Source organism: Candidatus Leptovillus gracilis, assembly GCA_016716065.1.
Classification (GTDB): Bacteria; Chloroflexota; Anaerolineae; order Promineifilales; family Promineifilaceae; genus Leptovillus; species Leptovillus gracilis.
The window spans coordinates 57,672-115,342 of the sequence record JADJXA010000001.1; the positions used below are offsets into that span (position 1 = coordinate 57,672).

Genomic DNA, 57,671 nt, shown 5'->3' on the forward strand with positions numbered 1-57,671 from the left:
ACGTCGAACTGGTCACCAGCAATGAAGAAGCCGCCATGCTCATGCCTTACGTGCAGCGTCACCTGGAGTTATGTCCCGACTGTCACGAAGAGTACGAAGCGCTCCTCCGTATTTTACAAACCGATTTGGCCTGATTCCCCCAGGCCCGACTATCCCAAGAAGACTTCATGAGTGGGCTGCATCCACCACGAATGAAAAGCAAGAGCGAGAGGAAGAATTCGGGCAATACTCTAGCTCTTGCTCTAGCTATTTTCAAGGAGAATTTTAATGACCAAAGCTATCTGGAATGGCGTCATCATCGCCGAAAGTAATCAGACGGAAATCGTCGAAGGCAATCATTACTTTCCACCCAACAGCATCAAACGGGAATATTTTCAACCCAATACCACCCACACCACTTGCCCCTGGAAAGGCGTCGCCAGCTATTACGATGTCGTCGTGGGAGGTCAGGTCAACAAAGGCGCAGCCTGGTATTACCCCGACCCCAAACCAGCCGCCAGCAATATCAAAGACCATATTGCCTTCTGGCGTGGGGTTCAAGTAGAATCCTGAAGGCACATTTAGCGAACTTTAGCGACAGAGGAACCATCATGCTCTTAGCCGGTGATATTGGCGGCACCAAAACAGTGTTGGCGCTGTTCGCCACAGAATTGAACACGCTGCACCCGCAGCACGAAGTCACCTTTTGGAATCGGGATTTTGCCTCGCTGGAAGATGTGATTCTGGCCTTTCTCAAGGAGACGGCCGAACCGATAACCAGCGCCTGTTTTGGCGTCGCCGGGCCGGTGGTCAACGGCCGTTCAGCCATCACCAACCTGCCCTGGGTCATAGATGCGGCGGCCATTCAAGCGGCTTTTGGCTTCCCCCAGGTATTTCTGCTCAACGACCTGGAAGCTATTGCCAGCGCCATTCCCTACCTGACGGCCGACGATTTGATAACGCTCAATACCGGTGAACCCCTGCCCAACGGCGCGATAGCCGTCATTGCGCCAGGGACCGGCCTGGGAGAGGCGTTCCTGGTGTGGGACGGCCGTTCCTACCAGGCCCATCCCTCCGAAGGCGGTCATGTCTCTTTCGGTCCCATCAACGACGAACAAATGGAACTGCTCACCTACATGCTCGCCAAATTTGACCACGTGAGCGTGGAGCGCGTCTGTTCCGGCAGCGGCATCCCCAACCTGTATGGCAGCCTGCGTCACTCCGGCCGCTACGAAGAGCCAGACTGGCTGCGCCAGGCGCTGGTGGCCGCCATAGACCCCACACCGGTAATCATCAACGCCGCCCTGGAGAGCAGCGAACCGATTTGCGTCGCCACGCTGGACCTGTTTCTGGATATTCTGGCCGACGAAGCCAGCAATCTGGCCTTGAAGGTGTTGTCTACCGGCGGCGTTTACCTGGGCGGCGGCATCCCGCCGCGCATTTTGCCCCAATTGCAGCAGCCCCGCTTCCTGGAGGTTTTTAGCAGCAAAGGGCGCTTCTCCGGCCTGATGCAAAAAATGCCGATCCATGTCATCCGCAATCCTAAATCCGCCCTATATGGCGCGGCATATTATGGACTCAACCACCCGCTGCGGAAGAAAAAGAAGAAAGAGCAACTGGAAGCTGTGAGTGGATAGTCGGGAGTGGGGCGCTGCGCCGACGGTGCATGTTTTTGCCGACGCGGCGGCGCTGGTAGAAGCGGCGGCGCGGCTGTTTGTGACTATCGCCGCGACGGCCGTCGCCCAACACGGCCGTTTCCTGACCGCTCTCTCCGGGGGCAGCACACCACAAGCCCTCTTCCAACGCCTCAGCCAGCCTGACTATGCGCAGCGCGCGTTCTGGCGCAGCAGCCACATTTTTTGGGGCGATGAGCGCCTGGTCCCGCCAGACGACCCCGGCAGCAATTACAAACTGGCCGCCGATTTGCTGCTCCAGCACGTGCCGGTTCCCGCCGCCAACATCCACCGCGCCAAAGGGGAGCTAGACCCGGAAACGGCCGTCACCGATTATGCCCACCAACTGCACCAACTTGCCCCCGCCGGTCATGCCTGGCCGCGCCTGGACCTGGCCTTGATGGGCCTGGGCAGCGACGGCCACACTGCCTCCCTCTTTCCCGGCCCCATCGCACCAGGCGAACGCACTCACCCCGTCATCGCCGTCACCGCCAACTACGACGGCCGTCCCGCCCACCGCCTGACATTAACGCCCCTGGTCTTCAACGACGCCAGCCATATTCTCTTTTTGGTCACCGGGGCAAACAAAGCGCAGGCGGTAACGGCCGTCCTGCACGGCCCCCCCGCCGCCGAACAATGGCCCGCCCAACGCATCCACCCCACCACCGGCCAGATTACCTGGCTCCTCGACCAATCCGCCGCCGCACCACAACCCAAAACCAGCTAAAAGCGAACAACTAATCCTTCACCCTTCACCCTTCATCCTTCCCCATTCCCAACACCTCGGCCGCCAAAACCTGCATCTCTTCGATTTCCGCCTGGCCCATCCCGCTGGAACGCCAATAAGCTGCCAACAAATCGGCCGGCGTCAGTTCCTCCACCGCCACTGTATCGCCCAGGCGGGCGCGTTTTTCCAGATGGCGGTGCTTTTGAATTTGCACGCTCAGGGCAGTGGCAAAATAGTCATTGAGGGCATTCTCGTCCAGCAGCGGCTCCCAATCTTGTGGATAACTCAACTGCACCCGGCAAATTGCTCCTGCCACCTTTTCCGGCGCCGGCATTTGGCGCATGATGTCGGCCATGAAGGTATCGGCCACGGCCGTATCCACTTTCATATCCAAAAAACGGCGCGTATTCAGCCGTTGGAACGCCCACTCCGTTTTGCCCCGGCTGACCGTCGCCAGCACAAACCCTTTATGCTCGTTCACCTCGCCAAAGTCAATGCGCTCAATGGAACCGGGATACACCACCGGCGGCTGGCTGCCCTTTGCCGACAGGCATTGGTGCTTGTGGATGTGGCCCAACGCCACGTAATCCAGCCGCTTATCGTTGACCAGGCTGCCGCTGAGAACCAGTTCATGCCCCAACATCACCGCCCGTTCGCTGCCGTAGACCGCACCTTGCACGCTGGCGTGGGCCGTCAGGATCAGGGGCAAGTCGGGGTCCGCCTGCTCGATAAGGCTGGCGACCCGCTGGGCTACCACGTCTTCGGCTTCGGCCAGCAGCGTCTCGCGGGCTTTGCCGGACAATTCTTCATAAGCCATGAAGCGGCTGGTAGAGACCCAGGGCACGGCAATAATCTGCGCCGCGACGCCCAACTCGTCGGGGCCAAACAGGCGGATGGTATCGGCGACGTGGATGTGGGGTACACCCAGGGTGGCAAATTCGTGCAAGGTGTGGGCACGGCCGGCCGCCGGCGAAACGTCGTGGTTGCCCACCAGCAGCAGGGTAGGAATGCCGGCCTGCGACAGGCGCATGATGCGTTTGCCCCATTCGCGCTGGAAGGTGGGCTGCGGATTGCGGTCTTTGTAGGCGTCACCGGCAAAGATGACCAGGTCTACCGGTTCCGCCACGGCCGTATCCACAATCTGGTCCAACGATTGCAAAAAATCCATCACCCGGATGGGCAGGGTAGTCTGGGGGTCATGACGGCCGTAATTGGCAATGTCAATATGAGCATCGGCAAAATGCAAAATACGCAAACTTTTGTTAAACATCTACACCTTCCTTAAACTTTGTCGGCTTCAGAAATCCTCAGGTTGTAGACTCATGGGCAGCCAGCCACCGGCCAGACCGCTGCCTGAAACTGCTTACTGCTGTCTGGCACGTTGGGTATAACATGCTGCACCATGATGAAATAACTGCCCGCCTGCAAATTCCGCAGGCAAATCTGCTCCGCTACACCCTGGAAAGGCGCGTCGCTGACGCCCCAGATCACCTTATTGCCATCATACAAATACAAGTCGAGATCCTCGCCAGACGGAACCGTCAGATCAATCCGTATAGACTGCCCCTGAGACAGGTTAATCTGATAAAAACGGTGGCGGTCTGTGGCCGAAGCGATGTTTTGCGAGCGAACCTGCGCCAGAGGCAGGTAATGGGCAGTAGCAAAGGTGAAGTTTTCGGGGCTGCCGCTGGCAACAACGGGCAGGTACAGATTGCCGCGAATGGGTATCGCCATCTTTTTGATCAGGGGATTGGGTGAATTGCCGGAATAATCAAAGCTGCCGCCCAATGCCCACAAGGTATTGCCCACAAAACCGCCACGCGGCCACGTCAGCGCCGGTTCGCCCGGCTGACGGTTGTTAAGGTCGTACAGATAATCTAGCAGATACCAGGAGTTGGTGGTCGGGTCATAAAATTCCACTTCGGGCACGGCTTTGCCATTGACATCAATGCCGCCATACACATACCAACGGCCGTCTGGCCCCACAGCGCCATGCGCAAAATAACGGGGAATCTGCATATCCCCGGTATTGATCCAGGCGGTTGGCGTAGAGGCATCGGCGCATTCGCCGGTTGTCAGCAAAGCCACCGGCAAAGTGCCGCTCGGATTCCAGGTAAAACCGCCGGCCACACAGATTCGGCCGCCAATTCGCGCCGCTGTATGCCCGTAACGGCTTGCGTTGAGCGAGGGCCAGGTAGTCCAGGTATTGGAGGCAGGCGTGTAGAACAATACATCATCGCGGATGGTATTGGTGTCTGTGACCACATTGGTCAGCGGCCAACCCGGCCCTTCGATGCCGCCCAACAGGTAATAACCAGCCGGGCTGTCGTTGGCGACGGCCGTCGCATAGGCAAACGGTTGTCCACTGCTCAGAGGCACGGCCGCTGCCTGCTGCCAAAAACCGCCGGACACGTCATACAACCAATGAAGGTTGCTGTACGCTGAATCCTGGGCGCTGATACTGCCGCCAGGCACGTAAATTCTTTGGGTCGCGTCCACATAAGCGGCCGTTGTGTTGACAAATCCAGACCCCGGTATCGGGTTAAGCGCTGTCCAGGTGTTGTTGGTCGTCTGGTAACGGTAAAATCCGTTGGTGAGGAATGAATTGGTCGTCAGCCCGCCCACCATGTAGATATCGGAGCCAACAACGGCCGTCGCGTGGCGGCTGACCGGCGCGGCTGGCGCGGAGACAAAACCCACATTGGTCCAATTAGACACCAACGGCGTCACATAGGCCGCCTGCAAGTTTAGCAGCAGCGTACTACCCAATGCGCCGGGCTGCCAATCGGCCACTTCTACGTAATAGGTCACGCCGCGCTGCACAGCAAAGGTCACTTCCGAAGCCAGACCAGAGGTGTCGTCGTTACAGGCCACTGGCAGCAGCAAAGCCGCGCCGCATGAGCCGGTAAACACACCCAGAATGGTATCGTAAGCCGAGGTACGGGTGTTGATGGTCACCAGGCCATTGTAATCAGTGGTGAACTGATACCACGCTGTGCGAAAACCCTGGCTGCTGGGGGGATTAGACCCCCACATGCAGGTTAGCGCCGGATCATCGGCCGAGGTGGTGAAGCTGGCGACATTGGTCTGGCTGGCGGCCGGCACGGTGAGCGGAATTAACGAGAGCGACCTGGCCGAACTGCAAAAGTTGCTGGCCGGCCGCACGTCGTCGGGCGACATGGGCACAAGGGCCAGGACCATGCCGTTGAGAGGATTGACGGCCGTTGGGTCCCCCATCGTGAATTCTGGCGCTTCGGCATCGTTCGGTACAACCGGAACCCAGGCATTTCCCGCTGTCGCTGTAGGCTGCACATCGCCGCTATCTTGCGCGCCAACCCAGGCCGCTGCCCCCAATAAGGCCACCATCAGTACGGTTGTAAATACCAGAAAAGAACGCATAAAAACTCCGTTGAAAATAGCTAAAGCCAGAGCTAGAGTTAGAGTATTGCCCGAATTCTTCCTCTCGCTCTCGCTTTTCATTCGTGGTGGTGGGCTGCGCTCAGAAACTCTTCTGCGGCGCAAGCCGGGGGACAACGAGGATCGTATAAAATTGCCGTTTAGCCACCCTGGGATTGTACAAAGAGACGGAATGGGCGCAAACAAGAGCTGCGCCAAGGTCCCCGACGACTGGCAGCGCCGGGGACCCGATGTCATTATTTTGGGTTTCACCAGAGCAGGGCGATTTTGAAAATCGCCCTGCTGCCAAACGCTCAAGCATTGGTAGCCGTCAGGCTGATTTACGCAGCGACAACACCACCTCTTGTACGCCGATAGCGATGGTTTGCTGGTAATCGGGGTTGGGTAGGGAAACGGCCGTAACCGTCAGCGCCAATGTCTCCTGCTGCACGTACCCGGCAAAGTTCACCAGCGCCGCCGCCACAGCGCCATCGGCCACATAGCCCAGGTCTATCCGGTCGGAAATCTCCAGCCCGGCCTCTTTGCGCATGGTGTTAATGGCCCGCACCAGATCACGGGCATAGCCTTCCTGCACCAGTTCCGGCGTCAGGTGGATGTCTACGGCCACAGTCACGCCCTTGTCGCTGGCGACGGCCAGGCCGCCGCGCGCTTCGGTTTGCACCAACACATCGTCGGCGGTTAAGACGGCCGTTTTGTCACCGCCCAAATCCACCACCAAATTCTCGCCCGCCTGAAGCTGCCGCGCCGCCCACGCCGGGTCCAACGCCTCTAACGCCTGGCGGATGCGCGGAAAATCCTTGCCGAACTTCGGCCCCAGCGCCCGGCTGTTGGGCAGCAGCTTATAATCCACCAACTCGCCCACTTCCGAGACGATCTCGATTTCTTTGACATTGATTTCCTCTTGCAGCACATCGGCCAATTCCAACAAGTCGGCCTGTTCCTGCTGGCTGCCCACGTTGACGCGGGCTTTGGCCAACGGCTGGCGCAGCTTCACGTCGGCCGCGCCGCGCGCCGCCCGGCCCAGGCCAGCCGTCACAATCGCCAGCCGCATCTTCGCCAGCAAAGCCTGGTCCAGGGCCGCCGCATCCGCCTGCGGGTAGAAGCAGTGGTGGACGCTGGCCGGGGCGTTTTCATCCACACCGCGCACCAGATTTTGATACATAGCCTCGGTCACAAAAGGCACAAAGGGGGCCAGCAGTTTGATGTATTGCACCAACACATCATGCAGCGTGGCGTAAGCCGCCCGTTTATCGTCGTCGCCCTCGCTCTTCCAGAAACGGCGGCGCGAACGGCGCACGTACCAGTTGCTCAAATCATCCAGATACGCTTCCAGCACCTGCGTCGCCTTTTCCGAATCATACACGTCCAGCGCCGCCCGCGTCGCCAGCGTCGTCTCGTCCAGCCGGGCCACAATCCAGCGGTCCATTTGAGATTTCGGATTTCGGATTTCGGATTTCGGATCGTCGGAGCCGAAATCCGCACCGGGTTGCCAGTTGTCTAGCTGCGCGTAGCTGACGAAGAAGGAATAGACATTCCACAGGGGGATGAGGAAGCGGCGGCGGGTTTCGTCGCCGGTGTGGTAGCCGAAGCGTAGATTTTGTTCGGGGCGGCAGCTGGCGTAGAGCCAGCGCATGGTGTCCGCGCCCATTTTGTCGGCCGCTTCGTTGAATTCGATCATGTTGCCGGAGGATTTGTGCATGTCACGGCCGTCTTCGGCTTGCAGCGTCGCATATCCAAACAGGTTCTTAAACGGCCCCACCCCATCGGCCATGAGGGTGCTTTGGGCCAGCAGGCTGTAAAACCAGTTGCGGAACTGGCCGGGGAAACTTTCGCTGATCCAATCGGCCGGATACCACTTCTCCCAGTAGGCGCGGTCGGTGCTGTAATGGATGGTGCTGATGCCGACGATGCCTGCGTCTAACCAGGGATTGCCCACGTCTTTGATGCGCTCGACGGGCGCGCCGCAGTTGGGACAGGCGATTTTGACGGCATCAATGAAGGGGCGATGGGGCGTGTGGCCGTCGAATTCCTCCCAACCGGCCACGGCGCGCTCGGCCAATTCCTCACGGCTGCCGACGACGTGAAAATGGCCGCATTCGCCGCACTCGTAGATGGGCAGCGCCAGGCCATAGTACCGCTTTTTGCTGATCATCCAGTCGTGCATGTTGCGCAGCCAATCTTGCTCGCGGTCGTAGCCAAAGCTGGGATACCAGTTGGCCTGGTCTACAGAGTCCATGATCTGGTAGCGGAAGCTGGCCGCTTTTTCTTGCGACGTCACTTCGCTGCGCGGTTTGTCGTAGAGCGTGCCCATGTTGATGAACCATTCGTCCACCAGCCGGTAGACCAGTTCGTTGCCGCAGCGCCAGCAGTGGGGGTAGCGGTGGGCGTAGCGCTGTTTGCGGTAGTAGACCCCTTTCTCTTGCATGTTTTGGAAGATGTCAGGGGCGACGTCGTGAGCGGAACGGCCGTTCAGCCAATCAAAGCCGCCCTTGTAGATGCCGTTTTCGTCCAGCGGCGCAATCACCGGCAGGTTGTACTCCTTGCCCAGCTCAAAGTCCTCCGCGCCGCAGCCGGGGGCGATGTGGACGATGCCTGTCCCTTCCGCCGCGCCGACCTCTTTCCAGGGGATGACGCGATGGGTATACCCAGCCTCAGCAAAGGCTTGCTGCGCGGCCGGCAGTTCGTCAAACGGGCCGCTGTATTGCCAGCCGATCATGTCTATGCCGGTCAACCGTTCCACCACTTCCGCTTTGCCGGTGAGCGATTGTTTCATCGCTTCTTCGGCCAGGTAGTAGGTCCAGCCATCTTCAGCCTGGACTTTGACATAGGTGAGTTCGGGGCCAACGGCCGCGGCGACGTTGCTGGTCAGCGTCCAGGGTGTGGTCGTCCAGACGAGCAAGGCTTCTTTGTCGCGGCCCAGCAGCGGGAAGCGCACAAAAACCGAGTCGTGGGTGACTTCCTGGTAGCCTTCGGTGACGATTTCGTGCTGGCTGATGCCGGTGCCGCAGCGGGCGCACCAGGGCATCACGTCGCGCCCTTTGTACACCCAGCCGCGATCGAAACATTTTTTGAGGAAGGCCCAAATCTGGTAGTTGTTTTCGTCGCTGAAGGTGAAGTAGGAGCCGCCCATCTGGGGCATGCCCAACTGCCCGACGACCTGTTCGACTGTGCCGGTGACAGGGCCATGTGGCCCCTGCACGGTGACTTGCTGGTAAGGGTCTTCGGTGAGCATGTCGCGGAGTTGGCGGAGAACGGCCGTATCGTTCCAGTCCATCCAATAGCCCAGGCGGATGGATTGTTCGGTTTGCACGGCCGCGTAGTTGAGAACCTGGTGCTTGCATTCGTTGGTAAATTTCGCCAGGCCAAATTTTTCGATTTCGCGCTTGCTGTTGAAACCGAGCCGCTTTTCGACGTTAACTTCCACCCAGAGGCCCTGGCAGTCGAAGCCATTTTGCCAGCGTTCGTTTTTGCCTTGCATGGCGTGGTAACGCTGGTAGAGGTCTTTGTAGGTGCGGCCCCAGGCGTGGTGAACACCCATGGGGTTATTGGCGGTGATTGGGCCGTCAATGAAGCTGTAGATGCCGTGTTCGGCTTCGGTTTGGGCGCGTAGGCGGCGCAGTTCATTGAAGGCGTCGGTATCGCGCCAGAATTTTAGGATGTCTTGTTCGAGTTGGACGAAGTCTACTTTGTTGGATACGTCTTTGAAGCCCATTGTTTTCTCCATTTCGCATTTCGGATTTCGGATTGGGGAGGAACGGCCGTTCTTCCTACCTTCATGTTTTGTATTGAATGTGCCGGGTGGCTACGGCCGTTAACTCTTCCTTATACGCTCCCCCCATCTTCACCATCCCCAACGGCCAGCGCGATTCGTCATAGCTGCGCCAGATGATGCGCTGTTGGTCGTTCCAGGCCAGCTTATGCGGGACATACTTTCGCAATTGGCCCGCAATTTCCATCTCCATGTAGTCGGTGATGAGCATGTGATAGGTAAATGATACCTCCTGCACGGCCAGCGTGTCGGATGCGCCGATATGGCCGTTGAGGGTCACGGCCGTTTTCGGCTCGTTCCCGCGCCAATCGGCAAAATGCAGCCCGGCTACCGACGGAAACCAGAAGCGATACCCTTTGGGCAGGTCTATAACTTGCTCTGAATCTTGCCCATTGAGGGTACGTGTGGCGGTCACGGCCGTTTCCTCCAGCACCACATCGCCCACCACATTCAGCCCACCACCCCAAAAACGATATTTTAACCGCTCCACCTGCCCGCCAGGATTAACCACCGCGTGATACAAGTAGGTGTGGCCTGATGGCGCAGCGCGCGCGTCCAGGTCTACGCGCAAAAACTGGTAGCCATCGGTAACGGCCGTCAGCCGCCACTCTTCGACAGCGCCGGTGGCACGGCCGTCTTGCGCATACCGGTACTGCCCGGCGGCAAGCGCCTTCTCAAATGGCTGCTCATGGATAATAAAGCGCATAATAATGGCCCGCAGATTACGCAAATTGGGGACTAAACAAAAAAACGCCTTCATCCCTTAATGGGACGAAGGCGTATAGTCTCCGTGGTACCACCCAAATTCCTGGTATTCACCAGGCTCTCAGTCAACAACAAACGGCCGTCGCCCTTGATTGTCGCAGCCCCATTAACGTGGGGCGAATCCGGCTGAGCCTACTCAGGTAACTGTCCACCGAACACTTCCCTTTCAGTCAGCAGCTCCGGAGGGATTTTCGGCCGCTCATTTGTACCTGCCTTCCACCACCACAGGCTCGCTTGCCAAACGTCAGACGCCCTACTCGTCTCCATCACCGCTTTTTGTTATCGAACTGGGCTATAGTATGACAAAACGGCCGTTGAAAGTCAAACAACCCCATTACTTTAGTATAATTGTGTAGACAACCCCATGTCCTTGTGATAATCTTTAGAAGTACTAGCGTGTACTTTGGGGTTCCAAACCTAAACTCCACATAAACATGCTCTAAGGATTTGCAATGGCCGAAGCTCTGAAAAAAGTGGTTTGCATCGAAGATGAATTAGAGATGATCGATTTGGTCAAGCTCATCTTAGGTCGTAACAGGTTCGATGTCACCGGCGCCGTTGGCGGGCACGAAGGCCTACGCAAAATCGCCGAAATCAAGCCAGACCTGGTTTTGTTAGACCTGATGATGCCGGAAATGGATGGCTGGGAAGTCTACCAAAAAATGAAAGCGTCCGAAGAAATGCGTGACATCCCGGTCATCGTCGTCACCGCCAAAGCGCAGAGCATAGACCGCGTATTAGGCCTACACATCGCCCGCGTAGATGATTACATCACCAAACCCTTCGGTCCCCAGGAATTAATAGACAGCGTCGAACGGATCATTAGAAGCTATTCCAAGGAACGCACCCGCTAAATCCCTGGAGTCTGGCAGGAACCGCCCCCCTCCCACCGCAACGCTATCTGGCGAATCTTCCCATACAGTCAGCAAACAAAACGCCGGCATCAATACATTTTTTCACTGCTCCGTCAAACCCCAAAGCCCGGCCGCCACACTGCCGGGCTTTTTTGCGCCCTTTCACCGGTACTGGGCCAATAACCACGCCTCCTACCCAGGATCAACCAGTCAAGCAAATCAGATTGCCTATCTTCCTTTCAATCTGCTATACTGCAACCGTTCAAAGCAAATCAATTCATCACCTATACAGCGATCCGCGTGACCAAATTAAGTAACATCGCTCGAGAAACATTCTGGCTTTTTTGGCATTCATGGAGCAATTGCTCGAATGAATACAATAAACCACATGCCCCAAAATTTTTAATGGCTGTTTAGCTGCCAATCATCAGCGAGGAACAAGTTGTACATCCGATTTTGGGGAGTACGCGGTACAATCCCCACCCCAGGTCCAGACACCATTCGCGTTGGCGGAAACACCTCTTGCATCGAAGTAAGAACCTCCGACGACCAGTTGATCATTCTTGACGCCGGTTCAGGCATCCTCTCATTAGGCAAGCATCTGCTCAAAACCAATCCTGGGCGCATCATCGGCAGCATTTTGATCAGCCATACACACTGGGACCATATCCAGGGCTTCCCCTTTTTTGCACCCGTCTGGGGACGCAGCAATCGGTTTGTGCTGGTAGGCCGCAAGCGTGTTGGGCAGCGGTTGGAAGAGATTATCGGCGGCCAATTCCTGGAACCTTACCTGCCCTTTGCCTATAAATCTTTGCCGGCCGACTTGCTGGTCAAAGAAATATCTGACGGCGAAAGCGTCATCATTGGCGAAAACACCCGTGTAGAGACGGCGCTGATGAACCATCCGGGTGGCTGTCTTGGTTTTCGTATTGAAGACAACGGCGTCGTCCTAGCTTATTGTAGTGACGTTGGTCATGAAAATGACCAGTTTGACGCCGGCGTACTCAAATTAGCCCACAATGCCGACCTGCTCATTCACGATTCCCACTTTGGCACCACCGAAGAAAGAAATGCGCGCTCCGACTGGGGACATAGCACCTGGCTAGAAGCCGCTCAGGTAGCCATCGAAGCCGGCGTTAAAAATCTCGGCCTCTTTCATTACTCACCAGACCTGAGCGACGACGAAGTAGAGCAGATATTGGGCAAAACGAGGCAGCTATTTCCGCGCACCTTTATGTCCCGCGAAGGGCTGGAAATCAGCCTGCCTTTGACACAACTACCGGAATGAGGCCCAAACTGGCGATAGAGGGGTAAATCAAATTGCCTCAAAATGAGAATCGAATAAAATTAGGTATACAGTACTATTCGAGACAGCCTGAGTGGGACATGTTTGGCCGTACCATAAGATCATTCCCTTCTGCTCTTTATCCTTTAAACACTGATTTGTATCATCTCAATAAATAGGGGTGAGACTTCTGACAAGGTAACAAAAATGTCAGATTACGACCTTTGCGAGTATAGATGGCTGTTTCACACGTTTCTTCATACGTTTTGGGAGATATTTTGACTGAGTCGGTATTGATCGTTGATGATGAGCCTATGGCGCGTACTTTGCTGCGGTTGATGCTCGTGCGTGCCGGTTTCAATGTTGCCGAAGCTGAAGATGGGTATGATGCATTGAACAAGGTTAAACAGAGCCAGCCGGACATAGTCTTATTAGATGTGATGATGCCTGGCATGGATGGATTTGCCGTCTGCGAGAAGCTGCGTCGGGGAAAAGAAACGTCTACACTGCCTATCATTATGTTAAGCGCAAAAACTGATCTGGACAGTATTAACAAAGGGCTGCGGGTGGGAGCCACTAAATATCTAACCAAGCCCATTTCGCCAGAAGATCTGACACACCACGTGCGAGAGGTTTTGGACCTCGCAAAACCGATTGGTTAAAAGGTCAATTGGGGAATTGGGTGGCAGAGTTGGCAGACAAATGAGTTGCCTTGTAAAATTATTGTGATAAAAACCACAAAGGTTTGGAACTGTACATTCTTGGAGGCTTAGAATCATGCTCGTCAAGCGATTAATTCTGGTAGCTGTTTCCCTTGCTTTTGGCGTAGCGGCCACATTTGGAATTCTCCTGGCCGTTGGCACAGATTATGATACCTACGGTTTTGGCTATTTCTTTTTCACGTCTTTGGCTCTTGCTTGTTTTCTGGCAATCTGGCTGGACAAATTTATGGATACCCAGATTTTGCCGAAATAGTGCGCTGCCTATGCCAAAACAGATATGCTATTGTAAGACCTCCGTGCTGTACGCCGGGGGTCTTTTGTTTTATTGGAAACCATTTCCCACCCTAAAGGACCGATACATATGACTGCACAACTCATTGATGGCATTGCCATCGCCGAACAAGTGAAAGAAGAAGTAAAAACGGCCGTTACCCAAATGCAAGCCCAACACGGCTATACCCCGGGCCTGGCCACCGTTTTAGTCGGCGAAGACCCGGCTTCCAGCACTTACGTGCGCATGAAGCAGCGCACTTGCGAAAAACTGGGCATCCGCTCCATCGGCCATGTCTTGCCGGCGGACGCTTCCCAGGCTGAAGTGATCGCTCTGGTGTCTGAGCTAAACGCCGACCCGACCATCAATGGTATTTTGGTACAGCTTCCGCTGCCGAAGCATATCAACGAAGAAGCCGTTCTCAACGCCATTGACCTGGAAAAAGATGTGGACGGCTTTCACCCGGTGAATATCGGGCGGTTGGCGATGAAAGGGCGCGACCCGTTATTTATCCCTTGTACGCCGTATGGCTGTATGGTCTTGCTGGAGCGCTCTGGCATTGTCACAAAGGGGGCGGATGCAGTGATTGTCGGCCGTTCCAACATTGTGGGGCTGCCAATGGCGATGCTGCTGCAAAAGGCAGACGCCACAGTGACCATTTGCCACAGCCGCACCAAAGATTTGGCCGCCCACGTGCGCCGCGCCGATATTGTCGTAGCCGCCATTGGTTGGGCCAATATGATCACCGGCGATATGATCAAACCGGGTGCGGCGATCATTGACGTAGGCATCAATCGGGTAGACGACGCCAGCGACAAACGGGGGTACAAACTGGTCGGTGACGTAGACTTCGAGTCGGCCAAAGAGGTGGCGGGAGCAATTACGCCCGTCCCTGGTGGCGTTGGCCCGATGACCATTGCCATGCTCATGAAGAACACACTCCGCGCCGCGGAGATAGCCCTGGCGAAACGATAAACCGAGAACGATGGACGGCGGACCTATGCCGTTCATCGTTCCTACTTCATCGTTCATTGTTCCAGGTCTTCCGGCGTGTTGAGGTTGGCAAAGGAACGGCCGTTCGCATCCAGCCGCTCTATCGCCTCTCGTTCCACAAACCGCACGGTGACGCGGCCAAAAAAGCTGGTGATTTTGAACATTTGGGCGCGTAAATTGGTTTCAATGGGGGCCAGGCACGCCCGGCTGTAAACAGCGTGCAGCGGTTCGGGGAATTTGTCCCAACGGGGCACAATCACATCGGCTTGCTGGCGCAGACCGATCTGGTATTGCAGCAAATCGCGGTTTAGCCAGGGCATGTCGCAGGCAACGACGAGGGTATAGGCGTGGCTGGCGTGGTGAACGGCCGTATAAATCCCCCCCAACGGCCCACAATCCGGGTACACATCGCTAAACATCGGCAGCCCCAGGTGGGCGTAATCGGCCGGTTTATTGGTGATGAGGATCGTCTCCGCGCCCAGACCGGCCACGCGCTCGATGACCACTTCAATTAACGGCCGTCCCTGGAACAACACAAATGATTTATCGCGCCCCATGCGGCTGCTTTTCCCCCCGGCCATAATCGCTACCGTCGTCTCATCCATCGTTTTCCTCAGCAAAAGAACCCGTACTCGTACTTGTCAGCCTGCAAATCAACAGCCACCGCGTCAGCCAGCACCGCTGGTCCACAGCCATCGCCCCGTACAGGCTCTCCGCATGATAATGTCCCGCAATAGTTTTGTAAAGGACATCCTCCATTTTGAGTCACGGCCAACAGGAGAATTTCTGCGGCTTTGCATTTGCCGTGCAATTTACCTGTCAGGCAGGTATAACTTTCATCTAATCTTGAAGCGATGCGGAGGAGAACATGTCAGACAGCTACCAGGGCGAACTGGATTTACAAGAATTTCGCCAGACCGGACACCAATTGGTGGAGTGGATCGCCGAGTACCTGGCGCATCCAGAGCAGTATCCAGTTTTGTCGCGCAGCCAGCCCGGTGAGATTAAGGCGCAGCTGCCAACGGCCGTTCCCGAACAGCCAGACCCACTGGCGGCCATCATCACCGATTTCGAGCAGATCATCCTGCCGGGCATCACCCATTGGAACCACCCCAGTTTCCACGCCTATTTCAGCACCACCGGCTCTGCGCCGGGCATTTTGGCGGAGATGTTGATTGCCGCGCTGAATGTCAACGGCATGTTATGGCGCACGTCACCGGCAGCCACCGAGCTGGAAGAGGTGACATTGAACTGGCTGCGGCAGTTATTGGGCTTGCCGGCCGATTTTGCCGGCGTGATCATGGACGGCGCTTCGATGTCTAGTATGATTGCCGTCGCCATCGCCCGTGAAGCGGTGGCCGGGTTGGATGTGCGTCGTCAGGGGCTGGTCGGCCGCAGCGACACGCCCCGTTTACGCGCCTACATATCCGACCAGACCCACTCGTCGGTGGAGAAAGGGGCGATTGTCTTGGGAATTGGGCAAGAAAACGTGATCAAAATCGCCAGCGATGAGCAGTTTAGGATGGATGCGGCGGCGTTGGAAACGGCCGTTCTCCAAGACCTGTCCGCCGGTTATCGTCCCTTCTTCGTCTGCGCCAGCGTGGGAACCACCTCCACCACCAGCATAGACCCCGTGCCGGCCATCGCCGACATCGCCGAAAAATATGGCCTGTGGCTGCACGTAGATGGCGCTTATGGCGGCGTGGCGGCCATCATCCCCGAACAACGCCACCTGCTAGATGGCGTCGCGCGGGCCGATTCCTTCGTCACCAATCCGCACAAATGGCTCTTTACCCCAATGGACCTGAGCGCCTTTTACACCCGCCACCCAGACATACTGCGGCGCGCTTTTAGCCTGCTGCCGGAATATCTGCGCAATGCCGAGACGGAGGCCAACGCTGTGATTGATTATATGGATTATGGTGTGCAGCTTGGTCGCCGCTTCCGGTCGCTGAAGTTGTGGTTTGTGCTGCGGGCGTATGGGCAGGAGGGGTTGATTGCCCGGCTGCGAGAACATATTCGGCTGGCGGCCATGTTGGCTGGCTGGATAGACGCCGCGCCAGACTTTGAGCGTCTGGCCCCCACGCCGCTGAGTACCGTCTGCTTCCGTGCCCATCCGCGCCGTCTGGACAACCCGGAACAGTTGAATATGCTGAATGAAAGGCTGCTGACGGCCGTTAACAAAACCGGCCAAATCTTCCTATCCCACACCAAACTGAAGGGAGCCTATACCCTACGTCTGGCTATCGGCAACATCCGTACCGAAGAGAGCCACATCCAGTATGCCTGGGAGCTGCTGCAAGAAAAATTGAGGGAAATGTAGCTGGTGGCGACCAGCGGTGATAATCGCTGCTCGCTTAAATTGGGTACAAAATTCGGCCGCAGCCGCCGCAGTAGGCCATTTCACCCTGTTCAGCGGTCTTTACTCTGGCAGCCGACACAATCATAAAGCAGGCCTGACATTCGTTGCCCTTCAATCCGGCCACGGCCACGGCGTTTTTATGCTGGCGGGCGATAGTGTCGTATTTGGTCAACGAATCGGGGGTAAGCAAAGCCGCCTGTTTCTGGCGTTCACCCATCAGCCGGTGCAGGCGCAGAGCCAATTCTTGTTGTTCCTGCTGCCAATCGGCTATCTTTTGCTGCCAGCGCCCTTCGACAACCGCCAAAGATTTTTCGGCAGCCCTGTTTTCTGTTTCCGCCTGTTCGATGCGAGACATTGCTGCCAGGATTTCATCCTCCAGCATCTTGCGCCGCCGCTCCAAAGCAGCGACCTCTTGCTGCAAATCGGCCAATTCTTTGGTATTTTTAACGCTGCCAGAATAAAGGCGCTCTTCAGACCGTTTGGTTTTTTCGTTGAGGCTTTCCAACTCCAGGGTCAGGTTTTGTCGCTCGGCCTGGGCGGTCCGCAGGGTTTTTACGGCCGTTTCCGCCTGCTGCCGCGCTGTCTGCAATTCGGTCACTTCTTTCTGGGCGCGTAACACTTCGCCCAGACGTTGTTTCTTTACTCTGATTTCGCTGTCTATTTGTTGAAGGTTATAAAGCGCCCGTATTTGTGCCATTTGTCTGCCCTCTTTTTTAATTCATTTCAGGAGAACAAAATTGTAACACCAAACGCATGGGAAAGCTTTAAGCCATACGTCATAAGCTGGAGGCTAACAGTGAACAGCCTACAGCTTTTTGCCGAACGGCCGTCAATCAGGTATATATCCTCCCCGCAATGTTTGATAAATGGTTTACCCTGGAAGAACAATCCTACAGCCAAGAAGACGCCACCTGGGATGCGTTTGTCGCCGCCCATCCTCAGGGCAGCATTTTGCAAACCACCAATTGGGCGCGGCTGAAAAATCGCTTTAACTGGTCTTCGCAGCGCGTCTGGCTGCGGCAAAACGGCCGTCTCGTCGCCGGCGCGCAGGTGCTGTTCAAATCCGCTGCCCTGGGCCTGGTGAAAATGGCCTACGTCCCGCATGGGCCGCTGCTGAACTGGGGCGACGAAGAGCAAGTCAGGGTGCTGCTGGACCAGATTGACCAGGCGGCGTACCAACGCGGCGCGGGATTGGTGAAGATGGAGCCGCTGCTGTGGCAGACCGACATGCCGCCCGACGAATGGGCCGCCCTCTGCGCCCGCCACGACCTGCTGCCAGACACCGACACCATCCAACCCCCGAACACGGTGCTGATTGATTTACGGCCGTCTCTCGACGACATCCTGGCGGCCATGAAGCAAAAAACGCGCTACAACATCCGCCTGGCCGAGCGCAAAGAGGTGACGGTGCGCCGCGGCACGGCCGCCGACCTGCCTGTCTTTAACGCCCTCATGCAGATTACCGCCCGGCGCGATGGCTTTGGCGTTCACGACCCGCAATACTACAAATCGGTGTTTGAATTGTTTGCCCCCGACGACCACCTGGCTTTTTTCCTGGCAGAGTTTGCCGGACGGCCGTTAGCCGCCATCATGGTCTCCGCCTACGCCGGCAAAGCCATCTATCTCTACGGCGCATCAGGTGACGAGGAGCGCCAGCGAATGCCCACCTACGCCCTGCAATGGGCAGCCATTCAATGGGCCAAAACCACAGGCTGCCACACCTACGACCTTTGGGGCATTCCCGATGCCCCAGAAGAAGAACTGGAGGCTAACTTCTCTGATCGCGGCGACGGCCTGTGGGGCGTCTACCGCGCCAAACGGGGCTACGGCGGCCAGATTCAACGCACCGTCGGCCCCGCCGACCGCGTCTACAACCGCCTCGTCTATCGCCTCTATCAGAGGAGAAGAAGTGGATAGTTGATAGTGGATAGTTCACTATCAACTCCCAACTCCCAACTATGTACCGCGCTTCCACCTTCAAAACCGCCGTGTCGCCGGCCGTCTGGAGCCACGCTTTGGGACAACTGCCCGATTCTCATGCCCTGCAAAGCTGGGCCTGGGGGCAGTTTAAGGCGCGTTGGGGCTGGCAGGCCATCCCCCTGCTGTTAACGGTAGCCGAAAATAAATGGGAGCCGCTGGCCGCCGCCCTGGTGTTGAAGCGCCAGGTTCCGCGCCTGCCATTTTCTATTTTGTACGCGCCCAAAGGCCCTATTCTCGATTACCATGATGGCCCCCTGCGCCGGGTGGTGTTGGCCGAGTTGGAGCAGTTGGCCCGCCGCGAAAAGGCGATTTTTATCAAGATTGATCCCGACGTGGTGAAAAGTTGGGGCGAAGAAACGGAACGGCCGTCGCCCACCGGCCATAAGTTCACCACCGAACTGGCGCAGCGAGGCTGGCGCTTCTCCGCCGACCAGGTGCAGTTCCGTAACACGGTAGAGCTAGACCTGACACGCAGCGAAGAAGACTTGCTGGCAAGCATGAAGCAAAAAACGCGCTACAACATTGGTCTGGCCGGCCGTAAAGGGATCACCATCCGGCATGGCACAGACGCCGATTTCCCGGCCATTGTGCAGATGTACCAGGAAACGGCCGTGCGCGACCAGTTTACCATCCGTCCCACCGATTATTACCTGGACGCCTGGCAGTCGTTTTACCAGGAGCGCATGGCCCACCCCATCCTGGCGGAATATGCGGGAACGGCCGTCGCCGCCATCATCCTCATTCGCTTTGGCAGCCGAGTCATCTACATGTACGGCGCATCTACCAACGAGGAACGCAACCGGATGCCGACCTATCTGCTGCAATGGGAGGCCATCCGCTGGAGCAAAGCACAAGGCGCGCAAGTGTACGATCTTTGGGGCGCACCCAATGAATTTGTGGAAACTGACCCGCTTTGGGGCGTCTGGCGCTTCAAGCAGGGCTTCAACGGTGAAGTCGTGCGTCACATTGGCGCATGGGATTATACCCCCCGGCCGTTTTGGTATTGGGTGTATACGGCCGTCATGCCCAACTATCTCAATTTCCTCCGTCGCCGCGCCGCAAGCGATTGACAATTGACAATTAACAATTGACAATTGAGCCTGGAGTAACCAAACCATGACGCCTAAATATCCCGACCATGTAGCCATCGCCCATGTGCCCACCCCACTGGAAGAAATGCCCCGCCTCAGCAAACACCTCAGCGGGCCGCGCCTGCTGATCAAACGCGACGACCAGACCGGGCTGGCGACCGGCGGTAACAAGACCCGCAAGCTGGAATTTCTGGTGGCCGACGCTCTGGCCCAGGGCTGCGACCATCTGGTAACAACCGGCGCGCCGCAGAGCAACCACTGCCGCCAGACGGCCGCCGCCGCCGCCAAATTTGGCCTGGGATGCAGCGTTGTCCTCAGCGGCGCGCCGCCCACGGAAGTGACGGGCAATTTGCTGCTAGACCAACTTCTGGGGGCGCATGTGTACTGGTCTGGCAGCCGTCCCCGCCAGGAAGTGATGGGCGAAGTGACCGCCGAACTGCGCACCTTGGGACGCAAACCCTATACCATCCCTCTGGGTGGCTCGAACGTGATGGGGGCCACCGGCTACGTAAAGGCCATGCAGGAATTAACCGGCCAACTTCAGGCCGACCGCCTGAATGTAGACTTTATCATCTTTGCCAGCAGCAGCGGCGGCACACAGGCGGGCATTGTGTTGGGCGCAGCCATTTATGGTTTTCGCGGCGAAAGCATCGGCATCAGCGTAGACCACCCGGCGGCCAGCCTGCAAACCCAGGTGGCCGCCCTGGCCACGGCCACAGCCACCCACCTGGGAATGGGTATGCTTTCGCTGGCCGACCAGATCATCGTCAACGACGATTATTTGGGCGAAGGCTACGCCATGGTCGGCGAGACGGAACGAGAGGCCATCCAGATGGTGGCCCAGTTGGAAGGCATTTTGCTAGACCCGGTGTACACCGGCCGGGCGATGGGCGGCTTGATTGATCTGATCCGTTGGGGAGCCTTTACGCGGGGGCAGACGGTGCTGTTCTGGCACACCGGCGGAACGGCCGCCCTACCTGCTTTCGCCGAGCGATTGGTTTGAGGGGTGTTCCGTGTTCCGTTTACGGACTACGGATTACGGTAATCTGGGCCAGTGGAAGGGCATTGTTCACGGCCGTTTCCGCCGCCACCGGCAGCCGCGCGGTGGGGTCAGCCAGGTCATAGAGTCCCAACAAAAGCGTATAGCTGCCCGGCGGTAGGTCGGCCGGGATGAGCAAGCCGTGATTGTCGCTGATGGTTTCGCCGGGCGGCCAGATGGTGGTTGGCTTCAGCGCGCCACCCGGTTCACTGTCCCGTTGGGCGACGGGCGGCCCATCTTCCCCCACCAGATGCAGGAACACTTTATAGCGCTGCGCGAGAGGCACGGCCGTTTGCCAGAACAGTGTCACCTGCGCAATTTCCCCTGGCGCGAGCGTCGTCTCGCCTAAAGTATAGCCTTGCAGGGTGATGGCGCTGCCGAAGGGGATGGCCGCCAACGTCTCCATCTCTGTCGCTGGCGCATCGGGCACAGCATAGACGGCAAAGCGCACGTCCTTCACCCACTCCTCTGTCGCCTTGAATGTATGCTCATCCAGCCAGCGCTCCACCCAGCGCTGCGGGTCTTGCTGCGCGTCGCCCCAATAAATCACATACAGCCGGTCGTGGTTGGCGGCGATGGCGCTTAGTTCGGCAGCCACGGCATCGGCGGCCATGCCTTGCAGCGGCAGCGGGTAGACCGGCGCGCCGTGGCGGTGGTAGTAGGTGAACACCTCCCACTGGTTGGGGGCGTTGAGAATAATCCCGGCGTCCGGCCAATTCTCGGCGAGGATGCGCGCCGCCATAGCGCGATAATCGGCGCGGGCGTAGGCGGGGTTGTTGTAGAGATTATGGAGGGATTGGGAAACGCCAAAAAAATAGAGGAGGAAGAGGGCCGCGGGCAGCAGCCAGCCGGTCTTGCCCGCCGTCCGCCATTCGTCAGGCGGCACGCGCCACCCACCACCGACCACCAGGGCAAACGGGACGATGACGGCCGTTAGAAACTTAAAATACTGCGGCGATGTGGCCCCGGACAGATAGAGGAACAGGATGGGGACAAGCAGGGTGATGAGGGCAACGGCCGTTTGCCAGCCCCAATTGAACACCAGGCCGATCACCAGCAGCACACCCAATGCCACAAACGACCAGGGAATGGTCGGCGGGCCAACAGTGGCGCCAAAACCCAACCAGAAGAATGTATCGGCCAGGAAGGGGAGCAGCGACGGCCGTATCGCCCCGCCACCGCCCACGTTCGCCAGAAAAGTGGGCAGCCAGGGCAGGTAGAGCAAGAAGACGACGGCCATCATGGCGGCCCATTGGAGGAAATAGAGGATGGACGATGGACGATGGACGATGGGTCCTGAGCTTGCCAAAGGATGGACGATGGGTCCTGAGCTTGCCGAAGGATGGACGTTTGGTCCTGAGCTTGCCGAAGGATGGACGATGGGTCCTGAGCTTGCCGAAGGATTGACGGTTGACGGTTGATGGTTGAACCAATCTTTGGCGGCAATTGCCACGACGACTACGCCGTGAGCCGCCAGGACGGCGGGGAAGAAGTAGTGGGTATAAAGTCCAGCAGCGGCCGTCAGCACATAAGCCGTCATGAACGTAATCCGTGATCGGTGATCCGCAATCCGCAATCCGCAATCCGCAATCCGCAATAAAAGCCACGTCGCCAGCGCCGCCAGCAAACCCAGCAGGGCATACATCCGCGCTTCCTGGCTGTAATAGATCAGCGGGGGGGAAACGGCCGTAATCAGCCCCACCAGCAGACCCACCAGCAGCCACATTGGCGATTGACGATTAACGATTGACAATTGACGATTGCCCGCCAGGGCCAGGGGCACGACGAGCAGCCCGGCAAAGGCGGACAGGGCGCGCAAGGCAAATTCGGTGTCACCCAGCAGTTCGCGCCAGCCGCGCAGCAGCAGATAGTAGAGGGGCGGATGAATGTCGCTGGCCGTGCCTTCGAGAATAAGCTGGATAGTGCGTTCGCTGAGGCGGGCGCTGTTGCCCTCGTCGTTCCAAAAAGATTGCGCGCCCAGGTGATGAAAGCGCAGCCACGTCGCCAACCACAACAGGAGGACGGCCAGAGCGAGTTTTTTAAACCGCGGAGAGCGCGGAAGGCGCGGAGGTGCGGAAGAGAGAGAGTCGCCAGTCTCCAATCTCTAATCTCCAATCTTCGATTTTGGCGCCAGGAACCAGAGCAGCGCAAAAAAGAGGATGGCGCTGCTGAAAGTGAAGAGGAACGGCCGTACCCCATCCCACGCCGTCAGCCAAGCCGGTCTGGTCTTGATGGTTTGGTCGCTTGTGGCGTATTCGGCGACGGCCGTAAACACCGGCAGCGGCGTAAAGTCCGGCTCCATCATGCGGAAGTAGTACCATGCTTCGCCCATTTCCCAATCGGCCGGGCGCCTGAAGAACCAAACAGCGTTTACCCCCACCCAGGGCCATTCGGCCTGCTGCCGCTGGAACGCTTCGACGGTGTAACGCGCCTGCTGTTCTTCGCTAACACGGCCGTAAGTCGCCGGAATTGGCTCTGGGGCTGTGTTCCAACCCATCTCGCTGATCCAGATAGGCTTTTCGGCGTCGCCATTGCGCACCATCAGGTCACGGATAAACAAGTTGTGCGGGTAGTTGATGACGGTGGGGCGCAGCCGCCGGTCGGTCGCCCCCGACCAGAGGCCGTACCCCTGCGCCGCAGCCACGTCGAAACAGTCGGCGGCCCCGGCGTTATACATCCGCTGGAGGAAGATGAGGTCGTTCATGTGACGGCCGTCCATTGCCAGCGTTGGCGTCAGGGCAGCGGCCAAAATAACTGCTTGCGGGTCTACTTCTTTGATGCGCCGGTAGCCCTCGCACAACAGCGCTGTGTATGCTTCCGGGTCCACATCTTGCAGCCCCCACTCCTGGTTGCCGTTGGGTTCGTTCCACAACTGGTAATAGTGAACGCGCCCCTGGTAACGCTGCGCCACCGCCGCCGCATAATCGCCAAAATCGGCAAAATCGTCCGGCGGCGCATACGTGCCAATGGTGTCTGTTAGCGCCCGTGTCCAGGCCGGCGGGTTGCTCAGACGGGCAATGATTTGCACGTCGTAGGCTTCGGCCAGGTCCACAATATTGTCGTATTTGGCCCAGGCATCCACCACGCCAATGGCCGCGACGTTGCGCCGGTCTTCAAACTCCCCTTTGCCGTGAATTTCGATGTCTTCCCAGGTGAATTCCTGGCGAATGAAGCGAAAACCGGCGTCGCGCAGCAGTTGCAGGCTTTGTTCCCGTTTGGCTGGCTCGACTTCTTGCTGCAAAAAGGTATTGGCGGCGAAGGGGGACACGGCCGTAGGCTGCACAGCTGCTTCCAACGCGAGAGAAGGTTGGGGGCGAACGGCCGTGTTCAGCCAATGCACCACCCCCCGCAGCTGCGCCGCCAGATTCTCCTCGCCTGTCAGCTCATACAAATCCAGGGTAGGCGGAAACAAAGCCGCTATCAGTAAGACCAGGGCCGTTCCCACCATCATTTTCCACGCCCGCAGCAATCTTGTATTCATGAAGTCGTGATTATACCTCAACCCGGATCGGGGGGAATTTATTACAAAGGAACAAAGATACAAAGATGTCGCAACACTTTCTCTTCCTTTGTCCCTTTTGTTCCTTTGTCCCTTTGTCATAAAAAAACGATGCAGGTCCCTTTGTCATAAAAAAACGACACAGGTCCCTTTGTTATAAAAATGATGCAGTGCGTCAAAACTATGCTACAATTGGCCGAACATTAACCGCAGATTAGCCGCTGAATGTATTGTCAATACACCAACCATCGGTAAACTTGCTGGCATCGGGCAGAGGGGCCGTTTTATCTTTACACTGTCGCCATGACAAGGAGAGGTGTGCATGTTAACTGGAATCGAAAAACTATTGTTTGCGCTGCTGATGATCTTCTCCCTGGTAGCCTCCTATTACACCTTCGGACAAGTGATCCGCATCGTCCTGCGAGGTCAAGGAAAGCTGAGTTTTGACCATCTCCCCCAACGCCTGCTGACCGGCGTCATCGCTTTGTTTGGTCAGGGCAACATCCTCAAACGCCGCCGCCTGGCTTCTATTTTTCATTGGGGCGTCGCCTGGGGGTTTATTTTCTACTTCCTGGTCAACTTCCTGGACATTTTGGAAGGGCTAATCACCGGTTTTCACCTGCCCGACAACATCATTTTCGACGTTTACAATCTGCTGGCCGACTTGTTCAGCGTGGCTGTTTTGGCCGGTATTGTCTATTTCTTCATCCGCCGCTTTGCCACCAAAGACCCAGTCCTGAAAATCCGGGAAAACGTCTTGCTCCACCCCAAAGCGCGCCTGGAAAACGGCGTCAACCGCGACTCGCTCATCGTCATCGTCTTCATTTTTCTGCATGTTGGCTGCCGCCTGCTGGGGTCCGCCTTCCTGAACGCCGCCCACGGGCTGGACCCCTGGGAGCCATTCGCTTCGCTGATCGCCCGCAGCCTGGTCGGGCTGCCAGAAAGCACATTGATGATTGGCTGGCACATGACCTTTTGGGTCGCCGTCGGTCTGGTGCTGCTGTTCCTTCCCTACTTCCCCTACACCAAACATTTCCATCTGATGGTTGGCCCATTCAACTTCATGACCAACCCGGAGCGCACCTACCTGGGCCAGATGTTTGCCCTGAACCTGGAAGATGAAAGCATTGAGCAGTTTGGGGCTGCCGATCTTTTTGATTTAAGCCAGACGCAGCTTGTGGATGCGTTCGCCTGCATCATGTGTAACCGCTGCCAGGAAGCGTGCCCGGCGTACAATACCGGCAAAGAATTATCGCCGGCCGCTCTGGAAGTGAACAAACGCTATTACATCCGCGACAACATGGCCGCCCTGGCCGCTGGCGGCAGCGTCAATGGCGGCAATGGGAACAGCGCGGGCATCCCGCTGATGGATATGATCATCAGCCAGAGCGCGGTATGGGCCTGCACGGCTTGCGGCGCGTGCATCGAGGCGTGTCCGGTAGGCAACGCCCCCATGCTGGACATTATGGACATCCGCCGCGACCAGGTGTTGATGGCCAGCGCCTTCCCCGACCAGCTCAAAATCGCCTTTGTCGGCATGGAACGCACCGGCAACCCGTGGCAGTCCAAGGAAAGCCGCATGGAATGGGCTGCGTCGCTGCCGTTTGCAGTGCCTCTGGCCGAAGAAAACCCCGATTACGAATATCTGTTGTGGGTCGGCTGCGCCGGGGCGTTCAACCCAGACTCGCAGGAGGTGGTCCGGGCTGTCGCCACCATTCTGCACGAGGCGGGCGTCAGTTTTGCCGTGTTGGGCGACGCCGAAACCTGCACCGGCGATTCGGCCCGCCGCGCCGGGAACGAGTATCTATTCTACGAAATGGCGATGGGCAACATCGAAACGCTGAACGGCGTGGGCGCGGATCAAAAGAAGATTGTGACAAGCTGCCCACACTGCTTTACCACCATCGGCAAGGAATATGGCGAGTTGGGCGGCCATTATCAGGTGTTCCACCATACCCAGTTGATTGCCGACCTGGTGGGGAAAGGTAAATTGCGGCTAAACGGCCGTGCCCTGGAAAAAGTCACCTTCCACGACCCCTGTTACCTGGGCCGCCACAACAGCGTCATAGATGCCCCGCGCGATGCTCTGGCTCAGGCCGGCATGACGCTGCTGGAAATGGACCGTAACAAGAAAAACTCCTTCTGCTGCGGTGCCGGCGGCGCGCAGATGTGGAAAGAAGAAGAGCATGGCACGGAAGCGGTGAGCATGAACCGCTTCAAGGAAGCCCACCACACTGGCGCAACCACGCTGGCTGTTGGCTGCCCCTTCTGTATGACCATGATGAAGGACGCCAACACCGAAGAAGGCCAACCGATGCAAGTGAAAGACGTGGCCCAGATCGTGTTGGAGGCGATGGCGTAGGGGTTGGTTCGTGGGTAGGTTGGGTAGGTTAGCTTTCAAACCAACCCAACCTACCATCAGAGATCTTGCCCATGCAGCGTTTAACTCTTTTCCTCATTCTGATCATCGTCCTCACCGTCCCGGCCGTTTTCGCCGCGGATCCACCTGCCCCGCCGGATGGTCCGGTTGTGCCGGGAATGCCGGATAACCTGGAAGGGGGAACGGCCGTACTCGCCGCCACCTTTGAAGAACAAGTCCTGGAGATTGTCAACCAGGAGCGCTGGAATAACGGCCAGCTTCCGCCCCTGAAAGGCAACACCCTCTTAGACAACGCCGCCGAGACCCACAGCACCAACATGGCTATACGCAATTTTTTTGCCCACTGCGACCTGGATACCAAAAAGTCCCCCTGGGACCGGATGAACGCCGCCGGGTACACGGGCTGGAACGCTGCCTCTGAAAATATCGCCGCCGGGTATGGCACGCCAACGGCCGTGATGACCGGTTGGATGAACAGTTCCGGCCACCGCGCCAACATCCTCTCCACCAGTGTGCGCGAAATCGGCATTGGTTATGTCTACCAGGATGGCGACGCCAACAACGTGCGCTACGACGCCGGCGGCTGCAACCCGGACGGCGGCGGGCACGGCCCGTTTTATCGCTACTGGACACAAAACTTTGGCCGGATTGAGAGCGTAATGCCGGTGGTCATCAACCGCGAAGCGTATGAAACGACGACGCGGCAGGTGAATTTGTACATGTACGGAACAGGCTGGGCCACAGAGATGCGCTTCCGCAACGAAAATGGCAGTTGGGCGGCATGGCAGCCCTTTGCCGCCGCCAGCAGTTGGCAGCTCAGCAGCGGCAGCGGCCAGAAAACGGTTTACGCCGAAATTCGCAATGGCAGCACGGTGCGCAGCGCCAACGACGCCATCTGGCTGAATCTGCCGGTGGTGGAACCACCAGTGTTAACCGTCAGCCCAACGGCCGTCAGCTTCGCCCTACAACACGATGGCCCGCAAACACAGACCCGCACCCTACTCATCGGCAATAGCGGCGGCGAACCGCTCACCTGGAATCTCAGCCAAAACCCGGCTGTCAACTGGCTGACGACCGATGTGACCGGTGGGACGATTGCCGCAGGGGGAAATACGGCCGTTCTCCTCACCGCCGCCCGCACCGGACTCACGCCCGGCCTGCACACCACCACCTTGCACATGAATGGTGGCAGCGCTGCCAATTCGCCGCAATCCATCGCCATCACCTTCTTGCTAACGACGCAGCCACCGGTTTTTGTGCCGCTGGTGGTAAAATAAGGCTGGCTGCTCTGGAGAGCACAGCCCTACAACTGACCCAGCACATCTCGCGCCAGAATCTCTAAACCATCCAGATCGTCCAGGTTCAGCCATTGCAGCATCACCCGCTGCACGCCAGCCTCGGCCAGCACGCCCAACTGCTGCACAATGTCGTCCGGCGTGCCCAGCACCAGTCCCCGCGCCCGCAGTTCAGCGATGGATAATTTAGAGGCGATTTTTTGCGCCAGCGCCGCTTCGTCGCCAATTTCCACGCGGGTCATCAGCGAGCGGCGCACTTCGGCCGGGGCACGGCCGTTCGCCGCCAACAGCTCATCCAACAACCGGCTCTTCGCCGCAAATTCCGCCGCCGAAATGTAAACAGCGTTCCATTCCCGCGCGTACTTTGCCGCCAGGGGCAGTGTGCGCTTCGGCCCGTTGCCGCCAATGAGAATGGGTGGGCCGGCCAGCCGCTGTGGGCGCGGCAGCAGCACCGCCTCATGGAGTTGGTAATAAGCGCCGGCAAAGTCCAGCGGTTCTGCGCTGTGCAGCAGGTGGCTGATAATCTCCAGACCTTCCTCAAACCGGGCAAAACGGCCGGGTACGTCCAGCAAATCCCAGCCATAATTGGTGTGTTCCCGCTCCTGCCAACCCGCGCCGAGACCCAGAGAGAGACGGCCGTTTGCCAGATCATCCACCGCCGCGGCCATGCGCGCCGTCATCGTTGGCTGGCGGAAGGAAACCGGTGATACCAACGGGCCAAACTCAATGCGCCGCGTATGGGCCGCCAACCAGGTCAGCGACACCCATAATTCCAGCGAATCTTTGTCCGGCGGGCTGGCATTGGTGTAATGATCGGAGCGGTACAGCCCGACAAAACCGAGGTCTTCAACGGCCGTTGCCATCCGCTGCCACCGCGGCCAATTCAACCCATCTTGCCCTTCAACCATAATCGCCAATTCAATCATCTTATCTCCTACAAAAAGGTAACAAGGTGACATCTGACAAGGTGACAAAGATATCAGATGATGCCCTTTGCCAGTATAGCAACAAAAAAGCCACTGACCCCGGCCTTACGTCCACGATCAATGGCTTCTTTCGCATCCTAACAACGTATCACGGCTCACCGTTCACGGACTACGGTTCACCGTTCACGGTTTACGGTACACGGCTCACGCCCTAATTCTTGCTAATATGGGGCAAAATCTGCGCCACCAGACGGTCTTTAGGCATCGCGCCAACAATACGCGCCACCACTTCCCCACCTTTGAAAACCATCAACGTGGGAATGCCGGAAATGCCATAGCGGCCTGGGGTCATCGGGTTGTCATCCACATCCATTTTGGCGACTTTCAAAACGCCATCATACTCCGCGGCGATTTCTTTTACCGAGGGGGCAATCATGCGGCAAGGGCCACACCATTCCGCCCAAAAGTCCACCAATACCGGCTTATCAGATTCCAAGACTTCTGCCTGAAACGCAGAATCGGTTACATTAATTGGTTCAGCCATATTCAAAACTCCTTACGGGTTAAATTTTTCTATTTGCTTAATGGACAGCCTGAACTGTGATATTCTTACCTGTGAGTTTAACGGAAGCAAAGTCACTGTCAAGGTGTAATAATGGCCTCTGATACGAATCTAATTGTTACGGCCGTCTAACGGCGACGCCGTCCATTGCATACCTGACAAGGAGGGTTACAATCGCTTTATGGAACCATTACTCATCACCAACGGCCGTCTTGTCACCTGGGGAGCGGCCAATGAAATTATTATGAATGGCGGGCTGCTGTTGGTAGACGGCCGTATCGCCGACATCGGCGACAGCGCCGCCCTCATCGAGCAGTACCCACACGCCAAACATCTCGACGCCCACGGCCAACTCGTCATGCCTGGCAACATCTGCGCCCACACCCACTTCTACGGCGCATTTGCGCGCGGCATGTCCATCCCTGGTCCGGCCATGAAAGATTTCCCAGACATTTTAGAACGGCTGTGGTGGCGCTTAGACCGCGCCCTGCTGGACCTGGACGTAAAATACAGCGCCCTGGTCTGCCTGGTAGACGCCATCAAACACGGCACAACCAGCCTCATAGACCACCACGCCAGCCCCAACGCCATCAACAACTCTCTGGACCAGATCGCCGACGCCGTAGAACTGGCCGGCGTCCGCGCCGCCCTCTGCTACGAAGTCACCGACCGCAACGGCGCGGCCGGAGCGCAGGCGGGCATAGACGAAAACGTGCGCTTTTTGCATTCGCTCAAAGAGCGCGGCAGCAGCCTGTTGGCCGGAACCTTCGGCCTGCACGCCTCCCTCTCCCTCAGCGACGACACCCTGGCCGCCTGCGTAGACGCCGCCAAAGACCTGAACACCGGCTTCCACATCCACGTCGCCGAACATGAAGCCGACGAGTACGATTCCCTCTATAAATACGGCCGTCGCGTCGTGGACCGCCTGGCCGACGCCGATATTCTCGGCCCCAAAAGCATCGTCGCCCACGCCATCCACATAGACCCCACCGAAAAGGCGCTGCTGCACGAAACGGGAACCTGGGTCACCCACCAACCGCGCAGCAACATGAACAACGCCGTCGGCGCGGCCGACATCGAAGGCATGTTGCGCCTGGGTATCCCTGTCTGCCTGGGCAACGATGGCTTCAGCAACAACATGTGGGCCGAATGGAAAGCGGCTTACTTCCTGCATAAATTGGCCCACCGCGACCCGCGCCGGGCCAATGGCGCAGACATCGCCCAAATGGCAATCTACAACAACGCCGCCCTGGCCAACATGTTCTGGCCCCAGGCCAACGTGGGCAAACTGGCCGTTGGCGCGGCCGCCGACGTGATTTTTGTGGACTACCACGCCACCACGCCGCTGAGCGCTGGCAATTTGCCCTGGCACATCATCTTCGGCTTCGAAGCCAGCGCCGTCACCACGACCATCGTGGCCGGCAAGGTACTCATGCAAGACCGCAAACTGCTCACCCTGGACGAAGAAGAAATCACCATCCGCAGCCGCGAACTGGCCGCCGAAGTATGGCAGCGCTTCGAAAAACTGAGCGCCTGAGTTGTACCATTCAGAACCATTGTTAAGTTACGGGTCTTTGGGAACACGGGATTAACAGGGTAACGGGTAGCGAGTTCTACCTCTGGACTCGCTACGTCAAACCCCGCAAAATCCTAAAGAGCCTCAAGTTGTTTCCAGGCATTCATGTACAAACGTGTTTTGCGTGATATACAAAAAGGAATCCGCAAGCGTCAATATGTGATGACGCTTCATGCTGAAGAGGAAATGGTTGATGATGGTCTTACAATTTTCGATGTTGAAAGTGCTATCTTGACTGGAGAAGTTGTAGCTCGACAAGAAGATTTCCAGTCAGGTGAGTGAAAATACCTGATCACAGGACACACTATTGCGGGTCAGCTGCTAAATGTGGTCGCCAAACTCAGCGTTCTCAACAAAGTGATAATTGTTACCGTATATTTGGAAGGCTAATGATGCACAAAGTTCAAGAATCATCCCTCGTTTGCGATATTTGCGGTAAGGAAGGCGCAAGGGTACGTTACGTTACACGCAGCTATGGTAGAGGCGACAACCTGCTTGTTATTGAGAATGTACCAGTGGTTAGTTGTCCTCATTGTGGAGAAAGTTATTTAACGGCCGAGACCTTACACGAAATTGAGCGAATCAAACTTCATCGCCAATCATTTGCGGAACCGCGCTCGGTACCGGTGGCTGTTTTTGCGTAGGCCACCACCACGTAGGCTGCATCAATAAAGAGGAGCATTCCATTGAAAATCGCAATTTTAGGTGGCACAGGCAATGAAGGCTTTGGCCTCGGCTTTCGCTGGGCGACGGCCGGGCATGAAATCATCATCGGTTCGCGTTTGGCGGAGAAAGGGGCAGCGGCCGCTGCCGACATGCGCGACAAACTGGCAGGCAAGGCCAACGTCAGCGGCGCGGATAATCTGACGGCCGCGCAGCAAGCCGAGGTGGTGGTGCTGTCTGTGCCCTACCAGGCGCAGGCGGCCACGTTGGAACAGGCCCGCCCCGGCCTGCAAGACAAACTGCTGATCACCGTCGTCGCCCCATCGGGTGAAAAGAAGGCGCGTGTGTACACGCTGGAGAGCGGCCTGTCGGCGGCCGAAGAAGCGCAGGGGCAGCTTGGCGAGGCCAGCCGCGTGGTAGCCGCCTTCCAAAACATCGGCGCACACCATCTGCTGGACCTGGAACACGCGCTGGACTGCGACGTACTGGTTTGCGGCGAAAAGAAGGAAGACAAGGCCATCGCCATGCAGTTGTGCGCCGACGCCGGGTTGCGCGGCGTGAACGCCGGGGCGCTGCAAAATGCGCGGGCGGTGGAAGGGTTAACGGCCGTCCTCATCGCCATCAACGTCATCCACAAATCCCCCAGCGCGGGCATCCGCATCACCGGAATTTAGCGTGAAAATTTCTCTCACGGCCGTTCCCCACATCCCAGACGTTCAACCCGGCGATGATGTGACGGCGCTTATTTTGGCTGCCCTGGCCGAAACTGGTCTAGCTTTACAAGATGGCGATGTGTTAGCCATTGCCCAAAAAATCATTTCCAAAGCGGAAGGGCGGCTGATTTGGCTGGCCGACGTGGTTCCGGGGCCGCACGCCCTGGCAGTGGCGGCGCAAACCGACAAAGATCCGCGCATCGTCGAGCTGATTTTGCGTGAAAGCGATGAGATTTCCCGCCTGAAGCCAGGCGTGTTGGTGGTGCGCCACAAGTTGGGCTTCACCAGCGCCAACGCCGGCATAGACCGCTCCAACGTCAACGCCGCCGCGGATACGGCCGTGCTGCTGCTGCCCATCAACCCCGATGCCTCCGCCGCCGCCATCCGCCAGACCATCCAGAAAAAACTGGGCGTGGTGGTGGGCGTGGTGATTACCGACAGCCATGGACGGCCGTTTCGTTTGGGCACTGTGGGCGTGGCCATTGGCGTGGCCGGGCTGCCCGCCCTGTGGGACCGGCGCGGTGAACGTGACCGCTATGGCTACATATTGCAGCACACCGACGTCGGCGTGGCCGACGAAATTGCCGCCGCCGCCGGGCTGCTGATGGGCCAGGCGGCCGAAGGGCTGCCGGTGGTGCTGCTGCGCGGCCTCCATCTACCCCCCGCCGACGGCCGTGCCACTGATCTGGTACGGCCCAAGGAGCTAGACCTGTATAGATGAAACGTAGCCCATCCCTGATTGGCTTGCTGCTGCTGACGGCCGTCTGGCTGCTGGGCTGCCAGGCGGTAGACGCCGCGCAGCTGCCCACCAGAGCAGCAGCAGCAGTGCTGCCCGTGCCCACCGGCGGCATTCCGGCGACATTTACAGTGGGGGCAATGACGGCCGTTGCCACACCCACTTCCTTCATCCCCCGCGCCACGGCCACGCCCAGCCAGACCCCCATCATCCCCACACTGACGCCCTTCACGCCCCGCCCCAGCGCCACGCCCACACCCACCTTCTCGCCCATCATCACCCCCACCGAGACGCCCGTCATCAAACCCATCGGCCAATACGCTTACCAGGAAGTCATTCCCTACCAGGCGTTTCCGGTTCCGCCCGGCAACAACGGCTGGGGGATGCACTGGATTCCCACCGTTAGTCAGGATCGCGGCGTGGTGGACCGTTTCGTGGCTGAAATGGTCAAGATGCACATCAAATGGGTGGTCTTCTTGAACGATGGGGCCAACATCGGCGACAACGATTACCTGGTGGACAAACTGGTCGCCAGCGGCATTATGCCAGTGATGCGGCTGTACCGCAACGGTGTGCTGCCCTATGATGGCGATGTGGGGGCGATGGTGCGCCATTACCGCGCCAAAGGGGTGTATTACTACCAGCTATACAACGAACCCAACGTCAACGACGAAAACCATCAGGGGTTTGCCAACCCCAACCAATATGCCATCGCCTGGGCGACGACCGCCCGCGCCATTGTCGCCAATGGTGGGCTGCCGGGCATTGGCGCGTTTAGCCCCGGTGGGGCGTATGAGCATTATGATTTTTTGGACCGCACCCTGCGGGCGATTGAATTTAACGGGGACGCCGCGCTGCTCAACCACGCCTGGTTGTCGGTGCATAATTATCATGGCACACGGCCGTATGACGACCCCGACGGTTTTCTGCTGTTCCGCAAATACGACGAAATTGTGCGCAATCATCTGGGGCGTTCCCTGCCAATGATCGGCACAGAAGGCGGCTCCTACAGCGATGATCCCAACGTGGTGAAGGATTTGCTGGCATACCAATATGGCTACATGCGCGACGCAGAGCCATATTTGCTGGCGTTTAGCTATTGGCTGGTCGCCAACCAGGCGGGCGGCAGTTTTGATCCGGCCTGGGAGTGGCAGGCATTATTCCGCGCCAGCGGCTACGTGCATCCGGTAGTGACAGACTATTTCTACCGGTACAGCCGGTGAGAACGATGAATGATGAACGGGTCATCGTTCCAAGTCACTTCCGTTCAGTTCCGCTTCCAGAGTATTCCAGAGCCAGTTGTACGCTTCCAGACGAGACTGAGCGGCGCGGCGGGCCGGTTCGGTGTGCATACTGGCAACAGTTTTGGCCTGCCAATCGGCCGAACGGCCGCGTTCAATCAGTTCAGAAAGAGCGCGGAATTTATTACCAGCCAATGCCAGACCGGTCCAATGAAAGGCGGCCGTTAACCCAATTTTCGCCAGTTTATCAGCGTCCCACAAGACCATAGATTCCAGGTTCGTCAGCGGTTGGCTGCGCCACAAACCCATGTGGTCTTCTATTGCCATAGCAACTCGTTCGATCTTCTTTTTAGGAAAATTGGTTTGCGGCAAAAATTCGCGGGCAAATTTTGCGCCCTCGCGGGGATGGGAATCGCCGGCGTCTTTGCGCACGTCGTGCAGCCAGGCGGCCGCCTCGACCACTTTTATATCGGCGCCGGTTATTTCCGCCAGGCGCATCGCCAGCGTAACGACAGACTGAACATGTTCCCAACGGTAATTAAAAGAAGCGTTATCCAGGCCGCCAAAGCGATCAATAATTTCCTGTTCGGTGGCCTGCTGCATCGCACTGCGGACGGCCTTGCGCCATTCCGGTTGGTTATTGGTACTGTTATCTTTAGGCATAAATGCGTGATTTGTTGGTGATGAGGATGTAATTGGTGGTCTGGCAATCTGTTCAGAAAGATTAAAGACTGAGGATTATATGGTTACAATCCTCAGTCTTTAAGGAAGTTTGAACGATCATCAAATGGTGGATTAAACGGCCGTTTTGCGCGGAGCCAATGCTTCTTCAACGAGTCTTTCCATCAGCGTGTCTGCCTCCACAGGCGTCTTTTGCCACTGACGACTGTCGGCTATCTCATCCAAAATCATGGCCGCTAATGCATCTTGCTCCCACTCTGGCAAACGGTTAGCTTCAGCAAACGCCTTTTTTAGTAGTTTTGTCATAGTGACCTCCGTAGATCAGTCCTCTTCCAGAACTGTATTGATATTTTCACGGCACATTATACACGATATAGCAAGTCCCTGATCGGCCAATTATGCGCCATTTAGAATTTGCTGTGGGTTTGTCGCAGGTTGGTTGGCATGAACCAAATAGTATCCGGAGGCCGAAGTCCGTATCCCGTTTCCCGTGGGCATTTGCCAGAGGTGACGCCTACGGATTACCACTTACGGGTACTAGCCAACCAACTTCCTGGTTTAGATTGGACAAATCTCAGAAGATTTATCCAATCTTCCTCAATTTCGTGCCTAATTGCCCCAGGGATATGGCTGCTGCGGTTCCACCCCATAATACAATTCCACAATGCGGCGGAAAATGGGCGCGGCGACGGCCGAACCTTCGCCCGCGTTTTCGATCATCACCACAATGGCGATTTCCGGCTGCTCGATAGTCATGCCATCGGCGCGGGTAAAAGGGGCTGCCGAAGCATACCCGGCAAACCAGGCGTGGGAATTGCGCGGCGGATCCTCGGCCGTGCCTGTTTTACCGGCCACCGTCACCGGCAGGCCCACAAATTGATGCGTCGCCGTACCAGAGCCGCTGTTGGCGACTCCCCACATCGCCTCTTGCAGCGTGGCAATCTGCTCCGGGGTGATGGGCGCCTGGCCGCGTATCTGGGCCGGCCATGCCTCTTCCGGCGCGCCGCCGCCGGCGCCGATGCGGTCTACCACCGTTGGGCGATACAGCGTGCCGCCGTTGGCAACGGCCGCGACCACATCTACCATTTGCAGCGGCGTCACCTGCACAAATCCCTGCCCAATCGCCATGTTCACGGCGTCGCCGGGAACCCAACCCTCGCCAACATTGTTGATTTTCCATTCAGGACTGGGGATCAGCCCGGCCGATTCGGCGATCTGAATGCCGGTTGTCTGCCCCAGACCAAACGCTTTGGCAACTTCCGGCAAAAAATTGTTGTCGAACTGATCCATATTTAACCCGGCGTCGTAGAAACAACTATTGCAAGAGACAACCAACGCCTGACGCATACTGATGGTCCCGTGCCCACCTTGCAGCCAATCATACTTAACAAAATTATCGCCCAGCCCGCGCCAGGTTCCGACACTGGTGTAGCGGCTGTCGGCAGTGTACAGGCCGCTTTTCAGGGCAGCCGACAGGGTGATGATTTTGAAGAGCGAGCCGGAGGGATATGCGCCCTGGGTGACGCGGTTGAGCAACGGCCGTCCCGGATCAGTTAACACGGCGGTCAGCGCCCCATCGTCTTGCGAGCGATTGGCGTCGAACACCGCCGGGTTATAAGAGGGGTAGCTGGCCATGGCGCGGATGGCCCCGCTGTTCACGTCCATCACCACCACCGACCCGGCGTTGGCCCCCGGATAAGATTCAATCGCTTCGGCCAGGGCTTGCTGCACGGCCGTTTGGAAATCATTGTCAATGGTGGTGTAAATGCTGCGGGCCTGCTGCGGCGCGCGCTCGGCGACGGTTGTCAGGTATTGACCGCTGGGGCTGATAACCGTTAACGTGCCGCCGCGCTCACCGTTCAGATATTCTTCGCCCCACGCTTCCAAACCGGCCAGCCCTACCTGCTCGTCGCCGCGAAACCCCTGATCCAGATAGCTGCCAACCGTTTCCGCCGGAATGGGGCCAATATAGCCCACCACATGGGGCGCAACGCCGTCGGCGGCGTAGATGCGCGTCAGGCGCTGCTCCGGCGGAGCCAGCCCTTTGCCGATGAATGGCTGCAAGGTGGTGGCATACTGCTGCATCACTGCTTCGGGAATGTCGCCCAGAGGCCAATACCAGTTGGGCAGCGCCGGGGCGTAAATCTCCTTGATTTCGGACGGGGTTTTACCGAGTACCGGCGATAAGGCATTGAGCAGCCCTTCTTCATCCTGAATTTGCCCCGGTATGACGCCTAAACTAAGGATGGTTCCCTGGTAGGCCAGCGCCTTGCCGGTGTAGTCGTAGATGTTGGCGCGGGCAGGCACGCGGTAATCCATGAGCAGGCGATTACCGCCAGCCAGTTCCGGCAAGATGAGGCCCTCGTCCCAAACCACCCCCCAACGGCCGTCTGCATACAGCAGCGGCAGGGTAAACTCGCGCACGATGGGGCCAAAAACGGCCGTATCCCATGTTACCCGCACCCCCATCTCCGCCTGCTCCCCATCCTGAATCAGCGACAAAGGCTGCGCCAAAACGGTGTTCACCATGGCCGTTTGCTGCGCCTCCTGGTAGCGCTGGGCAAAGGCGGTGCTGTCCACCAACGCCTGGCTTTGCGGCGTGAGCAGACTATACATACCCAGATAATCGCCCGACTCCCAGGCGCGGTAAAAGGCGCGGCCAATGCCACCGGCGTCTTCTAAAATGGGCACGGCCGTTGGCCGGGGCAAATCCGTCGCCGGCGGCGTCAGGGTGGCCTCTTCATAAGTATCTTGCAGAAAAGGGACGCCCCCAGACCCACAGGCTACCAATCCCAGAGCAATCAGCAGAAAAACAAGCGGCTTCCAATTCATAAAAATTCTCCTGAGGAACACCCGCCTCAGCCTCTTTGCCAAATAGTCTTGCATCAACGGACAAATTATAGCCCACACGCGCCACCTTGAGATATAGACTCGCAAAGGTCACAATCTGACATTTTTACCACCTTGGCAGTGTTATCTTGTCACCTTGTCAAGTACAAATTCCCCATCACGCCTGTCGGGTTTATCAATCAGGAACAGCGATCAAAAAAAGGGGTATGACCCGGTTTGTCATACCCCTTTTAAATGATCCGGTTGCAGAAAGTCAGGCCGGTAAAAGCTCAAAGGAAAAATCATGTTGAACGAGAAGTTCAACCTTGCGCCACTGTCTGGCGTCTTTGGCGGGAGGGATGATAAAACCGATGCCCATGTTGTGCATGGGTTGGGCACATTGTGGGCAGCGAACAAGACGATAGGACGCGGATGCATCTTGCCTGAAAGCTAACCGGCACTGGCAGCAAGCAAAGTTCGCTTTTTGGGGATTAAACCTGTCTTCAAACAGCATGACCAGCACCTCCATTAGAAAATTTGCAGCCAGTATCATACGTTAACCTGCCAGAGACACGAAGAAAATCGGCGTTGTTTTCACTGCCTGCTCATTTTGCGGTGGGAACGGCTGTTCACCCCACGTTCGATAAAAGGTAAACAGGGAACGGCCGTTACCCGGAACTACGGCCGATTCATCTCGTCACCTACCCCGGCTTTGCGTACAATACCACAAGCGCCACACTCAGGCGTACATGATTGATAGAAAGAGCAGCAGGCAGAGGAGTGCCGCACCACAGCCCACCCTGCCCGCCCAAAATGGAGGGAATCCCCATGAGTACAAGTCAGAACCCGCAAGATGTGGTGATTGTTGGCGCGGCGCGCACACCCACCGGCCGCTTTATGGGCGGCCTGAGCAGCCTGACAGCGACCGATTTGGGCGCAACGGCCATAGCCGCAGCCATCACCCGTTCAGGCATAGACCCGGCCACCGTGTATGAAGTGATAATGGGCAATGTCGTCCAGGCGGGTGTGGGGCAGGCCCCGGCGCGGCAGGCGGCGCTGCGCGGCGGGCTGCCAGATTCGGTGGGGGCAACGGCCGTCAACAAAGTCTGCGGCTCCGGTCTCAAAGCTGTCATGATGGCCGCCAACGGCATCATCGCCGGGGAAGCGGACGTGTTTGTGGCCGGCGGCATGGAAAGCATGTCTAACGCGCCCTACTTGCTGCCCAAAGCCCGCGTCGGACTGCGCTATGGCGACGCCCAACTGCAAGACGCCGTCTTGCACGATGGCCTTTGGTGCGCCTTCCAGAACTGGTCCATGGGCAGCGCCGCCGAATTTATCGCCCAACAATTTGGCCTGACACGCCAGCAGCTCGATGAATTTGCCCTGTCCAGCCACGAGAAAGCGGCCGAAGCGACAGTAAACGGCCGTTTCCGCCAGGAAATCGCCGCTGTCGAAATCCCAGGGCGCAAAACCATCAGCCGCATAGATACCGATGAATCCATTCGCGCCAGTTTCAGCGACGGCGGCTGCACCCTGGAAACCAGCCTGGAACAACTGGGCAAACTGCCGCCGGCATTTGCGCCGGATGGCGTCGTCACCGCCGGCAACGCACCGGGCCTCAATGATGGTGCAGCTGCCCTGGCGCTGACCAGCCGCGCCGCAGCCGAACGCCAGGCGCTGAAGCCTCTGGCGCGCATTGTGGGCTACACGTTGGTCGCCGTTGAACCCAAGTGGCTGTTTGCCGCCCCGGCGCGCGCCTTGCCCAAACTGCTACACCGCATCGGCTGGACGCTGGCCGACGTGGACCTGATCGAACTTAACGAAGCGTTTGCCGCGCAGGTGTTGGCGAACGGTCTGGAACTGACGCAGCAGGGGTACAATTGGCGCTGGGACAAGGTCAACGTCAACGGCGGGGCGATTGCGCTGGGGCATCCCATTGGCGCCAGCGGCGCGCGCCTGTTGGTGACGCTGCTGTACGCGCTGCAAGATCGCGGCTTGCGCCGGGGCATCGCTGCGCTGTGCCTGGGCGGCGGGGAAGCCGTGGCGCTGGCGTTGGAATTGGAAGGCTGAGCCAGCGGCAATAGAAAGGAGTGCCGTTTTCAGTATTCAGTTTTCAGTATTCAGTCTTCAGTATTCAGTGTTTAGAGGTAACACCGACTGAGAACTGGTCACTGAATACTGAACACTAATTACGACTACTACGCCGCCAGGGGAACGGCCGTCAGCGGTTGGGCCTGGGGTAAAACGCCATTTGCCTGGACTGGCGAAACCCACGCCGCCGATACCGACTTGTCCACAAAATAACTAAAACAAGCCTCGTCTACCAATGATGGCGTCAACCGCGTCGGGATGTTTTCGTAGTCGCACAGGGCGATTACAATTTTCACAATGTCGCGGGGATGGACCGACTGCATCACCCGGCCAGCGTCGCGGTACCACTTTTGCAGCAAGTGAACGAAGGAACGTTTGTCGAAGGGGACTTTGTAATGGTTGCAGACCGCCAGGAATATCTGGTAGAACAGTTTTTCGTCCGGGCTGCCTACCAGCACCTTCATCTGAATGCGACGCAAAAAAGCGTCATCCACCAGGTCATTGGGGTCCAGGTTGGTGGAAAAGACGATAAGCTGCTGGAAAGGCACTTCCACCGACTGCCCAGATTGCAGGCGTAAAAAGTCTATATTGCTTTCCAGGGGCACAATCCAGCGGTTGAGCAGTTCTTGGGGGCGCATCTGCTGGCGGCCAAAGTCGTCGATGAGGAACATGCCGCCGTTGGCCTTCATTTGCAGCGGGGCTTCGTACACCTTGGCGATGGGTTCAAAGCGCAGGTCCAGGGCATCCATCGTCAATTCACCACCGACCATGACAGACGGCCGTTGAAACAGTCGCCACCGTTTATCCACTTTTAATTTTTCCGCGCCGCTGCCTTGCCCATACGGGTCCATGTGCATAGCAATCTCTTCATCGCTCAGGGGGATGTGAACCAACGGATCAAAAATGCGAATGATTTGCCCACCCACAGATACCGCGTCCGGCAGCCAGATGGGATCGTCTTTAGCCAGAAGTTGGGCGATGGCTTCCGCAATGGTTGTTTTACCGTTGCCAGGCGGCCCATACAAAAACAGCGACGAACCGGAGTTCACAGCCGGGCCAATGCGTCGGTGGAAGTTGTCGGGCAAAATCAGGTGGCCTAATGCCTGCTGCACCTGGTTGGGCGAAAGCCGCCGGTTGCCCCGGTGTTGCGCCAGAATCGCCGTCGAATAATCATCCAACGACACCGGGACGCGGCCCACATATTGGCTGCGTTCAAAGGCATCTCGCGCCCGCCTCGTACCCGCGTCGGTGGGGCTGTAGGTAAAGCTGAGGCTGCCAATAGAACCGGCTTTGGTTATTTCTACCAGATGCTCCTGCTTCATGCGGCTCAGCAAATCGTCTATAACGCTGGCATGAATGCCCAAAACTGTGGCGACACGGGCAACACTGGCCTCGCCTTCGTTAAACAACAAGCGAAAGATAATGTCTTGGATCAGCCCGATTGGCACACCCAATCCATCCACTTTCATGACAGGCGCTAAAATTTTTTCTAGAACCGAAGGATTCATATGGTTATCACCTGCGGTTGACCTAACCGCCACATTCCCTTTGCAGGGTTTCCACACTTAGTTTCCATTAGTATAGGTGGTGGGCAGCCAAGCGCACATAGGAAATAAGGTTAGGGTGTTTTGACGCTGACCGGGCGCTGCCATATAATGCCCGATATTTTGGCGCAGAAGTTGAATTTGAACTTATGAATGATCAAGAAAATAAGTCCTTGCCTTCCACACTTTACACAGAAGAATACTTTCTAACAGCGTGCGAAGGGTACGATGTGTTTATCGAATCGGAAGGCGTACAGCTTTCCCGCCGTCTCAAAGATTCATTTGCGGTGGCCGAGGTGACGGCCGGTATGCGGCTTCTGGACGTGGGTTGTGGGCGGGGTGAAATTATTCGTCACTGCATGGAGATGGGGATTGAAGCGTATGGCATTGACTACGCCGAAGCGGCTATGAGTATGACCCAAGAAGTGATCGCCGCCGAACGGGTGAAAATAACCGGCGAAGGGCGAGACCCGTCCAAGGTTAAGGCCGGCGTTTGCCGTTCAGACGCCAAATACTTGCCCTTTCCCACCGGCTATTTTGACCGGGTGTTGATGTTTGACGTGGTGGAGCATTTGTATCCCTGGGAGCTGCACGCGGCGATGTTGGAGGTGCGGCGGGTGCTAAAGGACGACGGCCGTTTCATCATCCATACCGCCCCCAACCGCTGGTACGACCAATACGCCTACCCCTGGGTGCGCCGTGTGCGTACCCTGCTGGGCGAAGGCCATAAGTACCCCAAAGATCCGCGGGCGATCACGGCCGTCAACCTCGACGTCCACGTTAACGAACAAGACATGCGCAGCATGAAAAAGGCGCTTAACGCTGCCGGTTTCAAGGCCAACGTCTGGCTCGATTCGCCGCCGCAAAACCGCCAGGAAAACGCCGCCATGGCCGGTTTGCGCCGCCTGGCCTTCGACGTGCCCCCCTTCCGCTGGTTCTTTGAACGCGAAGTCTTCGCCGTAGGGGAAAAAGATAGTTTATAGTTGTTAGTTGATAGTGGCTTGTCAACTCCCAACTAACAACTCCCAACTCCCGTGAAACGCTTCCTGCTGTACCTCACCCTCATCCTGCTGTTGGCTTTTGCCCTGCGGACCTACCAGTTAACGGCCGTTCCCCCCGGCCTTACCCACGACGAAGCCAATCACGGCCGTGAAGCTCTGGGCATTCTGGACGGCGTTTATCTCTTCTACTTCCCCCTCAACTACGGCAGCGAACCACTCTACAGCTACACCGTCGCCCTGAGCATGGCCCTGTTTGGCAAAGGGCTGCTGGCGCTGCGGCTGGTCAACGTCATCTTTGGCGTGGCGGCCATCGCCGTCGCCGCACTCTGGGCCAGCCGCGCTTTCGACCGGCAGACGGCGCTGTTGGCGGCCGCGCTGACGGCCGTCTCCTTCTGGCCCCTGGCAACCAGCCGTGAAGCATTACGCGCCGGGATGCTGCCTTTTTTTATGGCGACGGCCGTCTGGTTCTTCTGGCAAATCATCACCGCGCCGCCGGAAAACGGCCGTCAACGCTGGCTGGCGGCCGCCGGATTCGGCGTGTCGGTGGCCTTTACGCTGCACATCTACCTGGCCGCTCGCGTAGCCTGGCTGATGTTCCCCGCCTTTCTGCTGTACCTGGCCTTGGTGCAGCGCCCCACCTTCCGCCGCGTCTGGCAGCCGGTGCTGGTCGGGCTTATTCTGGCCGGGTTGTTGGCGACGCCCATGTTCATCTACCTGCGTCTGCACCCAGAAGCACTCACCCGGCTAGATATGCTCGACGCTCCCTTGCAAGCGCTGCGCTCCGGCCATTTGCGACCTGTTTTTGCTAACGTCTCGTCTGCGCTGCTGGCCTTCATCTGGCCTGGCTATGGCGACCAATTTCTGGCCTACAATATCCCCGGTCGCCCGGTGTTTGAAGCAGTGACGGCCGTTTTTTTTCTGATAGGTCTGCTGGTCTGCCTGCTCAATTGGCGGAAACCGGCTTACGCCTTGCTGCTGATCTGGTTTGGCGTGGGCATTCTGCCCTCACTCATCACCGGGGCGACGGCTAACACCACGCGCAACCTGGCAGCGCTGCCGGCCGTTTACCTGCTGCCGGCCGTGGGATTTATGGGTCTGGGTGGCTGGCTGATGGGGCGGCGGGGGCAGCGGATACGGCCGTTGCTCAACGGCGCGGCCCTGCTCTGGCTGTTCATTGCCGGATGGATCAGCAGCCGCGATTATTTCAGCCGGTGGGCCAATTCGCCCGACGTGCGCAGCGCATACCAGGTCAATCTGGTGGCCGCCCTCAGCTATCTGGCCGAGCAGGACCTGGCGCCACCCATCGTCATGTCCACCGTCTACCCCGGCCCAGCCCACGACAGTTCCATCGCCCTGGTGCTGCGCCCCCACGCCGCCGACGATTTGCACTGGGTGGATGCGCGTCGCGCCCTGCTCTGGCCTGGCGGCGGTGGTGGTTACGCCCTCATCCCGTCCTCCACGCCGCCCGATCCGGCTTTTAGCTCCTTTTTACAGCCGGTGGATACCCAAACTCTACGCCCCAATGACCTGGACCCCAGCTTTACGCTCTATAGATTAAGCCCCAACCCGGTTGACGTGAAGGCGACGGCCGTTGCCAATTTTGGCGATGCAGTGCGGCTGTTGGAAGGGAAGTGGTTGGACGATGTGGTGATGGCGGGGGAAACGGCCGTCTTCCAAACCACCTGGCAGGTCATAGACCCAACCCGCATCGGGCCTGTCGTCCCGCCGACTTTCACGCCAGACACTGTCTTTTTCACCCAGGTCTTAACCACCGAAGGCACTGTCTTAGCCCAACAAGACATACTGGCTGCCCCCTCCTGGGCCTGGCAGCTTGGAGACATCTTGGTGCAGATCCACACCATCACCGTGCCGCCACAAACCACACCGGGTCCCTACCGCACCATCGTCGGCATTTACGACCGAGTCTCGCTGGAACGTCTCCCCACCTTCACCGCCAATGGCCTGCCTGGCGAAACCTTCGCCGACGTTTCCACACTCACCATCACGGCGCGCCAAACCTCCGCAAACCAGTAACTCTCGTTCATCATTCATCGCTTATCGCCCATCTTTATGCTACACTAACGTTATGGGCGAAACTGACAACCCTCTCAAAGTGCTCATCAACGAGTTCAGCGAAGCTTTTGCCGCCTGGTTGTTGGATACGGCCGTACAGCGCGTGCGGCCGCTCAACGTCGAATTTGCCGCCAATCCCGGCCGCAGCGATTTACTGTTTGAAGTCATAGATACCCTTGGACGCATCATTTTTCTGCACATTGAACTACAAGGGCGACGCAGCCACCAACCCATGCCCCTGCGCATTCTGGACTATCTGAGCAGAATTGTGCAGCGAGATGTGGGCGTACCAGGCGGTGAACATGCGCCGCGGCTGGTCAGCGTCGTCATCTACATCGGCGAAGGGGCCGGGCGCGGCGACAGTGGCGACTATGCGATATTGGGATTAGGGGATGAGGCAACACTGCGCTGGCAATATCGGCCGCTGCGCTTGTGGGAAATGCCGGCCGAGCGGCTGTTTGAACTGGACAATCCGGCATTTCTTGCCTTAATTGGACAAACGCGGCTCACCAACCCCGCCACCGTATTACCGAAAGCCTTGTCCATCATACGTTCTACGACGGAAGCGGAACAAGGACACTTGTTAACCGCGCTGGTCAGTTTACTGCAAACCGGAGAGGTGATACAGATGGTTGAAAAACTGCTGGAAGAAAGCGAAGAACTTTTATTAGACACCCCCTATTTGCGTCGTATGCGCGAAATTGGTTGGCGAAGGGGCCGTGAAGAAGGCCGCGAAGTAGGCCGTGAAGAAGGCCGCGAAGTAGGCCGCGAAGAAGGCCGCGAAGTAGGCCGCGAAGAAGGCCGCGAAGAAGGCCGCGAAGAAGGCCTTACGCAAGGGCAAAAAGTTGGCCGGGAACAAGGCATACGCGACACAATTTTAGAAGCAGTGGTTCGTAAATTTAATCCGCTGGCCGCCGAGTACCGCCAATTGGAACAATATCTGAACCAGATTCACAGTGCAGACGCCTTGCAGCAGATCCTGTTGGCTATGTTCGACACATCGGATGTGCAGACAATTCTGGCAATGGCGCGGCAAACGGCCGTCCAATAACCTCCGCGCCCATCCCTCGCACACGACCTATGAGCGACCGAAAAGCCGACGACCTGTCGGTGAAGGAACTGGAACAACTGCTGTATCACAAAAAACGGCAGCAGCGTTTACAGCGATTGGAACGTTTGCAACAAGACGGCCGTCTTGTCGTTGTAGATGGTCTGGCTGCACCCAATCCAAACCCGCCGCCGCTGCCCCGCCCGGAAGTCAGCCCTACCGGCGCGATGCGCTACTACGTTCTCAACCCCGAAGAAGGCGAACTGATTGAACCTGAACCGACTCAGCGGCGCATCAACTGGCGTTGGGTATCGAACAAATTCCTCCTGTTTGTGGAAATTGGCGCGGTCATTGGTCTGCTTGTTGTCCTTGTCGGCTTGTGGCTAACCCGACAAGAACTCAACCAGGAATTAATCCAGGCGCAGCAAGCGCAAGTAGCCGAGATTGCCTTGCCCACACCGACAGCCACCCCCATCATCGGACTTGTCGTTTTGCCCAGCGGCCACAGACCGCCGATCAGCGGCCGTCCACCAGAGGCGGGCGAAGCCGGCGACATTCCGGCGCACCTGATGCCGGCCATCAACGCCTACGTGCCACCACCTATCCCCACCCCTGGTCCAGAACAGGCCCGCCGCATCGAAATCCCGGCCATTGGCGTAGATAGCACCATTGTCCAGGGCGTAGATTGGGACCAACTTAAAAAAGGGGTCGGTCAACACATTAATGCCGCCCAACCTGGCCGCGAAGGCAATTTAGTCCTGGCCGCCCACAACGACATCTTTGGCGAAATTTTTCGTCATCTGGATAAGTTGACGCCTGGAGATGAGATCATCATCTCTACAGAGCGCCAATCCTATACATACGTGGTCCGAGAGATTGATGTCGTCGCGCCAACGGCCGTTTCCGTCATGGACCCCACCGCCTACGCCCAGGCAACCCTCATTTCCTGCTACCCGTATCAGATCAACACCCAACGTATCGTCGTCTTCGCCGACCTGATCGCCGACGCCAACTCCTCCTGATCTTGGTTGACGCCCCTCTGGGCTTGTGCTATTATTCAGCCCACATTCCGGTCTGTAAGGCCGGAATATTTGTTCTTAACAGTATTCGGCAATTGCTCTAATAGGCATTGCGCCATTTAGAACCTGGAGAGTAAGGAGATTCGTAGAAGAAAAAGCAAACCAAAGAGCAGCACCAGCACCAGCGTCGAGTACCGGATTAACAATCGGATTCGTGTTCGCGAAGTCCGGTTGATTGATCAGGACAACCAGAACCATGATGTAGTGCCAATTCGCAAAGCTCTGGAGATGGCTCAGGAAGTCGGCCTAGATTTAGTCGAAGTCGCCCCAAATGCCGATCCGCCCGTATGTCGTATCATGGACTATGGCAAATTTGCCTACGAGAAGACCAAACGGGAACGCGAAGCGCGCAAGCATCAAAAACTGATTGAAATCAAGACGCTCAAGCTGACGCCAAGAACGGCCGATTTCCATCGGGACATCTTGGTTAAAAAGGCACGTGAATGGCTGGGTGAAGGGAAAAAGGTGAAGTTTCAGATTCGCTTTAGGGCGCGTGAAATCACCTACCCGGAAATCGGCCAGGAAATGTTGGAAGGCATTGCCAAAGAACTAGGTGACGTGTCCGAAGTTGAACAAGCGCCAAAATTAGAAGGCTGGTCCATGACCCTAATGCTTACGCCAGAGCTGCAAAAAGCAAAGAGTGAACCGGCTGAAAAATAAAACAGCGTTATTCCAAAAGCCCCCAGGGGGGCTTTTTTGTGAGGGTTAATATGCCAAAAGCGAAACAAAAGAAATATAAGTTAAAGTCCTACAAGGCGGCAGCCAAACGTTTCCGTATGACGTCAACCGGCAAAATTCTGCGCACCAAAGGCGGCAAAAGCCATTTGCGCCGGCGCAAATCTGCGCGTACCAAGAACTTGCTCTCAAGGATGTTGGTCGTGGAATCCGCCGGCGATCGTAAACGGATTAAGCGTATGGCTCCGTACATGAAGAAGTACAAGGCCAATCCGCCCAAATAGTTGACCGTCGGTCGTTGATAGTTTGTTTGTTCGCTGCCTGGCCTCGGTGTTTAGGCGCTTGAGTGCCCAGAGCTTTATAAAATGCGAGGTGTAAATTATGAGAGTTAAAGGCGGGTTTACAACCCAACGTCGCCACAAGAAAGTGTTGGCGATGACCAAAGGCCAATGGGGAACACGCAGCAAGTTGTTCCGCCGTGGCAATGAAGCGATGATGAAATCCTACTGGTACGCTTACCGCGACCGGCGGGTGCGTCGTCGAGATTTCCGCCGCCTCTGGATTGCGCGCATCAATGCCGGTGCGCGGCTTCAAGGCATGAGCTACAGCCAACTGATTCATGGCTTGAAGTTGGCGAATGTTTCTTTGGATCGCAAAGTTTTGGCAGACCTGGCCGTGCGGGATGAAGCTGCTTTTGCGGCCGTGGTGGATGTAGCCAAACAAGCATTGGCTTAATTTCGTTTTACCCCCCTCTATCATAAAAAGCGTCACGCTTGTTAACGGCGTGGCGCTTTTTGCGTTATCAGGTGGCCGCTCCTTGTGATGAACGATGTCTAAACGAGGGCGAGACGTAGTTGTCGCTGCCCTTGCCTTTGAGTACTATCGCTGACTGGTCTGGAACTTAGGGTTCGTTTGCAATTAACTTTGGAGTTTCCAGATTGGACCAATCTTGGAGATTGGTCCAATCTCACCAGGTTAAAAACATATGAACCCTTATGTGTAGAGCGCAGAGTGCAAAGATAGGAGAAGTTGGCCGAGTGATTTCTTAAAGCTCTCTTGTCGGACGCTAAACGCCAGGCCGAGAAGATTTATGATGACTATGGGACGCAAGGAACAACAGACCTATATGGCCTGGATGCTGTTGGTGCTGTTAACGGCCGTTTCTCTGCGCCTGTTCGCCCTCGCCACCATCCCACCCGGCCTCACCCACGACGAAGCCGACCACGGCATCACCGCCTGGAGCATCGTCAATGGCGCGCGCGCCCTGTATTTCACCATCGGTTACGGCCGTGAACCTTTATACGATTACGCTACGGCCGTCGTCATGCGCTTCTTGGGTCCCACTTATCTGGCAGGGCGGTTGACGGCCGTTTATTTCAGTCTCATCCTCATCGCCGGCATGGCCGCCTGGGTGCGGCGGGCGTTTGATTGGCAAACGGCCGTGCTTGCCGCCGCCGGGGTGTCCGTTGGCTTCTGGGCGGTCATGACCGCCCGCCAATCGCTGCGCTCCATCACCCTGCCGGCGCTTTTTGTATTAACCGTCTACCTCTTCTGGCGCGGCCTGGAAGAAAATTGGAAGCAAACAGACGCGGATGCACACAAATCAAAATCAGCCTCCATCCGCGTTAATCCGCGTCCCATTCTCTTGTTCACCGCCGCCGGTACTGTATTGGGGCTGACATTTTACACCTACATCCCGGCGCGGTTGCTCTGGGCGATCTTCCCGGCAACATTGGGTTATCTGGCCTGGCAAAATCGGCCGCTGCTGCGCCAGGTGTGGGCAGGAACGGCCGTTATGCTGCTGGCTGCCGGGCTGGTGGGCGCGCCGTTGTTTGGCTATCTGCTCGCCCACCCGGAAGCCGAGACGCGCATCGGGCAGTTGAGTGCGCCGTTAACGGCCGTAACCCAGGGCAACCCGACGATCCTCTGGCAAAACACACTGGCCGGGCTGGGCCTGTTTGCTTTTAGCGGCGACACCTATTGGCGCTACAACATCGCCGGGAAACCCCTGCTGCCGCCGCTTATGGCGGTCCTCTTTTTTGCCGGACTGCTGTGGGCCGGGTGGCTGATAGGAACCGGGCGGCGGCAGAAAAGGCTGGAATCTGCGGCCGCTTTTCTGGCGTTGGCCTGGCTGCTGGCCGGATTGGCCCCGGCGTTGGTGACAGGCGCGCGGCTGTCCACTACCCAGACCATTGCAATGCAGCCGGTGGTCTACCTGTTCCCGGCATTGGCGCTGCGCGTCGTCATGCGTCGGGCGTCAGACGTATGGCCCAAACGGATGGCGGCTGACAGATTGCGCACGACGAGCGGCGTCATCCTCCTGCTGCTGTTTGGCGGCACGGCCGCGGCCACCGCCAGGGATTATTTCGCCGTCTGGGCCAATCAACCCGACGTGCGCGTGGAGTACGAAAGCACGATGGTCGCCGCCATGCAGGCGATTAACCAGGAGGAAATGCCCCACACGGCCGTTTCCAGCCAAACTCCGGGCCCGTTTCACACACCAGCCGTCGCCGCCATGACCCTATCGCCCCATTTGCCCACGCCGCGCTGGTTCGACGCCCGCACCAGCCTGGTGCTGCTCACCGCATCCCAAAGTTTCGTGCTTATCCCCGGATTTACGCCCATCAATCCGGCGCTGGCGACCTATTTTGAGACGGCCGTTCTCGTCCAAACGCTCCCCATGCGCCCCACTGATCTGGACCGCCCGTTGGACATTTACACGGTGGACAGCGCCCTACTAGCTGCCGACTGGGCGACCCAATTTCAACCAGCCACACCCGTCAACTTTGGCAATACGGCCGTTTTCCTGGGTTATGATCTACAAACACCAACAGTCTCGCCCGGCGGGATGGTGACGCTGGCGACGTGGTGGCGGGTGGAAGGGCCGCTGCCCGACGCCGTATTGTTTACCCAGGTATTAGGGCCAGACGGCCGTCCCATCGCCCAGGCCGACCGGTTAGATGTGCCCGGCGCAGGTTGGCAGGCCGGCGACCAGTTCATCCAACTGCACCAGTTCACGCTGCCAGAGACTACGGCCGTCGGCCAATACCCCATCATCATCGGTCTGTACACCTGCCCGGCAGCCTGCGGAGAGAAGGAAGCGCCACAGCGCCTACCCATCCTCAGCCCGTTCGGCCTGCCCGGCGACTATTTGCCCATCACCAAACTGAGCGTGGCTGCCCCATGAACCACACTCGCCTGCCCTACGAGCATTGGCTCATTTTACTCATCACCCTGCTGGCGTTTGGCCTGCGCGTCTGGCAGTTGAACCGCGTGCCGCCCGGCTGGCGCGACGACGAATTGATTGAAACGCTGATCATCTCGCAGCGGGTGCTGGATGGCGAATGGGCCGTCTATTACGCCGATGCCTCCGGCCACGAAGCGCTGTACCACGTCCTGAACGCCGCCATGTTGGCCTTATTTGGCCCAACAACCTGGGGCATTCGCCTGCTCTCGGTCATCCTGGGAACCCTGACTGTGCCGCTGACTTATCTGTTGGGGCGCCGGCTGTTTGGCTCGACGGTGGGGCTGCTGGCGGCGGCCTTGCTGGCGACGAGCTTCTGGTCGTTGATGTATTCGCGCATTGGGCTGCGCCATATTTTGCTGACGCCGTTGGTATTGGCCGCCTTCTACTTCTTCTGGCGCGGGCTGCAAAAAAGCCGGTGGGCAGGATGGTTTGATGGCCGGTCGCCGCTGCTCAGTTATTTGTTGACGGCCGTTTTCCTGGCGCTGGGTTTCTACACCTATTTTGCCGGGCGTGGGCTGCCGTTAATCCTGGTGGCTTTTATGGGCTACCTGGCCGTGTTCGCCTGGCCGTTGTTCCGGCGACATTGGCCGGGCTTTGCGCTGCTGTTGGCAACGGCCGTGTTTCTGGCCGTGCCGCTAATCGTCACCTTGCGGCAGCAGCCGGAATCAGAAGCGCGGGTGGCAGAGCTGGCGCTGCCACTGGTAGAGGCGCAGATCGGTAATTTTGCGCCCATTTGGCAATATACGCTCACCACCCTGAGCATGTTCCACAACAGCGGCGACCCTGAATGGTTATACAACATCCCCCAGCGTCCCATATTTGGGCCGGTGGGCGCAGGTTTGTTCTGGCTGGGGGTGGCGCTGGCCGGCTGGTATGCTTTGCAGCCAGCCGCCGCCACCCTCCGCGCTCTCGCCGTGCGCACCCGGCGACCGGCCGCCGCGCCCATCCACCTGAGCAGCGCCTTTTTGTTGATCTGGTGGCTGGCGGGCATCGCGCCCGGCTTTATCAGCGTGCCTCCGGCCAGTTTGGGGCACACCATTATGAGCCAATCGGCCGTGTATATGCTCAGTGCGCTGCCGGTGGGCTGGCTGGCGACGATGGGACGTAAGAAGTATGCCGTTGACCGTTTACGGAATACGGCTTACGGCCTACGGCTTACGGCCGTCACCCTGGGCTTGCTCTTGTTCATCAGCACCGGCTGGCGGGATGCGCAAGATTATTTTGTCAATTGGCCGGCGCGGGGCATGGTGCGCTTCCTATATCGCGCCGAAGTCCATGAGACGGCCGTTTATCTGAACAACCACCCGGACATCACCGACGTGGGGCTGACCAGTGTGTTGGCCGGTCCCTGGGACCAGGCGGCGCTGGACATTGATTTGCAGACGGCCGTTCAGCCCCGCTGGTACAACCCCGACCGGGCGCTGCTGCTGCAACCTTCTTTGGTCTTGGCCGGTTGGCCGCAGCCGCCGCAGTTTTTGCCGGAAGCCTACACGCCGCTGGCGGAACGGCCGTCTATTGGCGCTTATCGCTTTTACACGATTGATTATGATTTCCCACCGGGCGAGAAGGTTTGTTTTGTCAATGGATTGTGCCTGGAAACGGCCGTTTATGATTCTGTGACCGGGCGTTTAACGCTTGTCTGGCAGGTGGGCGAAGCGTTCGATTTGCCGCCCATGCCGCTGATCAGCAATCCGCCGCCGCCGGGGGTGTACGCCGGGCCGCGCCTCAGCGTCTTTGCCCATTTGCTAGACGCCGCCGGTGGGCTGCTAACGGGTGACGATGGCCTGTGGGTGGACGCGCGCTATTTGCAGCCGGGCGACCGCTTTGCCCAATTCCACCAACTAACGCCGCCGGACGGCGCCCTGGCGGGCGGCGTGGCCTTTGGCCTGTACGACCCGATGACCGGGAAGCGTATCCCGACGGTAGACGGCCGTGACAGCCTACAATTAAGAATAGATCAGCGCGGAGACGCGGAGAACAGGGAGATTAAATGATTGAAAATCCCCCGCGCCGCCGTGACGCCAATCATCTGGAGTGATAAGTTTGCAACCTGGAACCGCAGCGACCTGGAGCCGGCGGGCGATGGCCCTGGTGTTGGTCGTTTTTATGGGGCTGGCATTTGCCGCCAACGTGATCAATCCGCTGCACGAGGCGACGGATGAACTGCGCCATTACCGCTTTGTGCAAACCATCGTGCAGCACAAGGCGCTGCCGGTGCAGGGAGTAGGCTGCAATGCCCAGGGGCATCATCCGCCGCTGTTTTACGCGGTGGCGGCGTTGGCGACCGGTTGGGTAGATACGACCGGTGAGGGGGATTGTTATGACCCACCGCCAAACCCATTTTGGGCATACCGCTACTGGGAAGTGGGGCGCGATAACAAGAATCAATATCTGCATTATACGGCCGTTGAAGGTTTTCCCTGGCATGGCGGAGCGTTGGCCGCCCACCTGACGCGGCTGGTGAACAGCTTGTTTGGCGCGGCAGCGGTGTGGCTGACCTACCTGATCGGGCTGGCAATCTGGCCGAAACGGCCGTTTCTGGCTGTCGCCGGAGCGGCTCTGGTGGGTTTCAACCCGATGTTTGTCTACATGTCCGGGTCTGTCAACAACGATGTGATTGCCGCCTTTAGCGGCGCGGCCATTACCCTGGCCTGCGTGCGGCTGGTGCAGGACGAGCGTGGTCTGAGTCTGCGCTGGGGGCTGATTCTGGGCGTGCTGTACAGCCTGGCGCTGCTGAGCAAATTCAACCTGGCGGCCATCGCCGGGCTGATTGGCGCGGCAATGACTTGGGTGGCCTGGCACAAACGGCAGTGGCGCGCCTGGGTGCAGGCAGGGTTGGCGCTGATGGGGGTGACGGCCGTTCTGACTGGCTGGTGGTTTGGGCGCAACCAGATATTGTACGGCGAGCCGACCGGCGTTGAAAAGCTGACCGAACTGTGGGGCGTGCGTGACCCTTCGCAGAGTTTCTGGCTGGCGGTGTCGGAATTGGATTATGTCTGGACCAGCTTGTGGGGGCGTTTTGGCTACGGCCAAATTCCCCTGCCAAACGTGATGTATGCCGGTCTGGGGGCGTTGGCAATTCTGGGAGTGACCGGGTATGCCCTGCCCTTTGTACGCCGCGAGACACAGGAATTAAAGGAAACGGCCGTCCCCCTGCTGCTGCTCTTGCTGAACGTGCTTCTATTTTTAGGCGTCCTCTTCAACTATCTACTAATCAGCCCGGCTGGGCCGATGGGGCGCTTCTTTTTCCCGGCGCTGCCGGCGCTGGCGGTGCTGCTGGCCTATGGATTGAGCCAATATGGGGCGACGGGGCAACGGCCGTTTCGCGCCGACGTCTGGCTGGCAGGCATTTTAAACGGCGGCATGGCCCTGCTGACACTCATCGCTTTCTGGGGCTATCTGCGCCCGGCGTATGCCCAACCACCCGGATTTACGCCAACGGCCGTACCCAATCCCATCAACGCCCAATTCGACAGTTTCGTCAATTTGCGCGGCTATGAACTGCGGCAAAACGAGGTACGGCCGGGCGAAACCCTGGATTTAGACCTGTATTGGGAAGTGACCGCCAAACCGCCAGGCGATTACCTGTTGTTTGTCCATCTGATAGACGAAAACGGCCTGATGGTGGCTCAACGCGACACCCATCCCGGATTGGGCAATTTCCCGGCCAGCAATTGGCAGGCGGGTGATCGTTTTGTCGAATCTATTCGTCTGGTCGTGCCAGAAACAGCTTACACGCCGGACAACGCCACGCTGTACGTGGGTTATGTCGCCCCCGGCGCCTATCGCCTGGGCATCAGCAGGGAGGGCGTGGGGCTGGGCGATGCGCTGCCCCTGGCCGAAATCGCCATCACGCCGATTCCCGGCGATTTGCCCAATGCGCAAAACCAAAACTTTAACAATCGTCTGCGCCTGCGCGGTTATGAATACAACAAACGCAGCTTTTTGCCCGGCGATGTGCTGGCGGTGACGTTGTATTGGGAGCGTTTGTCCGGCGACCCGGCGGACAATTGGGTACGCATCAGCGTGGTGGATGGCGAGGGCAAGGAAGTCATCTATCAGGAGAGCCAACCGCCAGCCGAGGGGCAGCCGGGAGAGGTGATTCGGGACGAGCATTGGCTGGACCTGGGCTACAGCCTGGCAGCTGGCGCTTACACGATTCATGTGACCTTAATGGACGTTGTTAGTGGACAGGTGCAAACTATTGTGGCTGACGATGGACGCCAGATAAATGATCATTTATCATTAGCTCAGATTCGATTGCAGCAGTAAATACGGGCGAACGCCTGGCAGGTCTAGCACCGTAAACCGTATTCAGTATCAGTTAAGCCGCTTCGGGGAAAATTGTGTGAAACAGCAGCGCGTGAACCAGATACGGATGGTTGTGATAACCATCATCCTGATTGCCAGCGGCGTTATGTTTGTGGCGCTGCCGGTATTGGCGCTGCGTTGGATCCAGGCGCCTTACCCGGGACTGTTTTTTGATCCCAATCTGGTCGTGAACAAATCATCGGCGCAGTATGCGCCAACAGAGCCGGTGCAGCCGCCGATTGCCTATCCAGACAGGGTTACGGCCGTAAACGGCCGTCCCTTCGCCACCCCCCAGGAACTCCACGCCTATCTTGCCAGCCTTCAGCCCGGCGATGTGGTCACTTTTCTCTTCGATCAGCCGCCACCGGACGCCGTCATCACCACCCGCACAACTGACGAAACCGAACGCGCCGTCAACCTGGTTTTGTCTACCTTAGACGAGACCATTTTGTGGAACCAGTTCTGGCTGTTTTACCTGTTGGGAGTGGTCATTTTTCTCATTGGCGGGCTGACGTTTATGGCCCGGCCAGACGCCGAGGCGGCCCAAATTTTTGCCCTGTTTGCGGTGTGTACGGCCGTTATCATGGGCGCATTGTTCGACCAGATAACCACCCAGGTCTTTATCCGTGTCTGGACGTTGGCCCTGGCGATTGTCGGCAGCTTTACCATGCTGCTGGCCTTTGTATTTCCCCACGAAGCCAGCCTGGTTTCCCGATTTCCCTGGCTCAAATGGGCCGCGGTGTTGCCCGGCGTAGCCCTGGCGCTGTGGGGGCAGGTCTGGTTGTTCAACGGCCCGGATGTTTGGGCCCATGCCCTGCCCTGGCGCTATGCCTATTACTGGAATATCTTCGCGGCGCTGGTGACATTGGGTTTCATGCTCTATCGCAGCGCCGCTTCTCCTTCGGCCCTGGTGCGGCAGCAGGCGCGTATCATCTTATTGGGCGCAGTTTTAGGCCTGATGCCCATTCTGGTGACGCTGGTGTGGCTGGCTACCAGGCAGGGCTGGCAGCGGTTTAATCCTTCTGTTTTTCTGCCGCCGGTGGTGCTCTTTCCGTTAGCTATCGCCTACACCATTGTTCGCTTCCGGCTGTTGGACGTAAACCGCGTCGTACGCCGCGGCCTGACGTACCTGCTGCTGGCGATCATTGTGGTGGGGGCGGTTTTGCTGATTATCAGCGGGCTGGCAGTTGGCGTGGGCATCCACATCACCCTGAGCAATCCTTGGGTGGTCGCCATCTTTATGCTGGCTATCTTTGCCATTTATGATCCACTGCGGACCTGGCTGCAAAAAGGATTAGACCGGCTGCTGTTTCAAAAACCGGTGGAACTAAACGAACTGCTGCGGCAGTATAACCGACGGCTGACAACGGCCGTCAACGCCGATCAGGTCGCCAAAATCTTGGTGGAATACACCCAAACGGGCATCCCCGTCAGCAATCCCCAACTTTTTCTGCCCGACGACAACCTGGGTGGCTATTGCAGCTACCCCGACACCGAAAACGCCATGGTCGCCACCGATTCGCCGCTGGTCGTTTACATGCAGCATACCTCCGAGGTACTGGACTTAACCGTCGAACGCGCCTGGCCGCCGGAACTGCGCCAATATCCCGAAGCTGTTCGCCTGCAACAGGCCGCCATCATCGTGCCGATGAATAATGGTCAGGAGCTGTTAGGTTGGCTGGCCTTGCCGGCCAAACAAAATGGGCAGCCTTACTCACAAAGCGAGTTGAACTTCCTCAGCACAATGGCCGACCAATCCCTGATTGGCCTGGAACGGGCCAACGTGATGCGCCGCCTGGAAGCCCGCATCGCCGAATTGGACCAACTGAGCCAGTTTTCGCAGGCGCTCAACTTCACCATTGACCCGGATGTTTTGTTGGAACTGGTGTTTACCAATTATCAACGGCTGTTGGGACTGGATAATTTTTTCATCGCCCTGCAAAACCCGGCCACCCGGCAGCTTTACGCCGCGTTTGTGGTGGAACAGGGGGAACGTCTGCCGGAGCGTGAAGGGCGGCATGTCGGGGTAGACGATCCGGCCATCCTTCAGGTGTTGCAGACTGGGCAAATGGCCGATATGGTGGATGAAAACGGCCGTGTCTGGTGGATTTCGCCGCTGAACGCCGGCGCCGAAACGTTGGGCGCGCTCTACACCTTTTTCGCCGATGAGACACACATCCGCCCACGCCAGAAACAGTTGTTCAATGTGTTCGCCGACCGCACGGCCGTTGCCCTGGACCGCCTGCAAACCCGGCAAGAACTGGCCGACCGCGCCCAACAACTAGAAATTATCAACGAAGTCACTCTGTCTCTGGCCGCCACCCTGGAGCTAGAACCGCTGCTCAACCTGATCATGGACAAAGCCATGGAACTGCTGGAAACCGAAGCCGGGGCTTTTATGATGACGGTGGAAGACACCGGCGAGTTAGAATTTCGCGTGGTGCGCGGCCCGGCCAGCGGCGATCTGCTGGGCAAACGTTTACCTATTGGCAGTGGATTGGCGGGCACGGCCGTTCAGACCGGCCGCCCCGTGCGCCAAAACCGCGTCCGCGACGACAAACGCTGGTTTGGCGA

Annotated in this window: 48 protein-coding genes and 1 other annotated feature (2 of these 49 cut by a window edge); of the genes, 33 read left to right on the plus strand and 15 right to left on the minus strand. The window is 57.8% G+C overall.

Annotated features, from left to right (window positions below):
- The 4 genes from IPM39_00285 to pgl all read left to right on the plus strand — a co-directional run.
- Positions 1 to 134 carry the end of a hypothetical protein gene (locus IPM39_00285; GenBank protein MBK8984512.1) on the plus strand. It extends 229 nt beyond the left edge of the window, so 134 of the gene's 363 nt are visible here — the last part of the coding sequence; its start codon lies beyond the left edge, outside the window; its stop codon occupies positions 132 to 134.
- A 133-nt stretch (positions 135 to 267) separates the two neighbouring features.
- Entirely contained in the window at positions 268 to 552 is a 285-nt protein-coding gene (locus IPM39_00290) for a DUF427 domain-containing protein (GenBank protein MBK8984513.1), read from the plus strand.
- 38 nt (positions 553 to 590) lie between these two features.
- Positions 591 to 1,616: a glucokinase gene (gene glk / locus IPM39_00295; GenBank protein MBK8984514.1), complete on the plus strand. Its 1,026-nt coding sequence runs from the start codon at positions 591 to 593 to the stop codon at positions 1,614 to 1,616.
- Positions 1,609 to 2,379, plus strand: a complete 771-nt coding sequence (pgl, locus tag IPM39_00300) for a 6-phosphogluconolactonase (protein MBK8984515.1) — start codon at positions 1,609 to 1,611, stop codon at positions 2,377 to 2,379. The genes glk and pgl overlap by 8 nt, the downstream gene beginning before the upstream one ends.
- Before the next feature lie 25 nt (positions 2,380 to 2,404).
- Here the strand turns inward: pgl and IPM39_00305 are convergent, their stop codons facing one another.
- From IPM39_00305 to IPM39_00320, 4 genes are all read right to left on the minus strand, one after another.
- The gene (locus IPM39_00305) at positions 2,405 to 3,649 is read right to left on the minus strand and encodes an exonuclease SbcCD subunit D (GenBank protein MBK8984516.1); all 1,245 of its coding nucleotides are present in this window, start codon (positions 3,647 to 3,649) and stop codon (positions 2,405 to 2,407) included.
- Positions 3,650 to 3,699: 50 nt separating this feature from the next.
- Positions 3,700 to 5,778, minus strand: a complete 2,079-nt coding sequence (locus tag IPM39_00310) for a pre-peptidase C-terminal domain-containing protein (GenBank protein ID MBK8984517.1) — start codon at positions 5,776 to 5,778, stop codon at positions 3,700 to 3,702.
- Positions 5,779 to 6,106: 328 nt separating this feature from the next.
- A complete protein-coding gene (locus tag IPM39_00315) occupies positions 6,107 to 9,508 on the minus strand; it encodes an isoleucine--tRNA ligase (protein MBK8984518.1) in 3,402 nt (1,133 codons plus the stop codon).
- Positions 9,509 to 9,569: 61 nt separating this feature from the next.
- Positions 9,570 to 10,271 carry a hypothetical protein gene (locus IPM39_00320; protein MBK8984519.1) on the minus strand — a complete coding sequence of 234 codons (702 nt, stop codon included), beginning with the start codon at positions 10,269 to 10,271 and terminating at the stop codon, positions 9,570 to 9,572.
- 58 nt (positions 10,272 to 10,329) lie between these two features.
- Positions 10,330 to 10,609 (minus strand) — a binding site (T-box leader).
- Between the two features lie 173 nt (positions 10,610 to 10,782).
- Here IPM39_00320 and IPM39_00325 point away from each other — a divergent pair.
- The 5 genes from IPM39_00325 (at position 10,783) to folD (ending at position 14,437) form a co-directional block, all read left to right on the plus strand.
- Positions 10,783 to 11,184, plus strand: a complete 402-nt coding sequence (locus IPM39_00325) for a response regulator (protein ID MBK8984520.1) — start codon at positions 10,783 to 10,785, stop codon at positions 11,182 to 11,184.
- 553 nt (positions 11,185 to 11,737) lie between these two features.
- On the plus strand, positions 11,738 to 12,472 hold the full coding sequence (locus IPM39_00330; GenBank protein MBK8984521.1) for an MBL fold metallo-hydrolase: 735 nt from the start codon (positions 11,738 to 11,740) through the stop codon (positions 12,470 to 12,472).
- Between the two features lie 233 nt (positions 12,473 to 12,705).
- Entirely contained in the window at positions 12,706 to 13,131 is a 426-nt protein-coding gene (locus tag IPM39_00335) for a response regulator (protein ID MBK8984522.1), read from the plus strand.
- 115 nt (positions 13,132 to 13,246) lie between these two features.
- Complete coding sequence (locus tag IPM39_00340) at positions 13,247 to 13,444, plus strand: hypothetical protein (protein MBK8984523.1); 198 nt, start codon at positions 13,247 to 13,249, stop codon at positions 13,442 to 13,444.
- Positions 13,445 to 13,552: 108 nt separating this feature from the next.
- Complete coding sequence (gene folD / locus IPM39_00345) at positions 13,553 to 14,437, plus strand: bifunctional methylenetetrahydrofolate dehydrogenase/methenyltetrahydrofolate cyclohydrolase FolD (protein MBK8984524.1); 885 nt, start codon at positions 13,553 to 13,555, stop codon at positions 14,435 to 14,437.
- Positions 14,438 to 14,490: 53 nt separating this feature from the next.
- On the opposite strand, the gene IPM39_00350 is transcribed toward folD, so the two are convergent.
- Positions 14,491 to 15,060 carry a molybdenum cofactor guanylyltransferase gene (locus IPM39_00350; protein MBK8984525.1) on the minus strand — a complete coding sequence of 190 codons (570 nt, stop codon included), beginning with the start codon at positions 15,058 to 15,060 and terminating at the stop codon, positions 14,491 to 14,493.
- A 263-nt stretch (positions 15,061 to 15,323) separates the two neighbouring features.
- On the opposite strand from IPM39_00350, the gene IPM39_00355 reads away from it, so the two are divergent.
- Entirely contained in the window at positions 15,324 to 16,778 is a 1,455-nt protein-coding gene (locus IPM39_00355; GenBank protein ID MBK8984526.1) for an amino acid decarboxylase, read from the plus strand.
- 34 nt (positions 16,779 to 16,812) lie between these two features.
- Here the strand turns inward: IPM39_00355 and IPM39_00360 are convergent, their stop codons facing one another.
- On the minus strand, positions 16,813 to 17,514 hold the full coding sequence (locus IPM39_00360; GenBank protein MBK8984527.1) for a hypothetical protein: 702 nt from the start codon (positions 17,512 to 17,514) through the stop codon (positions 16,813 to 16,815).
- Positions 17,515 to 17,672: 158 nt separating this feature from the next.
- Between IPM39_00360 and IPM39_00365 the strand changes: the two genes are divergently transcribed.
- From IPM39_00365 to IPM39_00375, 3 genes are read left to right on the plus strand one after another with little or no spacing between them, the layout of a single operon-like run.
- On the plus strand, positions 17,673 to 18,734 hold the full coding sequence (locus IPM39_00365) for a peptidoglycan bridge formation glycyltransferase FemA/FemB family protein (protein MBK8984528.1): 1,062 nt from the start codon (positions 17,673 to 17,675) through the stop codon (positions 18,732 to 18,734).
- 41 nt (positions 18,735 to 18,775) lie between these two features.
- Positions 18,776 to 19,867 (plus strand): peptidoglycan bridge formation glycyltransferase FemA/FemB family protein, encoded by a 1,092-nt coding sequence (locus tag IPM39_00370; protein ID MBK8984529.1) that lies wholly within the window; start codon positions 18,776 to 18,778, stop codon positions 19,865 to 19,867.
- Between the two features lie 46 nt (positions 19,868 to 19,913).
- Positions 19,914 to 20,891 (plus strand): D-cysteine desulfhydrase family protein, encoded by a 978-nt coding sequence (locus IPM39_00375; GenBank protein ID MBK8984530.1) that lies wholly within the window; start codon positions 19,914 to 19,916, stop codon positions 20,889 to 20,891.
- Positions 20,892 to 20,910: 19 nt separating this feature from the next.
- Here IPM39_00375 and IPM39_00380 read toward each other — a convergent pair whose 3' ends face one another.
- Both IPM39_00380 and IPM39_00385 read right to left on the minus strand, forming a co-directional pair.
- Entirely contained in the window at positions 20,911 to 23,028 is a 2,118-nt protein-coding gene (locus IPM39_00380; GenBank protein ID MBK8984531.1) for a hypothetical protein, read from the minus strand.
- 3 nt (positions 23,029 to 23,031) lie between these two features.
- Positions 23,032 to 24,408 (minus strand): cellulase family glycosylhydrolase, encoded by a 1,377-nt coding sequence (locus IPM39_00385; protein MBK8984532.1) that lies wholly within the window; start codon positions 24,406 to 24,408, stop codon positions 23,032 to 23,034.
- A gap of 340 nt (positions 24,409 to 24,748) precedes the next feature.
- On the opposite strand from IPM39_00385, the gene IPM39_00390 reads away from it, so the two are divergent.
- A complete protein-coding gene (locus IPM39_00390) occupies positions 24,749 to 26,788 on the plus strand; it encodes a 4Fe-4S dicluster domain-containing protein (protein ID MBK8984533.1) in 2,040 nt (679 codons plus the stop codon).
- Between the two features lie 71 nt (positions 26,789 to 26,859).
- Entirely contained in the window at positions 26,860 to 28,083 is a 1,224-nt protein-coding gene (locus tag IPM39_00395; GenBank protein MBK8984534.1) for a hypothetical protein, read from the plus strand.
- A gap of 26 nt (positions 28,084 to 28,109) precedes the next feature.
- Here IPM39_00395 and IPM39_00400 read toward each other — a convergent pair whose 3' ends face one another.
- Positions 28,110 to 29,027 (minus strand): LLM class F420-dependent oxidoreductase, encoded by a 918-nt coding sequence (locus IPM39_00400; GenBank protein ID MBK8984535.1) that lies wholly within the window; start codon positions 29,025 to 29,027, stop codon positions 28,110 to 28,112.
- 211 nt (positions 29,028 to 29,238) lie between these two features.
- On the minus strand, positions 29,239 to 29,571 hold the full coding sequence (gene trxA / locus IPM39_00405) for a thioredoxin (protein MBK8984536.1): 333 nt from the start codon (positions 29,569 to 29,571) through the stop codon (positions 29,239 to 29,241).
- Positions 29,572 to 29,770: 199 nt separating this feature from the next.
- Between trxA and ssnA the strand changes: the two genes are divergently transcribed.
- The 6 genes from ssnA (at position 29,771) to IPM39_00435 (ending at position 34,500) form a co-directional block, all read left to right on the plus strand.
- Positions 29,771 to 31,126, plus strand: a complete 1,356-nt coding sequence (gene ssnA / locus IPM39_00410) for a putative aminohydrolase SsnA (protein ID MBK8984537.1) — start codon at positions 29,771 to 29,773, stop codon at positions 31,124 to 31,126.
- A 144-nt stretch (positions 31,127 to 31,270) separates the two neighbouring features.
- Positions 31,271 to 31,447 (plus strand): DUF4258 domain-containing protein, encoded by a 177-nt coding sequence (locus tag IPM39_00415; GenBank protein MBK8984538.1) that lies wholly within the window; start codon positions 31,271 to 31,273, stop codon positions 31,445 to 31,447.
- A 110-nt stretch (positions 31,448 to 31,557) separates the two neighbouring features.
- Entirely contained in the window at positions 31,558 to 31,809 is a 252-nt protein-coding gene (locus tag IPM39_00420; GenBank protein MBK8984539.1) for a type II toxin-antitoxin system MqsA family antitoxin, read from the plus strand.
- A gap of 24 nt (positions 31,810 to 31,833) precedes the next feature.
- A complete protein-coding gene (gene npdG, locus IPM39_00425) occupies positions 31,834 to 32,502 on the plus strand; it encodes an NADPH-dependent F420 reductase (GenBank protein ID MBK8984540.1) in 669 nt (222 codons plus the stop codon).
- A gap of 1 nt (position 32,503) precedes the next feature.
- Positions 32,504 to 33,262, plus strand: coding sequence for a coenzyme F420-0:L-glutamate ligase (gene cofE / locus IPM39_00430; GenBank protein MBK8984541.1), 759 nt, complete (start codon positions 32,504 to 32,506; stop codon positions 33,260 to 33,262).
- Positions 33,259 to 34,500, plus strand: a complete 1,242-nt coding sequence (locus IPM39_00435; GenBank protein MBK8984542.1) for a hypothetical protein — start codon at positions 33,259 to 33,261, stop codon at positions 34,498 to 34,500. The genes cofE and IPM39_00435 overlap by 4 nt, the downstream gene beginning before the upstream one ends.
- A gap of 21 nt (positions 34,501 to 34,521) precedes the next feature.
- Here the strand turns inward: IPM39_00435 and IPM39_00440 are convergent, their stop codons facing one another.
- The 4 genes from IPM39_00440 to IPM39_00455 form a co-directional block, all read right to left on the minus strand.
- Positions 34,522 to 35,181, minus strand: a complete 660-nt coding sequence (locus tag IPM39_00440) for an HD domain-containing protein (protein MBK8984543.1) — start codon at positions 35,179 to 35,181, stop codon at positions 34,522 to 34,524.
- 132 nt (positions 35,182 to 35,313) lie between these two features.
- Entirely contained in the window at positions 35,314 to 35,505 is a 192-nt protein-coding gene (locus IPM39_00445) for a hypothetical protein (GenBank protein ID MBK8984544.1), read from the minus strand.
- Positions 35,506 to 35,808: 303 nt separating this feature from the next.
- Entirely contained in the window at positions 35,809 to 38,031 is a 2,223-nt protein-coding gene (locus IPM39_00450) for a hypothetical protein (protein ID MBK8984545.1), read from the minus strand.
- Positions 38,032 to 38,302: 271 nt separating this feature from the next.
- Positions 38,303 to 38,581: a hypothetical protein gene (locus IPM39_00455; GenBank protein MBK8984546.1), complete on the minus strand. Its 279-nt coding sequence runs from the start codon at positions 38,579 to 38,581 to the stop codon at positions 38,303 to 38,305.
- A gap of 275 nt (positions 38,582 to 38,856) precedes the next feature.
- Between IPM39_00455 and IPM39_00460 the strand changes: the two genes are divergently transcribed.
- The gene (locus IPM39_00460; GenBank protein MBK8984547.1) at positions 38,857 to 40,098 is read left to right on the plus strand and encodes an acetyl-CoA C-acyltransferase; all 1,242 of its coding nucleotides are present in this window, start codon (positions 38,857 to 38,859) and stop codon (positions 40,096 to 40,098) included.
- A gap of 128 nt (positions 40,099 to 40,226) precedes the next feature.
- On the opposite strand, the gene IPM39_00465 is transcribed toward IPM39_00460, so the two are convergent.
- Complete coding sequence (locus tag IPM39_00465; GenBank protein MBK8984548.1) at positions 40,227 to 41,627, minus strand: AAA family ATPase; 1,401 nt, start codon at positions 41,625 to 41,627, stop codon at positions 40,227 to 40,229.
- A gap of 185 nt (positions 41,628 to 41,812) precedes the next feature.
- On the opposite strand from IPM39_00465, the gene IPM39_00470 reads away from it, so the two are divergent.
- From IPM39_00470 to IPM39_00520, 11 genes are all read left to right on the plus strand, one after another.
- Entirely contained in the window at positions 41,813 to 42,646 is an 834-nt protein-coding gene (locus IPM39_00470; GenBank protein ID MBK8984549.1) for a class I SAM-dependent methyltransferase, read from the plus strand.
- A gap of 51 nt (positions 42,647 to 42,697) precedes the next feature.
- The gene (locus IPM39_00475; protein ID MBK8984550.1) at positions 42,698 to 44,698 is read left to right on the plus strand and encodes a glycosyltransferase family 39 protein; all 2,001 of its coding nucleotides are present in this window, start codon (positions 42,698 to 42,700) and stop codon (positions 44,696 to 44,698) included.
- A 52-nt stretch (positions 44,699 to 44,750) separates the two neighbouring features.
- Positions 44,751 to 45,788, plus strand: coding sequence for a hypothetical protein (locus IPM39_00480; protein MBK8984551.1), 1,038 nt, complete (start codon positions 44,751 to 44,753; stop codon positions 45,786 to 45,788).
- 29 nt (positions 45,789 to 45,817) lie between these two features.
- On the plus strand, positions 45,818 to 46,807 hold the full coding sequence (locus IPM39_00485; GenBank protein MBK8984552.1) for a class D sortase: 990 nt from the start codon (positions 45,818 to 45,820) through the stop codon (positions 46,805 to 46,807).
- Between the two features lie 138 nt (positions 46,808 to 46,945).
- Positions 46,946 to 47,524: a translation initiation factor IF-3 gene (locus IPM39_00490; GenBank protein MBK8984553.1), complete on the plus strand. Its 579-nt coding sequence runs from the start codon at positions 46,946 to 46,948 to the stop codon at positions 47,522 to 47,524.
- 50 nt (positions 47,525 to 47,574) lie between these two features.
- Positions 47,575 to 47,823 (plus strand): 50S ribosomal protein L35, encoded by a 249-nt coding sequence (gene rpmI, locus IPM39_00495; GenBank protein ID MBK8984554.1) that lies wholly within the window; start codon positions 47,575 to 47,577, stop codon positions 47,821 to 47,823.
- 94 nt (positions 47,824 to 47,917) lie between these two features.
- Positions 47,918 to 48,274 (plus strand): 50S ribosomal protein L20, encoded by a 357-nt coding sequence (rplT, locus tag IPM39_00500; protein ID MBK8984555.1) that lies wholly within the window; start codon positions 47,918 to 47,920, stop codon positions 48,272 to 48,274.
- A gap of 355 nt (positions 48,275 to 48,629) precedes the next feature.
- The gene (locus tag IPM39_00505; protein MBK8984556.1) at positions 48,630 to 50,726 is read left to right on the plus strand and encodes a hypothetical protein; all 2,097 of its coding nucleotides are present in this window, start codon (positions 48,630 to 48,632) and stop codon (positions 50,724 to 50,726) included.
- Positions 50,723 to 52,780, plus strand: a complete 2,058-nt coding sequence (locus tag IPM39_00510) for a glycosyltransferase family 39 protein (protein ID MBK8984557.1) — start codon at positions 50,723 to 50,725, stop codon at positions 52,778 to 52,780. The genes IPM39_00505 and IPM39_00510 overlap by 4 nt, the downstream gene beginning before the upstream one ends.
- A 49-nt stretch (positions 52,781 to 52,829) precedes the next feature.
- A complete protein-coding gene (locus IPM39_00515) occupies positions 52,830 to 55,058 on the plus strand; it encodes a phospholipid carrier-dependent glycosyltransferase (protein MBK8984558.1) in 2,229 nt (742 codons plus the stop codon).
- A gap of 76 nt (positions 55,059 to 55,134) precedes the next feature.
- Positions 55,135 to 57,671: the 5' portion of a GAF domain-containing protein gene (locus IPM39_00520; GenBank protein ID MBK8984559.1), read on the plus strand. Its footprint extends 1,435 nt past the window's final position; only the first 2,537 of its 3,972 coding nucleotides appear in the window; its start codon is at positions 55,135 to 55,137; its stop codon lies off the right edge, out of view.

Excerpts from the sequence above, each read along its gene's own strand:
- IPM39_00360 (MBK8984527.1), bottom strand. The coding sequence starts at position 17,514 with ATGGCACAAATACGGGCGCTTTATAACCTTCAACAAATAGACAGCGAA.
- IPM39_00310 (MBK8984517.1), bottom strand. The coding sequence starts at position 5,778 with ATGCGTTCTTTTCTGGTATTTACAACCGTACTGATGGTGGCCTTATTG.
- rpmI (MBK8984554.1), top strand. The coding sequence starts at position 47,575 with ATGCCAAAAGCGAAACAAAAGAAATATAAGTTAAAGTCCTACAAGGCG.
- IPM39_00290 (MBK8984513.1), top strand. The coding sequence starts at position 268 with ATGACCAAAGCTATCTGGAATGGCGTCATCATCGCCGAAAGTAATCAG.
- IPM39_00445 (MBK8984544.1), bottom strand. The coding sequence starts at position 35,505 with ATGACAAAACTACTAAAAAAGGCGTTTGCTGAAGCTAACCGTTTGCCA.
- IPM39_00480 (MBK8984551.1), top strand. The coding sequence starts at position 44,751 with ATGGGCGAAACTGACAACCCTCTCAAAGTGCTCATCAACGAGTTCAGC.
- IPM39_00505 (MBK8984556.1), top strand. The coding sequence starts at position 48,630 with ATGATGACTATGGGACGCAAGGAACAACAGACCTATATGGCCTGGATG.
- IPM39_00365 (MBK8984528.1), top strand. The coding sequence starts at position 17,673 with ATGTTTGATAAATGGTTTACCCTGGAAGAACAATCCTACAGCCAAGAA.
- trxA (MBK8984536.1), bottom strand. The coding sequence starts at position 29,571 with ATGGCTGAACCAATTAATGTAACCGATTCTGCGTTTCAGGCAGAAGTC.
- IPM39_00455 (MBK8984546.1), bottom strand. The coding sequence starts at position 38,581 with ATGATACTGGCTGCAAATTTTCTAATGGAGGTGCTGGTCATGCTGTTT.
- IPM39_00390 (MBK8984533.1), top strand. The coding sequence starts at position 24,749 with ATGTTAACTGGAATCGAAAAACTATTGTTTGCGCTGCTGATGATCTTC.
- IPM39_00305 (MBK8984516.1), bottom strand. The coding sequence starts at position 3,649 with ATGTTTAACAAAAGTTTGCGTATTTTGCATTTTGCCGATGCTCATATT.
- IPM39_00350 (MBK8984525.1), bottom strand. The coding sequence starts at position 15,060 with ATGGATGAGACGACGGTAGCGATTATGGCCGGGGGGAAAAGCAGCCGC.
- IPM39_00420 (MBK8984539.1), top strand. The coding sequence starts at position 31,558 with ATGCACAAAGTTCAAGAATCATCCCTCGTTTGCGATATTTGCGGTAAG.
- ssnA (MBK8984537.1), top strand. The coding sequence starts at position 29,771 with ATGGAACCATTACTCATCACCAACGGCCGTCTTGTCACCTGGGGAGCG.
- folD (MBK8984524.1), top strand. The coding sequence starts at position 13,553 with ATGACTGCACAACTCATTGATGGCATTGCCATCGCCGAACAAGTGAAA.
- IPM39_00375 (MBK8984530.1), top strand. The coding sequence starts at position 19,914 with ATGACGCCTAAATATCCCGACCATGTAGCCATCGCCCATGTGCCCACC.
- IPM39_00470 (MBK8984549.1), top strand. The coding sequence starts at position 41,813 with ATGAATGATCAAGAAAATAAGTCCTTGCCTTCCACACTTTACACAGAA.
- IPM39_00485 (MBK8984552.1), top strand. The coding sequence starts at position 45,818 with ATGAGCGACCGAAAAGCCGACGACCTGTCGGTGAAGGAACTGGAACAA.
- IPM39_00320 (MBK8984519.1), bottom strand. The coding sequence starts at position 10,271 with ATGCGCTTTATTATCCATGAGCAGCCATTTGAGAAGGCGCTTGCCGCC.
- glk (MBK8984514.1), top strand. The coding sequence starts at position 591 with ATGCTCTTAGCCGGTGATATTGGCGGCACCAAAACAGTGTTGGCGCTG.
- IPM39_00460 (MBK8984547.1), top strand. The coding sequence starts at position 38,857 with ATGAGTACAAGTCAGAACCCGCAAGATGTGGTGATTGTTGGCGCGGCG.
- IPM39_00510 (MBK8984557.1), top strand. The coding sequence starts at position 50,723 with ATGAACCACACTCGCCTGCCCTACGAGCATTGGCTCATTTTACTCATC.
- IPM39_00370 (MBK8984529.1), top strand. The coding sequence starts at position 18,776 with ATGTACCGCGCTTCCACCTTCAAAACCGCCGTGTCGCCGGCCGTCTGG.
- IPM39_00440 (MBK8984543.1), bottom strand. The coding sequence starts at position 35,181 with ATGCCTAAAGATAACAGTACCAATAACCAACCGGAATGGCGCAAGGCC.
- IPM39_00450 (MBK8984545.1), bottom strand. The coding sequence starts at position 38,031 with ATGAATTGGAAGCCGCTTGTTTTTCTGCTGATTGCTCTGGGATTGGTA.
- IPM39_00315 (MBK8984518.1), bottom strand. The coding sequence starts at position 9,508 with ATGGGCTTCAAAGACGTATCCAACAAAGTAGACTTCGTCCAACTCGAA.
- IPM39_00435 (MBK8984542.1), top strand. The coding sequence starts at position 33,259 with ATGAAACGTAGCCCATCCCTGATTGGCTTGCTGCTGCTGACGGCCGTC.
- IPM39_00335 (MBK8984522.1), top strand. The coding sequence starts at position 12,706 with ATGGCTGTTTCACACGTTTCTTCATACGTTTTGGGAGATATTTTGACT.
- IPM39_00395 (MBK8984534.1), top strand. The coding sequence starts at position 26,860 with ATGCAGCGTTTAACTCTTTTCCTCATTCTGATCATCGTCCTCACCGTC.
- IPM39_00465 (MBK8984548.1), bottom strand. The coding sequence starts at position 41,627 with ATGAATCCTTCGGTTCTAGAAAAAATTTTAGCGCCTGTCATGAAAGTG.
- IPM39_00415 (MBK8984538.1), top strand. The coding sequence starts at position 31,271 with ATGTACAAACGTGTTTTGCGTGATATACAAAAAGGAATCCGCAAGCGT.
- IPM39_00355 (MBK8984526.1), top strand. The coding sequence starts at position 15,324 with ATGTCAGACAGCTACCAGGGCGAACTGGATTTACAAGAATTTCGCCAG.
- IPM39_00340 (MBK8984523.1), top strand. The coding sequence starts at position 13,247 with ATGCTCGTCAAGCGATTAATTCTGGTAGCTGTTTCCCTTGCTTTTGGC.
- IPM39_00400 (MBK8984535.1), bottom strand. The coding sequence starts at position 29,027 with ATGATTGAATTGGCGATTATGGTTGAAGGGCAAGATGGGTTGAATTGG.
- IPM39_00385 (MBK8984532.1), bottom strand. The coding sequence starts at position 24,408 with ATGAATACAAGATTGCTGCGGGCGTGGAAAATGATGGTGGGAACGGCC.
- IPM39_00325 (MBK8984520.1), top strand. The coding sequence starts at position 10,783 with ATGGCCGAAGCTCTGAAAAAAGTGGTTTGCATCGAAGATGAATTAGAG.